Genomic DNA, 57,671 nt, shown 5'->3' with positions numbered 1-57,671 from the left:
ACAAATCCTAGTGATTGACCTCGATGTTCATCAAGGAAATGGTACCGCAAAAATATTTGAAAATGATCCGAGGGTGTTCACCTTCAGCATGCATGGTGAAAAGAACTACCCTCTGCGAAAGGAAAATTCAGACCTAGACATTGCCCTTCCCGATGGGACTGAAGATGAACACTACTTAAAAGCACTTAGCGAAACTCTCCTTGATCTTATCAATAAGGTTCGCCCTGAATTAGTCTTCTTTCAGTCAGGTGTTGATGTTTTAGAATCCGACAAGCTTGGCCGCTTGTCTCTGTCACTAAATGGCTGCAAAAAAAGAGATGAGATTGTTTTTACCGAAACGAAAAAACGCAGTATACCAGTGGTATTCAATATGGGTGGCGGCTATTCAAAAAAAATAAGTGTCATCATCGAAGCACACGCTAATACCTATCGAACTGCCAGAGAAATCTATTTTTGAAAAAGCTCATTTGTTTCGTGCCGAAGGTATTCTAAGGCTACATCGCCCGGAAGCTTCTCAACTTTTGAAGCAGCTTGAAACATTTTTCTGCTAAAGTCTATGGAAGTGGCATCGGGCTTCATTCCTTCTCCTGTGGCCGTAATAAATTTGGTCATCTCATCTTTTGCGCCTTTGATCAGATTCCAGGCATTTTCTGAAATATAAATCTGCTGAGAAAGATTGTGATCGAACTCTTCTCTGATTGATTTCAAGATTTCGTTTTGAAGCATCTTAGCTGACATCCCGTTTTGATGTGTTCGCATCACAAGTCGTCCGGGTTCAATTCGCTCCAAGTAAAGCACAAAACGCTCAGCAGCTTGAAGTCGAAGTTTTGCGGCAAAATCATTCGTTGGCACAGATACATCAGAAGTATTGGTTCTCGAATTAGTCTTGGAATTCAACAATGCTAAACGCTTATCTCTCTCATTCACAAATCTCATGTATTCATGAAAAATGTACAAGATCAGTCCTGCAATGATTAGCGTCGGGACAGCCTCGATTAATACAGTTAACAGTGTTTCCATTCTCTGAGTATTTAGTCTTTGTAAATAAGGTATTTTGCACGAATGGCTTTAAAGGTATTCAAGTCTTCTTGCCAACTTTCACGGATAGTGTCCAGATCTACTCCAATGGAAATATCTTTTCTCAATTGATCCGTCCCAGCCAGCTTATCAAAATACATGCTTTTCAAAAAGAAATCTTTTCTATCATCGGTTTCATTGTACATTCTTACGAGCCAAGTGAAATCAAGTTCTGAAATTCCAGCAGGTTTTAAAATGAAGTCAGACAGATCATAGCCATGGCAGGTCTCTCCATTGTGTTTCGGATTGATGGATGCACCTTCTTTTGGCTCAGGAATAAACTGAAAATCTCCGTTTTTATTTCCAGGCTCACCTATGATCGTAAAGGGCTCAGCGGTTCCACGTCCCACACTGACCTTCGTACCCTCAAACAAGCAAATAGAAGGATACAAGTAGACAGACTCCATGGTGGGTAGATTTGGTGATGGCTTGATCGGAAACTCGTATGGAACGTTTCTTCCATAATTCAGACAGGGCAAAATGGTCAAATCACAGGGTGCGGCTTCATGCCACCCTTCTCCATTCAGCATTAGCGCGTACTCACCAATGGTCATCCCATAAACAATAGGTACAGGATGAAGCCCTACAAAAGCTTTGAACTTCTCTTGCAGAACAGGTCCATCAACGTAATGAGTGTGGGGATTTGGTCTGTCTGCCACAATTAAGGGAATATTCTGCTCAGAGCAAGCTTGCATTACGTAATGCAATGTGGCTAAGTAGGTATAAAACCGGGCGCCAACATCCTGTATATCAAACAAGACAAGATCGACGTCTTCCAGACTCTCTTTTGAAGGTTTTTTAGTGTTGCCGTAGAGAGAAAAGACGGGAACTCCTGTTCTCCTATCAACTGTATCGTCAATATTCTCTCCATCAGCGCGATCTCCTCTAAAACCATGTTCGGGCGCGAATACTTGTTTCACAACCACACCCGAACTGAGTAAGGAATCTACGATGTGCACACCTTCAATAGAGCCCGTATGATTGGTTACAACAGCCACTTTGGAATCTCCGATAAGCGATAACAAGCGTTCAAAATCATAGATTCCAGGTTTTGCACTTTCAACCTGTGGACTTGACTCTTCGGGCTGTCCTGACACGTCGGGAGCTATCCCACAAGAAAGGAAGAGTGAAATGCCCAAAATGGAGAAGACGAAATTCATACTTTTGCTGGAAAGGAAAGACACAAACATTGAATACAGCTCTTTTTATTGCAAAGCGATTAATAAAACGGGAAAGTAAGCAAAAAGGTCTTTCAGGTCCGATTGTTCGAATTGCCACCATAGGTATTGCTCTCGGAATGGCAGTAATGATAGTGGCTGTAGCCATAGTCATCGGCTTTCAAAACGAAATCAGACAAAAGGTTATTGGCTTTGGCTCGCATATCCAAATCACCAATTTTGGTAGCGGCCAAGGATTGAGTCAGCCTAAACTTCTAGTGAATCAACCATTTTACCCTTCTCTCGATACGCTAGAAGCAGTAGAAAACATCAATCAATTTGCGCTGAAAGAAGGTGTGATTGAAACCAGAGATAATATTCAGGGAGTTATTTTGAAAGGCGTCGCCTGGGACTACAACTGGTCCTTTTTTGAAAAAAACCTAAAAGAAGGTGTTATCCCTGATTTCTCTTTAGACGAGTCAAAAAATCAACTTCTACTCTCCTCTTTTTTGGCCGGAAGGCTGCAAACCAATGTAGGAGAAAAAGTAGCTATCTACTTCCAAAATGCCAAAGGAAGCATGAGTCAAAGAAATTTTGACATCGTGGGTATTTACGAGACAGGTCTTCAAGACTTAGACGAACAATTCGTTTTGGTGCACATTGATCAGATCAAGAGAATTAATCAGTGGGGACTTGAAGCCAATCTAAAATTGGTAGGTTGCGAAGATGGCAAAGTATCGCTCAAAGGTTTTGGTTTTGGAGGGAAGGGCAGGTCAAAACTGATTTGGAGCGCGGACTCTTTGCGCGGTCAAGGCCCTCATGAATTCTGCCTTTTGGGAGACACCACCATTTATGTGGTGGTAAGAGAAAAAGGCACGCTCTCTGACACTGCATTCTTCCGCTACAATCACCAAGGGCTCCCCGCTTCGGAGTGCCGATGTCCCGAAGATTCAGAAGTGGAAATCACCACTTCAGGAGGAAGCGCTAAGTATTATACAGGAGGTTTTGAGGTAATGCTCAGCAATTACCAAAAGCTGGGTAAGATGGAGGAGATTATTTACAAACATCTCAATTACAATTTAAGGACTACCACAATTCGACAAAAGTCGCCTGAGATCTTCAACTGGCTTGAAATGCTCGATCTCAATACTGCAGTCATCATCTCTTTGATGATTCTGATCTCGGTAATCAATATGACTTCAGCCTTATTAATTCTGATTATGGAAAGAACTCCCATGATCGGTATCCTCCGCGCCATTGGAGCGTCCGCTCAAACGGTCCAGAAAATTTTTCTTTACCAGGCAGGGTACATCATTCTATTGGGGATGATCATAGGAAATGTCATTGGTATTTCTTTTTGCCTTCTCCAAGGAGAGTATGGATTTTTAAAATTGGATCCTGCCAATTACTATGTCTCGGAAGTGCCCATTCTCCTTCGCATTGATTATATCGTTGGTTTGAACATCGGAGTTTTTCTGATTTGCGTCCTTATGATGACCCTGCCTACACTGGCGATTAATGGCATACGACCTTCTAAGGCCATTCGCTTTAATTAAGTCCTTACCTTCGCAAAAAAATTGACATGAATCACCCCAATATATACAACAACATCCTGGAAACCATCGGCGAAACACCGATGATAAAGCTGAACAGGATTGCCTCACACATTCCTGCAACGGTCTATGCTAAAGTGGAATACTTCAACCCGGGACATAGTACCAAGGACAGAATGGCATTACAAATGATAGAGGATGCCGAAAAAGAAGGTAAGCTCAAGCCGGGAGGAACCGTTATAGAATGTACATCCGGAAATACGGGTATGGGGTTGGCGCTGGCTTGCATCGTAAAAGGATACAAACTCATTTGCACGTTAAGTGATAAACAAAGTAAGGAGAAGATGGATATTCTGAGAGCTATGGGTGCAGAGGTAATCGTTTGCCCTACCAATGTATCTCCTGATCATCCTGAGTCTTACTACAGCGTGGCTGAAAGGCTGAATAAAGAAATTCCGAATTCATTTTATCCATATCAATACGACAACCTGAGCAATAGGAAGGCGCATTACGAAGGAACGGGTCCTGAAATTTGGGAACAAACGGAAGGAAAAATCACACATTTTGTGGTAGGTGTCGGAACGGGAGGAACAATATCTGGAGTAGCTCAATATTTGAAAGAGCAAAATCCTGACATCAAGATTTGGGGTGCGGACAGCTATGGTTCCGTTTTCAAAAAATTCCATGAAACGGGAGAATTTGACGAAAACGAAATCTACTCATACATCACAGAGGGTATAGGTGAAGACATCTTACCGAAAAACGTAGACTTCAGCCTCATCGACCATTTTGAGAAAGTAACGGATCGCGACGGTGCGCTTTATGCCAGAGATTTAGCCAGAAAAGAAGGTTTACTACTCGGGTATAGTTGTGGTTCGGCTTACGCTGTGATAGAGCAGATGAAGCACGAGCTCACCGAAGATGACGTGGTTGTGGTTCTCTTTCATGATCATGGATCGCGCTATGTAGGAAAAATCTACAACGATGATTGGATGCGCGATCGTGGATTTTTGAATGTACTTAACAAGAGTGCTCTGGATTTGGTGAACAAGCACATACATCAACCTTTGGTAACCATAGCTTCGGGCGAACCGGTGAGCAATGCCATTGCGAAAATGAAGAAGTATGACATCTCCCAAATTCCTGTAAGAGACAATGGCTCATTTGTAGGTTCAATTGACGAAAGAAAGCTTTTCGAACTCATCAGTGACGGAGTAGATACCACACAAGTAAAAGTGAAAGATTCCATGAACAAGCCTTTTCCTATAGTGGAGAGCAACGAAGAGATTGGTTCTTTGACCAAGCTCATCAATAAGGAAAACTCAGCGGTTGTGGTGAAAATCGACGAAGAAAACTACCACATCATTTCTCGTCATGACCTCATTTCTTCTCTTCAGTAATTATGAAGATTCTCGACCAAATAGGAAGAGAACTACAACTGGAAAAGACACCTCATAGAATCGTTTCATTGGTGCCTTCCATAACTGAATTGGCATACGATCTGGGCTTTGAAGTTATTGGAAAGACGAAATTCTGTGTCCATCCAAAAAGCCTGGGCACCGCTGTTAATGTCGGTGGTACTAAAAATGTGAAAGTCGACTTGGTCAAAGAGCTTGAGCCTGATTTGATTCTGGCCAATAAAGAGGAGAATACAAAACCCACAGTAGAAAAGTTGATGGAAGTGGGTCTCCCTGTTTTTATCAGCGACGTTTCTACTATCGACCAAAGCGTTGATTTGATTGAAAAGTTGGGGGAAATTGGCAGATCCCAAGCGAATGCTCAAGATTTGATTGAAATCATTTCTAAAGGATTCAAATCCATACCGAAGATCGAGCCAAGGCCAAAAGTATTGTACTTGATATGGAGAGAACCTTATATGGCTGCAGGTACCGATACTTACATTTCTGATTTAATGTCTCATTTGAGTCTTGATAATGTGTTATCCGATTGGGGGGAAAAGGGGCTTCGCTATCCTGAAATAGCACAAGATCAAATTACGCAGCTAAAGCCTGACTTCATTCTACTTAGCTCAGAGCCATACCCTTTCAAGGAATCACAACGTAAATCTATTTGCTCAGCTTTTGGCATCCCAACACTCTTGGTCGATGGAGAATGCTTTTCGTGGTATGGCTCGCGGCAAGCAAAATCGATAGACTACCTTGAAGAATTTTCACGTCTTTTAAGGAACTAAGCTAAATTTGAGGCGACATCCATTGATTCTTGCCGCGTTAAAACAGTAGATTTATCGCAATGAAAATGCACAACCGACTGCGATCATCAATCACCCTTGTGATTTTTGTGCTTACTTCATGTGTCCTTCAGGCTCAGAAAGTGGGATTGGTACTGAGCGGTGGTGGGGCAGCGGGTTTGGCGCATATAGGTGTAATAAAAGCTCTGGAAGAAAACAATATTCCGATCGACTACATTACCGGTACCTCCATGGGCGCCTTGATTGGTGGACTATATGCTTCGGGGTATTCTGTCGAGGAAATCATCCAATTTGCAAAAAGCCCCGAGTTTTTATTGGCTATTGAGGGGAAGCTCGATAAAAAGGATGTTTACTATTTCACACAAGAGCTTTATGATGCATCCATCATCAGAATAAAAGTAAATCCCAAAAACATCTTAGGTGCTAGCCTCCCGACGAACCTGGTCACTCCAAATCTAATGGAGTATATGTTTATGGATATTTTCTCGGGTCCTGCCGCGGTCGCAAACTATGATTTCGATAGCCTCATGGTTCCCTTCCGATGCGTTGCTGCGGATATCACAAAGAAAGAAGAAGTTGTATTTAGAGAAGGAAGTTTATCAAGAGCTCTGCGGGCCTCAACTACTTACCCTTTTTACTTTCAACCAATTTCAGTCGATAGCACATTGCTTTATGATGGGGGGTTATACAATAACTTCCCGGCTGACGTGATGTACGATGAATTTTTACCGGACTACGTGATCGGTAGCAATGTGGCTTCCGTTATTGATCCACCGACGGAAGACGACCTTTTCTCTCAAATAAGGAATATGATCAGTAGTCAAACTGATTTTTCTTTGCACTGTGAAAATGGAGTCCTTATTCTTCCACCATCAGAACTTGGTGTATTCGATTTTGCTTCCATTGATGAGCAAATTGAGAGTGGCTACCTAAGCGCTCTGGCACAGGTAGATGAAATTTTAGAGAATACCGAGAGTCGACGGACCATCGAGGATCTTGACAGTCTGCGCGCACTATTCAACTCTCAAATTCCAGAAAAGAATATTTCTACAATAGATATTCTAGGTGAATTAACAGCTAATCAGAAAACCTACATTTCAAGCACTCTAGGTCCTGAAAAGTATGATTACGCTTACACCTTTTCTGATTTCAAACCACAATTTCTTCGGCTAGCCCAAGACGGAAAAATTAAAAACACGCAGCCATACGCAACATATTACGAAAGCGAAGATGCCTACAACGTCGCGTTACGAATTAGGCAGGAAAAGGACTTGAAACTCTACTTTGGAGGAAATTTTTCTTCCAGACCCGTGAATTTTGGCTATGTAGGTGTGAAGTACAACCTTTTTGGCCGAAGCTCTACCAGCATCATGGCCAATAGCTATTTTGGTAAGTTCTACGGTTCTGTTCTTTTACGTGCGAATATAGATTTCGGAGGAAAAAAACGATTCAGCTTTGCACCTCATGTGGTCTTGAATCGCTGGGACTATTTCAGAAGCTTCGCAACCTTTTTTGAGCTTTCTCGACCTTCATTTATCGTAAAAAGTGAAACTTACGGTGGAATAGACTTCATCGCCTCTTTGGGTAATAACACCATCCTCACCGCTGATTTCGACTATGGGGAAACCGAAGATCGATACTACCAGACGGAAGATTTTACGGTAGCAGATACTTCTGATGTTACCAATTTTACTTTGGGAACAATAGGAGTAGGAATTGATCGAAATACGCTCAACCGTAAGGTATACCCCAATAGTGGTACTCGTTTGCAGATATCAGTTAGAGGTGTAGTCGGAGAAGAGCTTACAGAGTATGGCTCTACGACTGTTTTAGAAGAGTCTTTCCAATTCAAGGATGATCACAAGTGGTTTGAGGCAAAACTCAAGTACCAAAATTACTTTGCAAATTTGGGGCCCGTAACTTTTGGGTTTGATGCAGAAGCACTTTACTCCAATAAACCCTTCTTTGAGAATTACAACGCTTCACTCATTTCTGCTCCAGCTTACACCCCCATTCCAGAAAGTAAAACCATCTTTTTAGATGAATTCAGAACAACTGAATATGTGGCACTTGGCTTGAAGTCAATTATTGAGCTCCGAAAGAATTTTGAAGTGCGTATTGAAGGATATGCCTTTCAACCTGGTCAGGAAATTATTAGAAACGGCTCAAATGACGCCGAATTCACAGAGCCTTTTGAAGACCGCTATTTTATTGGTGCCTCAGCTTTGGTTTTCCACAGCCCTCTAGGGCCTGTTAGTCTGAATCTCAACTACTATGACAGTAGAGATGAGGGACCTTGGAGTTTCTTCTTTAACTTTGGCTATACTATCTTCAACAAAAGCGTTTATGAGCTTTAAGCTTGGGCTGTAGGGCCACCAAAATTCATTGGAAAACCTCCACCACCATCATTTGGATTGCTGTCAGAAATCTTTCCGTGAACAGACTCGAATTTTTGAATATTGTCCTGTAGGGCACGCATCAAACGTTTAGCATGTTGCGGAGTCAATACGATTCTGGCCTTCACTCTTGCCTTGGGCATACCTGGCATAACTCGAATAAAATCCGCTACAAATTCAGCATTAGAATGGGTGATTATGGCCAAATTTGAATAGATGCCATCTGCCACATCCTCTTTCAACTCTATATTGAGTTGATTCTTCTTTTGGTCTTTATTTTGATTTTGATCAGCCATAGTTGATTATGATAAAAAAAGGCCATCCGCTAGAGGGATGGCCTTTTGTTTGTTATTGAAGTTATTCTCCAGCCTCCACTGCGGTGGCTTCGGTACTCTTTTTCTCTATGAGTTTCTCATATTCTTCTTTCGAACCAACATTCACTTTTTGGAATTTTCGCAAACCGGTTCCTGCAGGGATCAAATGTCCTACAATTACGTTTTCCTTCAATCCTAAGAGATTGTCTCGTTTACCATTTACTGCAGCCTCGTTAAGAACCTTTGTGGTCTCTTGGAAAGAAGCAGCCGAGATAAAGCTCTTCGTTTGAAGTGAAGCTCTCGTAATTCCTTGAAGCAACGGACGCGATGTAGCAGGAATTGCTTCACGCGCTTCTATTTGCTGCATGTCCTTACGCTTCAGTTGAGAGTTCTCATCTCTAAGCTTTCTGGCTGAAAGTATCTGACCAGGCTTAACGTTAGGGGCATCACCTGCCTCAACAACCACCATCATACCGAAGAGTCTGTCATTCTCTTCCATGAAGTCGATCTTCTCAACACTTTGCTTTTCTAGGAATCGAGTATCTCCCTGATCTTCAATTATTACTTTACGCATCATCTGTCGAACAACAATTTCAAAATGCTTGTCGTTGATTTTCACACCTTGCAATCGGTACACCTCTTGGATCTCGTTTACCAAGTACTCCTGTACTTTAGTGGGTCCTTGAATTGCCAATATATCGCTTGGTGTAATAGCTCCATCCGATAGAGGCTGACCTGCTCTCACAAAGTCATTTTCTTGTACCAAGATGTGCTTGCTCAGAGAAACAAGGTATTTCTTGATTTCACCTGTTTTGCTTTCCACCATAATCTCGCGGTTACCACGCTTGATTTTTCCGTAGGAAACAATACCGTCGATTTCACTAACCACTGCCGGGTTTGAAGGGTTACGTGCTTCAAAAAGCTCAGTAACTCGTGGCAAACCTCCCGTGATATCCCCTGTCTTACCGGAAATACGTGGAATCTTAGCAAGAATAAATCCTGAGATGATCTCTTTTCCTTCCTCAACATTCACGTGAGCTCCTACAGGTAAGTTGTAAGTTTTTACAACTTCCTTGGATTTCTTGTCAATGATTAGAATCGCAGGGTTCTTTTTCTTATCACGACGCTCAGTAATTACCTTCTCACGGTAACCCGTCTGCTCATCAACTTCCTCACGGTAAGTTATACCCTCTTCAAAGTTTTCGAATTGGATTTTACCTGCGGCTTCTGAGATTATTACAGCGTTATAGGGATCCCATTGGCAAATCGCATCCCCTTTTTTCACCTTAGCTCCATTTTTGATAAAGAGTTCGGCTCCATAAGGAATATTGTTGGTAGCGATAACCACTCCTGTTTTTGCATCAATCAGACGCATCTCCCCTGAACGACCAACTACAATGATTCTCTTAGATCCATCAGCAGCTACGCTCTCAACGGTTCTCATTTCTTCCAGTTCAACCGTACCTGCGGCTTTCGCTCTAATTTCTGATTCATCAGCAATGTTAGAAGCTGTACCCCCAACGTGGAAGGTACGAAGCGTAAGCTGAGTTCCCGGTTCACCAATAGACTGCGCAGCGATAACCCCAACAGCTTCTCCTCTTGTAACCATTCTACCTGAGGCAAGATTTCTACCGTAGCACTTCGCACATACTCCTCGTTTTTCTTCACAAGTCAGTACCGAACGAATTTCTACTTCCTCAATTCCGGCTTCGTCAATGAGTTGAGCTATTTCCTCGGTAATTTGCTCACCTGATTCAACGATTACTTCATCCGTTTCGGGGTGGAGTATATCATGTACAGAAGTACGTCCTAAGATTCTTTCGTTAAGTGTCTCAACGATTTCTTCGTTCTTCTTCAATGGAGTTGCTACCAAACCACGGAGGGTTTCACAATCTTCATTGAGGATAACGACATCCTGGGCTACATCTACCAAACGACGTGTTAGGTATCCTGCATCGGCAGTTTTAAGAGCCGTATCGGCAAGTCCTTTACGCGCACCGTGAGTAGAGATGAAGTATTCAAGAATAGAAAGTCCTTCCTTAAAGTTCGAAAGAATCGGGTTTTCAATAATATCCTGTCCTCCTGTAGCACTTGATTTCTGAGGCTTTGCCATCAGTCCCCTCATTCCTGAGAGCTGACGAATCTGCTCCTTAGATCCACGTGCACCTGAGTCAAACATCATGTAAATTGAGTTGAACCCTTGCTTATCGTTCTTGAGGTTGTCCATCAAGATATTGGTCAACTTCGAATTCGTATGCGTCCAAATATCGATGATCTGGTTATAGCGCTCATTGTTTGTTATAAGACCCATACCGTAATTATCGGTTACAGCCTTAACTTCTTCAACAGCCTTATCTACCAACACTTCTTTTTCCGGCGGAATCATTACATCATTCAAATTGAATGACAGTCCGCCTTTGAAGGCCATGTAGTATCCTACTTGCTTGATATCATCTAAGAATTTAGCTGCTCGTGCCATACCTACGGTTTTGATTACCGTACCGATAATATCACGAAGTGCTTTCTTCGTAAGTACTTGGTTCAAATAACCTACTTCCTTCGGAACCATGTTATTGAAAAGAACTCGACCGGTCGTCGTCTCAAGCAGGTGTGTTTTTCCGTCGATATCTTCGTAACGGAATTTTATGTGAGCGTGTAACGCAAGCATTCCTTCGTTGTACGCAATCTCCACCTCTTCAGGACTGTAGAAGATTTTTCCTTCTCCTTTTACCGTATGCTCTTTATCACTGGTTCTCCCTTTGGTAATGTAGTAAAGACCCAATACCATATCTTGAGAAGGTACGGCGATAGGTGCTCCATTCGCAGGGTTAAGGATGTTGTGCGATGCAATCATCAAAAGCTGCGCTTCCAAAATGGCTGCATTGCCCAAAGGCAAGTGGACTGCCATCTGGTCACCGTCAAAGTCGGCGTTGAATGCAGTACATGCAAGCGGGTGCAATTGGATTGCTTTACCTTCTATCAATTTTGGTTGGAAAGCTTGAATACCCAAACGGTGCAAAGTTGGTGCACGGTTGAGGAGTACAGGATGCCCTTTCAAAACATTCTCTAGGATATCCCAAACAACAGGCTCTTTTCTGTCAACAATTTTCTTTGCTGATTTCACGGTTTTTACAATACCTCTTTCAATCATCTTTCGGATGATAAATGGCTTGTAAAGCTCAGCTGCCATGTCTTTTGGCAAACCACACTCGTGAAGTTTCAGCTCAGGACCTACAACGATTACAGAACGCGCAGAATAGTCAACACGCTTACCGAGAAGGTTCTGACGGAATCGACCTTGCTTTCCTTTCAAACTGTCTGAAAGGGATTTCAATGGTCGGTTTGATTCTGTTTTTACCGCTGAAGACTTTCTTGAGTTATCGAAAAGGGAGTCTACCGCTTCTTGCAGCATACGCTTCTCGTTTCTTAAAATCACCTCAGGAGCTTTGATTTCAATCAATCGCTTCAAACGGTTGTTTCGAATAATTACTCTTCGGTAAAGATCGTTCAAGTCAGAAGTAGCAAAACGTCCTCCATCAAGAGGAACGAGTGGACGCAATTCCGGCGGAATAACGGGCACTACTTTGATAATCATCCACTCGGGACGGTTCTCAATTCGAGTATTTGCTTCACGGAATGCTTCAACAACCTGAAGACGCTTAAGTGCTTCATTCTTTCTCTGTTGAGAAGTCTCTGTGTTGGCTTTGTGGCGCAACTCGTATGACAATTCATCGAGATTGGTGGTCTTAAGCAAATCGTGCAGAGCATCAGCTCCCATCTTCGCGACGAACTTATTCGGATCACTTTCATCCAAATATTGGTTCTCCTTTGGAAGCGTCTCTAAGATATCGATGTACTCTTCCTCCGTAAGGAAATCCATACGAGATAGTTGCTCACCCTCTTCATTTACGGCAGGACCTGCATTGATAACAACGTAGCGCTCGTAGTAAATGATTTGGTCCAGCTTCTTCGTAGGAAGACCTAGAAGGTAACCGATTTTATTAGGCAATGACTTGAAGTACCACACGTGCGCAACAGGAACAACCAAGGAGATGTGTCCTTGACGCTCACGACGCACTTTCTTCTCTGTTACCTCTACACCACAGCGGTCACATACGATTCCTTTGTATCGGATTCGCTTGTACTTACCACAGTGGCATTCGTAATCTTTTACAGGACCGAAAATTCGCTCGCAAAATAAACCATCGCGCTCTGGTTTGTAGGTTCTGTAATTTATGGTTTCGGGCTTTAACACTTCACCATGACTCTTCTCAAGAATTTCTTCAGGAGAAGAGAGGCTTATGGTGATACTGTTGAAGCTTGATTCTATTTTTTTATCCCTTTTTAAGGCCATTGGAATGATTTTCTTTCGTTGAAAACTCCGTTAACACTATACTTAATCTAGACTAACTTTAAGTCCGAGACCACTCAATTCGTGCAAGAGCACGTTGAATGATTCTGGAATACCCGGTTCGGGCATATTCTCTCCTTTCACAATAGATTCGTAGGCTTTCGCTCTACCAACTACGTCATCAGACTTTACTGTTAGTACCTCTCGCAAGATGTTTGATGCACCAAATGCTTCGAGTGCCCAAACCTCCATCTCTCCAAAACGCTGGCCTCCAAACTGAGCTTTACCTCCGAGTGGTTGCTGTGTAATGAGTGAGTATGGTCCGATTGAACGTGCGTGCATTTTGTCATCAACCATGTGAGCAAGTTTCAGCATGTAAATCACACCTACTGTTGCCGGTTGGTCAAAGTGCTCTCCAGTACCTCCATCTCGAAGTGTTGTCACACCGTAACGTGGAACATCTGCTTTGTCAGTGTATTCATTGATTTGATCAATGGAAGCACCGTCAAAAATCGGAGTGGCGAATTTCATCCCCAGTCTCTTACCTGCCCAACCGAGAACGGTTTCGTAGATCTGACCAAGGTTCATTCTAGAAGGTACACCAAGTGGGTTAAGAACAATATCTACAGGAGTTCCATCATCTAGGTAAGGCATATCTTCCTTACGAACAATTTTCGCAACGATACCCTTGTTTCCATGACGTCCCGCCATCTTATCTCCCACCTTAAGCTTGCGCTTCTTGGCGATGTACACTTTAGCCAATTTCAAAATTCCGCTTGGTAGCTCATCACCTATGGTGATTTGGAACTTCTTACGCTTGTGCGCACCTACCAAGTCGTTGTGTTTGATATTGTAGTTGTGGATCAGCTTTTTGATCAAAGTATTGATGTGGTCATCAGTGGTCCATCTGCTCGGGTTAACTATAGCATAGTCAATCGCATTCAATGCCTTCTGAGTAAACTTAACACCTTTCTTGATCTGCTCTTCTTTGAAGTTGTTGAATACTCCTTGAGAAGTTTTACCCGCAACCAGCTTGTTCAACTTGTCTATCAACGAAGCTTTCAAGTCTGCACAGTCCTTGTCAAACTGTTTGTCGATTTCCTCAACAATGGTTTTCTCGGCTGCTTTGGTTTTTGGCGACTTAACCGCTTTTGCGAATAACTTCTTGTCGATCACAACACCTCTTAATGAAGGTGAAGCTTTCAAAGAAGCATCTTTCACATCTCCTGCTTTATCACCGAAGATTGCTCTAAGAAGTTTCTCTTCAGGCGAAGGATCAGTTTCTCCTTTCGGAGTAATCTTACCTATCAAGATATCGCCTTCACGGATCTCAGCTCCTACACGGATCATTCCGTTTTCGTCGAGATTCTTTGTTGCTTCTTCACTTACGTTTGGAATATCAGGAGTCAATTCTTCCTGTCCACGTTTTGTGTCTCTTACTTCTAAGATGTACTCATCGATGTGAATAGAAGTAAAGATGTCCTCACGAACAACTTCTTCAGAAATTACGATCGCATCCTCAAAGTTGTAACCCTTCCAAGGCATAAATGCTACCATCAGGTTTCGACCTATTCCGAGTTCTCCACCTTGAGTGGCATAACCTTCCGTCAAAACTTGACCAGGGCTTACTTTATCTCCTTTTGCAACCATCGGACGCAAATTCATGCTCGTTCCTTGGTTGGTCTTCAAGAATTTAATGAGAGGATATTCTTTCGTATCACCATCGAAGCTAATGAGTTTTTCTTCCTCATTTCGCTCGTATCGGATAACGATTTTCTTAGAATCTACATATTCTACTACTCCAGTCCCTTCAGATGAAACCAAAACTCTAGAGTCTTGTGCAACTCGCTTTTCCAAACCTGTTCCCACAATCGGAGACTCAGGTCTTAAAAGTGGAACCGCCTGACGCATCATGTTCGATCCCATCAGTGCGCGGTTGGCATCATCATGCTCCAAGAATGGAATGAGTGATGCAGCAATCGAGGCGATTTGGTTCGGAGCAACATCGATCAAGTCAATCTCATTTGGCTCAACTACAGGGAAGTCTCCTTCTTTTCGAGCTTTCACTCTTTCAGATTCAAGAATTCCTTTGTCGCTGACCTGAGCATTTGCCTGAGCAATCATTTTCTCATCTTCCTCTTCGGCGCTCAAATAGATCGGTTCAGTTTTCAAATCAACCTCTCCTCCGGAAACCGTTCGGTAAGGTGTCTCAATAAAACCTAGTCTGTTGATCTTTGCAAAAACACAAAGTGAAGAGATCAAACCAATGTTTGGTCCTTCAGGTGTTTCAATGGTACAAAGACGGCCATAGTGCGTATAGTGAACGTCACGAACCTCAAAACCCGCTCTTTCTCTAGAGAGACCTCCGGGTCCGAGTGCAGACATTCTTCTCTTGTGAGTCACCTCTGAAAGAGGATTGGTCTGGTCCATGAACTGAGACAACTGGTTCGTTCCGAAGAACGAGTTAATCACCGAAGAAAGTGTCTTGGCGTTGATCAAATCAGTTGGTGTAAATACCTCGTTGTCACGAACATTCATTCTTTCACGGATGGTACGAGCCATACGAGCCAAACCTACACCAAATTGGTTGTGAAGTTGCTCCCCTACGGTACGCACACGTCTGTTGCTCAAGTGATCGATGTCGTCAACATCTGTATTGCTATTCACCAAATCAATCAAATACTTGATGATTTTGATGATGTCTTCTTTGGTAAGCGTTCGTTCTGAATAGTCGGTATCCAAACCGAGTTTCTTGTTGATTCTGAAACGCCCTACTTCTCCTAAGTCATATCTTGTTTCAGAGAAGAAAAGTTTGTCAATTACACCTCGAGCCGTTTCCAAATCAGGTGGCTCAGCATTACGAAGTTGACGGTAGATGTGCTCTACCGCTTCTTTCTCTGAGTTAGACGTATCTTTCTGGAGTGTATTATAGATGATCGAGAAGTCAGCTGCATTGATATTCTCCTTGTGAAGAATAACTGTTTTGGCTCCTGATTCAAGGATTTGCTCAATTTGCTCCTCCTCAATCATTGTCTCACGATCTATGATCACTTCGTTTCTTTCAATAGAAACTACTTCTCCTGTATCTTCATCTACGAAGTCCTCTACCCAACTCTTAAGAACACGAGCGGCCAGCTTTCTTCCAAGTAATTTTTTAGCTCCGGTTTTAGTAACCTTAAACTCATCGGCAAGGTCGAAAATCTCGAGAATGTCTTTATCACTTTCGTAACCAATGGCACGAAGCAATGTAGTAACAGGAAGCTTTTTCTTACGGTCAATGTATGCATACATTACTGCATTGATGTCCGTTGCAAACTCAATCCATGATCCTTTGAAAGGAATTACTCGTGCAGAATATAACTTGGTTCCGTTAGCGTGACGACTCTGACCGAAGAATACTCCGGGAGATCGGTGAAGCTGGGAAACTATAACTCTTTCTGCTCCATTCACTACAAATGATCCTTGCGGAGTCATGTATGGAATGGTACCCAAGTAAACGTCTTGGACGATAGTCTCAAAGTCTTCGTGTTCCGGATCTGTGCAGTACAGTTTCAATTTTGCCTTGAGCGGCACTGCATAGGTTAATCCTCTTTCTACGCATTCTGTGATGCTGTATCGAGGTGGATCTACGAAATAATCCAAGAATTCAAGTACGAATTGATTTCTTGTATCAGTAATAGGAAAGTTTTCGGTGAAAACCTTGTAGAGGCCTTCCGTTTCCCTGTCTTCGGGATTTGTTTCGAGCTGAAAAAACTCTTGAAACGACTTAATTTGAACTTCCAAAAAGTCTGGAAATTCAATATTGTGTTTACTAGAAGAGAAATTTATTCGCTCGTCTTTTTTCTTTGTGATTGTAGCCAAGACTGCAGGGTTTGAGTGTGATTAAGAAAAAACGCCTGATATTAATAAGGCATAAAAAGGCTCAGGCCATCTCGCCGAAGCAAGATGACCCAGAGCCTAACAATAAGCGTAAGAATATGTTTTTGTCTTACTTAACTTCAACTTCAGCACCGGCTTCTTCAAGTTGTGTCTTAAGCGATTCAGCTTCTTCTTTAGAAACTCCTTCCTTAATAGGACCTGGAGCTCCATCAACAAGACCCTTCGCCTCTTTAAGACCAAGTCCGGTAAGTTCTTTCACTAGTTTCACAACGGCCAATTTAGCGCCGCCCGCAGCCTTAAGAATTACATCGAATTCTGATTGCTCCTCAGCTGCATCTCCGCCGCCTCCAGCACCTGGTGCTGCTACAACTGCTGCTGCAGCTGCAGGCTCGATACCATGCTCTTCTTTAAGGTATTCTGCTAGTTCGTTAACTTCTTTTACGGTAAGGCCTACCAATTGATCGCCTATAGCTTTAACGTCTGCCATTTTATTTGATTTTAATGTGTGGTTCTGTTTGTTTAAAAAAATTAGGATTCACGTTCTTCGAGTGTTTTCATAAGACCACCCAATGTGTTTTTACCTGATTCAAGAGCACCGATAACATTGCGTATTGGTGATTGAAGTAAGCCGATAACTTCTCCGATAAGCTCTTCACGAGACTTAATATCGGTCAAGGTATCCAATTGGTCGTCTCCTACGAAACACATTTCTTCAACGTAAGCCGCTTTTAGAATTGGCTTTGGATGCTTCTTTCGGAATTCTTTAATGAGTTTGGCAGGAAGATTTCCTGTTTCACTCAACATGATCGAAGTCGGGCCAGCCAATACATCGTACATGTCTGAAAAGTCTTTTCCTTCTACTTTTTCGAAGGCTTTTCTTAGAAGTGTGTTCTTAACAACGCTAAGACTAACTTCTTTTTTATGACATGTTCTTCTGAGATTGGAGGTCGCTTCGGCATCTAATTCCGAAGTGTCTGCAAGGTAAATTACGTTTGCAGCTGATAGCGTTTCGGCCAACTCATCGATAACTTGATTTTTTTCTGATTTAGTCATTTTTTGAGTTTTACCGTTATTCGGAAACCGATTTAGCTTCAACTTTGACGCTAGGAGACATAGTTCCACTAAGGGCTATGCTTCTAATGTAGGAACCTTTGGCTGCAGCTGGTTTCAACTTCACGAGGGTTTGCAAAACTTCTCTTGCATTCTCGCGAATTTTCTCAGCATCAAAAGATGCTTTACCAACAGCAGCGTGAATGATGCCATACTTGTCAACTTTGAAGTCGATTTTACCTGCTTTTACATCACTAACAGCTTTCGCAACATCCATCGTTACGGTTCCGGTCTTAGGATTAGGCATAAGACCACGTGGGCCTAATATTCTACCTAATGCCCCAACTTTCCCCATTACGTTTGGAGTTGTAATAATTACATCAACATCGGTCCAGCCGCCTTTGATTTTTTCAATGTACTCGTCTAATCCAACAAAATCAGCTCCTGCCTCAGTGGCATCACCTTCTTTGTCAGGATTACAGAGTACTAAAACTCGGACGTCTTTTCCTGTACCATGTGGAAGGGAAACACTTCCCCTAACCATTTGGTTTGCTTTTCTAGGATCCACGCCAAGCCGAACAGCTAAATCTACTGAGGAATCAAATTTGGTAGTTGAAATTTCTTTCACAATACCAGATGCTTCTTCCAGAGAGTAGGTTTTAGTTGGATCGAACTTGCTTAGCGCTTCTTTTCTTTTCTTAGATACTCGCATAACAAAAGTTTTAACCGTTAAAAGGGCTTTTACCCTTGACATTTATCCCCATGCTTCGCGCAGTCCCTGCTACCATTTTCATTGCAGACTCAACTGTAAAAGCGTTCAAATCGGGCATTTTATCTTCTGCGATCGCGCGAACTTGATCCCAGGACACACTGCCCACTTTTAAACGATTTGATTCAGCCGAACCTGATTTGAGCTTGGCAGCTTCAAGGAGTTGCACAGCTGCGGGAGGAGTTTTAACGATGAAGTCAAAAGACTTATCGGTATAAACGGTAATGACTACCGGTAAAACTTTTCCAGCTTGATCTTGTGTACGAGCGTTAAACTGCTTGCAGAACTCCATTATATTCACCCCTTTCGCACCGAGAGCCGGTCCTACGGGAGGTGAAGGGTTGGCAGCCCCACCTCTAATTTGCAGCTTGATTAGCCCGCTTACTTCTCTAGCCATATCAAGTTTGGGTTTTTAATTTATGATATTCAGTGTCTCTGGAAGCGACCACTCTCACAAAGCGGCCAAAAGACTCTGGTGTATCCTTTGTTTAGTTAATAATTAGCCTTCTTTCTCAACTTGCATGTAGCCAAGTTCGAGCGGAGTTTTCCGACCGAAAATCTTAACCATCACTTTAAGTTTCTTCTTCTCTTCGTTTACTTCTTCAACAACTCCGTTGAAATTGTTGAATGGGCCATCGACAACTTTCACGCTCTCTCCGACTACATATGGAATATTGATTTCTTCTTCGCTCTCAGCGAGCTCATCAACTTTTCCTAATATTCTATTTACTTCAGTGGTTCGTAGTGGAACAGGATCTCCCCCTTTTTCAGCTCCTAAGAAGCCAATAACATTATTAACGCCTTTGATAAGGTGAGGAACTTCCCCTACCAGATCAGCTTCGATCAAAACATATCCTGGAAAGAAGTTTCGTTCTTTACTAATCTTCTTGCCGTTACGTATTTGAAACACCTTCTCCGTTGGGATAAGCACTTGAGCGACATGATCAGAAAGCTTACTTCGGCTGATCTCCAATTCGATCATATCCTTTACCTTCTTCTCCTTGCCACTAATTGCACGAACGACGTACCACTTTTTTGATGCAGAATCTGCCATGCTGTTATAGGTCGGCTAGTAAGTCGTAAATAAATCCCAGAACTCCTCTCCACTGAAAGCCGTCGCTGGCAGCATCGATAACTTGAACACCGAAGACATAATCCATTACGAATATGATTCCAGCGATAATGAGTGACGCTACAAGCACAAGTATGCTACTACTTTGCAGTTGTTTCCACGAAGGCCAGGTCACTTTATGGACCAACTCATCGTAAGATTCTCTGAATGTTGTTTGAAGACTAGCCACGTTTCTTATTTTTTATGCACGGGTGGAGAGACTCGAACTCCCGACACCTGGTTTTGGAGACCAGTGCTCTACCAGCTGAGCTACACCCGTGTATTGACAGGGAAAGGTGAACGCCAAAATGGCATTCACCTTCACTGTCAAGGTTTATTAATTAATTACTCAATAATCTCAGTTACCTGTCCCGCACCTACTGTGCGTCCACCTTCGCGGATTGCAAAGCGAAGACCTTTGTCCATCGCTACAGGTACGATCAAGTTTACCTCGATAGATACGTTATCACCAGGCATTACCATTTCACGGCCCTCGCCAAGAATGATTTCACCTGTTACGTCAGTCGTTCTGAAGTAGAACTGAGGACGGTATTTATCATGGAATGGAGTATGACGTCCACCTTCTTCTTTCTTCAACACGTAAATTTCAGCTTTGAATTTAGTGTGAGGAGTGATAGAACCAGGCTTTGAGATAACCATACCTCGACGGATAGCTGCTTTGTCAATTCCACGTAGAAGCAATCCTACGTTATCTCCTGCTTCACCTCTGTTAAGGATTTTACGGAACATCTCAACACCAGTAACTACTGATTTCAATTTCTCCACCTGCATACCTACGATGTCAACCTCGTCACCGGAGTTAATTACTCCTGTTTCGATACGACCTGTAGCAACAGTTCCACGCCCTGTGATAGAGAAAACATCCTCTACAGGCATCAAGAAATCTTTATCAATTTCACGTGGTGGAATTTCGATCCAACTGTCAACAGCATCCATCAATTCTTCAACGGTCTTAACCCACTTCTCTTCTCCGTTCAATGCACCAAGTGCAGATCCCATGATTACAGGAGTGTTATCTCCGTCATACTCGTAGAAAGAAAGTAGCTCTCGCACTTCCATTTCAACTAGCTCCAGAAGCTCCTCGTCATCTACCATGTCCACTTTGTTCATGAAAACAACAATACGTGGAACACCTACTTGGCGACCAAGAAGGATGTGCTCACGCGTTTGTGGCATAGGACCGTCAGTGGCAGCAACTACCAAGATAGCACCATCCATTTGAGCGGCTCCAGTTACCATGTTCTTAACGTAATCGGCGTGACCCGGGCAGTCAACGTGAGCGTAGTGACGGTTAGCCGTCTGATACTCAACGTGTGAAGTATTAATGGTAATACCACGCTCCTTTTCTTCGGGAGCATTATCGATTGAATCGAAAGATTTCAATTCAGACAGGCCTTTACCTGCAAGTACTGTGGTGATCGCAGCAGTCAACGTCGTTTTACCGTGGTCAACGTGACCAATGGTACCTATGTTAAGGTGAGGTTTGGAGCGATCAAATTGTTCTTTAGCCATTGCTAAGTAGTTTAAATGATTATTTGATTCTTATTTTCAATTGCAAAATGCCTAATCTATGAGCCAATGACGGGAATTGAACCCGTGACCTCGTCCTTACCAAGGACGCGCTCTACCCCTGAGCTACATCGGCTTGGTAAAGAGTAGAGCGGGAGACGAGACTCGAACTCGCGACATTTAGCTTGGAAGGCTAATGCTCTACCAACTGAGCTACTCCCGCTTAAACTCTTTAATACCAGTGGGGAGAGCAGGATTCGAACCTGCGAAGGTGAAACCAGCAGATTTACAGTCTGCCCTCGTTGGCCGCTTGAGTATCTCCCCATTCAATATAGTACTTTAAAGAGCCGATGGAGGGACTCGAACCCCCGACCTGCTGATTACAAATCAGCTGCTCTAGCCAGCTGAGCTACATCGGCAAAAAAATAATTTTAGAACGTTTCGGACACTTTGGCCCAACCTTTGTCCAAAAAGGTCTGCAAATGTATAAAAGTTTTCAGTCGAAAAAAAAGAAAGCAAAAAAAAGAATTGACGAGTTTCTGAAAAATAAAAAAGATGCTCTCTTTTAGGGAGATATAAACGAAAAAACCACCCCCTATTGGGGTGGTCAAATTTATGATTTCGATCTGCAATGCTCTAAGCTATTGCTCTCTTTTCTTTTGTCTTCTTTATCTGACGCCTTAAAGCCTCTATAACATGATCGGTGGCTTCTTCAAAGCTGGCAGCCTGTCTCTTAGCAAACAAATCCTTCCCAGGCATATTCAGTTTTATTTCGGCAATCTTATTTCCTCGTTCATTGTTCTTTTCAACTTTGAGATACACATTGGCATCTAAAAGTTTGTCGTGAAACTGCTCCAGCTTTTGGAGTCGTGTTTCAATGAAGTTTATCAATTTAACGTCTGCTTTAAACTGAATGGAGTGAACGCTAATCTGCATATTGTCCAATTTTTTATGGTTAGTAACTAATTAAATTCAACTTTTCGGGTGGCTACTTCGGTACACTTTGATCAATTGCTCAACACTATTGTGCGTGTATACTTGAGTCGCTGCCAATGATGAATGACCCAACAGTTCTTTGATCGCATTTATATCTGCTCCTTTATTGAGCATATGCGTAGCAAAAGTGTGTCTTAAAACGTGTGGACTCTTTTTGCTGATCGAACTGACTTTTGAAAGGTAGTCATTGACAATTCTATAAACAAGTCTGGGATAGAGCTTCTTTCCTTTTTGGGTCAGAAAGAAGTAATCTTTGTCGTGAATACTTTGGAGATCATATCTAGCCAGGAGGTAAGTTTTAAGGGCGTCAATCATTGGTTGTCCTACGGGCACGATTCTCTCTTTGTTCCGCTTTCCCAGTACTTTTATTGCACCCTGCTCAAAATCAACTGAATCCATTTTTAGACCAATCAATTCAGCAGATCTTATGCCTGTATTGTAGAAAAGCTCAATGATCGCTTGATCTCGTATTCCATCATGAGATTCGTCAAAACACGCTCCTTGTCTACCGACTTCAAGAGCCACCTCTTCAACAAACACAGGAAGCCTCTTTGGCATTTTCGGGATAACCAACTTGGCCGTGGGGTCAACCTGGACTCCGAACGTCTTTTTCCTCCATTTGTAAAATGACTTTAGCGCGCTGACTCGGCGCTTTATAGTTGATGCTGATGATCCCGACTCGAGGGCATCGACCATCCAAGACCTTAGAAATTGATGTGTCGCATCTTCCAGACCACATTCAAAACTCGTAGTCAGATAAAAGGAAATATTCTCCAGATCGCCGTGATAGGCATTAACAGTATGAAGACTGTAATTTTTCTCAAACTGAAGATATGCCAGGAATTTTTCGATCATAAAAAAAGGCATCCGCCTGCGACGGATGCCTTAAATATCTAAAATACAAACTTACTATTCGTTATTGCCGTGCACTTTATTTACATAGATAGCTTTCAGCTTCTCTTGGCGCTTGATAATAGAAGGTTTGATAAATTGCTGTCGACGACGCAACTCTTTAACTACTCCTGTGCGGTCGTATTTCTTCTTAAACTTCTTGAGCGCTCGCTCAATATTTTCGCCTTCTTTAACTGGTATAATAAGCATGTGTCTGAATTCAAATTTGGGCTGCAAATATATGAATAAAATTAACTAATACTCAAGAAAGAATTTTTCTTGAAATCACAAGCTTCTGGATTTCGCTTGTTCCCTCTCCGATCGTACAGAGTTTGCTGTCCCTGTAGAATTTTTCAACGGGAAAGTCTTTGGTATAACCATAGCCACCAAAAACCTGAACCGCTTCCGTTGACACTCTCACGGCAACTTCAGAAGCGTAGTACTTGGCCATGGCAGACTCCTTGGTCATCTCTTCTTTTCTATTCTTGAGATCGGCAGCCTGAAGCGTCAATAACTCGGCTGCTTCAATTTCAGTAGCCATATCAGCTAGTTTGAAGGCGATGGCCTGAAAGCTTGAAATCGGTTTTCCGAATTGCTCTCTTTCTTTGCTGTATTTCAAAGCGGCTTCATAGGCACCTTTTGCTATGCCGATAGAAAGGGCTGCAATAGAAATTCTACCCCCGTCCAACACTTTCATTGCTTGGATAAAACCCTCTCCCAGATTTCCGAGAACATTCTCTTCCGGAACTCTGCAATCTTCAAAAACCATTTCAGCAGTTTCAGAGGCTCGCATGCCCAATTTATTCTCTTTCTTCCCTGCTTTGAAACCAGGCGTTCCTCTTTCGACCACAAAGGCAGTAATACCTCTAGAGTCCAATAAGTCTCCTGTTCTGACAAGAACAACAGCTACATCACCGCTAATTCCATGAGTGATCCAGTTTTTTGTACCATTGATAACCCACTCATTGCCATCTTTTACGGCAGTGGTTTTCATCCTTAGTGCATCAGAACCGGTATTGCTTTCCGTCAAGCCCCATGCTCCGATCCATTCTCCTGTTGCCAATTTTGGCAACCACTTTTTCTTTTGCTCTTCAGAACCAAAGGCCAAAATATGACCTGTGCAAAGCGAATTGTGAGCGGCAACTGAAAGCCCTACTGAACCGCAAATTTTTGCGATTTCGGAGACAGCTGTGTAATATTCATAATATCCAAAGCCTGATCCGCCGTACTCTTCGGGCACAAAGACACCAAGTAGCCCGAGTTCTCCCATCTTCTTCATCGTGTCTATCGGGAAATGCTGGTTTTCGTCCCAGTCCATAAAATGCGGGCGAATCTCCCGCTCACCAAAATCCTGCACCATTTGTGCGATCATCTTTTGGTTTTCTGTTAGTTGTGAATTCATTTATTTTTAAGTTGGTGGTTCAATCGTAATCGACAACGCTTAAAATAGGCTTGTCGGTAGCTGCGAGTTTTTCTCTTCCGAGCAATCCCTTCAATTCAATAAGGAAAGAGAACCCTGCTACGGTTCCTCCTTCAAGATTGATGAGCTCCCTGCTGGCCACAGCAGTTCCTCCGGTCGCCAGAAGATCATCGTGAATAAGCACGTTCATTCCAGGCTCCACTACCCCTCTGTGCATTTCGATAGTAGCACTTCCATACTCCAAGTTATAGCTATGCTCAACCGTTTCTGCAGGTAGCTTACCCTTCTTTCTGATGGCGATAAACGGAACGTTCATTTCCATAGCCAAAGGCAATCCGAACAAAAAGCCTCGACTCTCAATTCCGGCAACCGCATCAATCCTCAGCCCCTCAAACTGACGCATCATTTCGTTTACAACAGCACGACTTACCGAAGGGTTTTCAAGGATGGGTGTTATATCACGAAAAAGAATGCCTGGTTTCGGGAAATCAGGCACATCGCGTATTATAGTAAGAAGTTCTTCTCGAAGATTCATTCTACAAAATTAAGGTAGGGCACAAGTTTACGGCATAAATCAGCATCTAACAAGCCTGATGAACAGAATGCTTTCGAATTGGAAAAGCCACCTGCCTCTTCTCTTTTTAATACTATTTTGTTTGCCTCTCCAAAACTCAAGTAAGGGTGTTGAGATAAGTCAAAAGCAGAGGCAGAGTTGATTTTGATTTGCTGAACCTCTGCCTGATCAATAACTACTTGATTGGCAAATTTGTCAATTTTCTCCGGTGTCATCTTCCATAGCTCTAAAAGTTGGGCCAGACTGTGATAACCTCCCAATTCTTCACGGTACTCAATGATCTTCTTGGCGTAAAACGAACCGATGCCGTTCAGTTTTTTCAACTCATTGGTATCGGCTGTATTGAGATTACATGTGAACTCTTTGAACGAATAGCTTTGAGTCGATGCGGTGTCGGACCATTTCACCTTAGGCTTATCCGTGCTGGTTTCGAACGATTCAGAGTAATTTTTGTATTCCTTTTTAGGCTTTGAATCGGGTAGTTCAATAAATGGTTCGAGCTCTAGGTATTCTTCTTCGTCTACAAAAAAGAGCTTGGCAAAATCGCGTTTGATTTCAAAATTCGCCCCTGCCTTTTGATAATTCCTGAGCGTCTTGATTTCTTTTTCTGAAAACCCAAGGGCAGCGTATCCCGAATCACTCAGTGTATTTGGATTGAATGGGAAAAAAATCTTTTCCTTTTGGTCAACTGTGGGCGATTCGCCCGTCAAATCTCTAGATTGGGCAGTTTCATTCGCGTCAACCAATAAGATGTCTATTCTTTCAGTTTCAGGCTCATATAACAACATAAAAGCTTCAACACCTGCAATGGACAAGAAAACGATAATGGCGAGAACAATCACTCCTCGACGCTCTGAACGGTAATGTCTAAAATATGATTTGACCCGTTCAAGCATCCTTCATCTAAATTTATTTAAACTGTTTTATCTCCCCTGATTTGATGCGTTTAAAATACGATTTTAAATCGTCTCTGACTTCACTTGATAAAAGAAGTAGCCCTAGAATATTAGGGAAAGCCATTCCAAGAATCATCAAATCAGAGAAATCCAGGACACTCCCCAGTCCTACAGAGGAGCCAATCACGATAAAAATAAGGAAGATGAGCTTGTAGAGGTATTCCACTTTCTTGGTTCTACCAAAAAGATAGCTCCATGCCTTCAATCCATAGTAAGACCAAGAGATCATTGTGGAGAAGGCAAACAGGACAATAGCAATTAACAAGACCCAATCGAACCAAGGAAACACGTTGCTAAATGCAGCAGAAGTGAGCTCAGAACCGGTAAGTCCGGCAGGGTCGGTCGCGAATCCTGTGAAGATCAATACTAAAGCTGTCATTGTGCATACCAGAACAGTATCTACAAAGGGCTCTAGAAGGGCAACTACCCCTTCACTAACGGGATGCTTTGTTTTAGAGGCCGAGTGAGCAATAGAAGCCGAACCAACACCTGCTTCATTCGAAAAAGCGGCTCTTTGGAAACCGACTATTAAGACTCCAATCACACCACCTTTGAGTGCTGAAGGTGAAAATGCTCCATTGAAAATAGCTGCGAAGGCGGCGCCAATATTCTCTATGTGAATCAAGATGATGATCACGGCAAAGCCTACGTAAATACCAACCATGATAGGAACAATTTTGTCCGTAACCTTAGCAATACTTTTGATTCCGCCAAGAATGACCAAGCCTACCAGAATAGCTAGTATGGATCCAAAGAGTGCTCCATTACCTTCAAAAAGCGGTACTTTACTGGCAACCTGAACAAAAGCTTGATTGGCTTGAAACATATTACCTCCGCCTAAAGATCCTCCTACACAGAGAATGGCGAAGAGACCGGCAAGGACTTTTCCCAAGCCTTTCATATTTCTTTTTTCGAGGCCCTGGCTTAAGTAATACATCGGTCCACCCGATACTTCACCTTTGTCATTGATGAGTCGGTATTTTACCCCCAGTGTGCACTCAGTGAACTTTGAAGCCATTCCGAGTAATCCGGCAATGATCATCCAAAACGTAGCTCCAGGACCTCCTATGACGATCGCTACGGCTACCCCCGCTATGTTACCAAGGCCTACTGTAGCAGATAGTGCTGTAGTAAGTGCCTGAAAATGCGAAACCTCTCCCTTATCTTCCGGATCGTCATATTTACCAGCTACCAATTGAAATGCGTGTTTGACTCCTTTGAAATTGATGAACTTCATCTTTACGGTAAAGAAAATTGCACCGGCTACAAGCCAAACTACGATAAAAGGAATGTTCTTTTTCTGTTCGTCTCCATTTGCAGTTAGCAAAGGCCTCGGCTCATCGTACTTGATTCGAGCCATAATTCCCGTTTCGATACTAGCCATGGCCTCAATATCATCTCGGTCAAAAACCATCTCTCCTTCTGAGAACTCATGAACGAGCGCACCACTATTCTTCGCAAAAATTGTCAGCGTATCACTTGAATTCCTTCGAATCAATGCAATCTTATCCCCTTTCTCCACCTCAGAACCGTTTGAGGCATACCACTTCATCATAAAGATTCGTTGGACATTGTCTTCCTTAAAACCCGTTGCAAACACAGGCATTTGGTCTGCATAGACTACAGGGTCATAGATTCCAATGGCCTCAAAAGGATCCCAAAAGAGAACTGATGATAACCCACTTACAACAGGAAGAAAGACAGAATTGATATTCTCTTCCGCAGACTCTGCAGGTACTTCTCCTTCAAGAAAAAGTTCATTACCCGCTGAATCGGTCACCTTCACTGTGAATGGTCGACCTTCCACCAACCCTCTACTCGAAGCTGAACTAAGCGGAGTATCAGGGTTGGACCATTTATAAACATAAGGCGGTACACCCCCTGTAACCTGAACTTCGGCCCTCCCGTCCTTTATTTTTTCACTGTCATTTGAAACTTCAAGCGTTGCCTCAAGTTGAGCATTTACTGCTAGGGCTGTTAACAAAATGGCTCCAAAAAGGGAGAGAACTTTCTTCATAGTTTGGTTTATGCTCACACCTACGAGGGTGCGGAATCCGCTAAAGAACTAAAATTCGATGTTTTGACAAAATAGAATAGTCGGGGAAGGAGGAGTTAAAGATCCCAAATGGTCTTCTTATGACGTCTGCGGTAGATGTCTTTTTGCTCGAGCCAAAATGCCATAAAGAGGTAAATGATCAGTGGAGACCCAAGCGTGATAAAAGAAATATATATGAAGTACATGCGCACTTTTGAAGAAGAAATCCCAAGTATTCTGCCCCACCAGTCACAAACTCCAAATGCTTGTTTCTCGAAAAATGTGTAAATATGGTTAACCAACTTCTGCATAATTCTTCATTAAGTGTATTCCAACTTTACAACGCAGACAATTCTTTCTATCACAGAAGCTATTCTTCAATTGAATGATTCCCTGAGAGTCGAAAGAAGATTCTATTTTAAAGTCGAGTTGCTCAAAACTACGAATAATTGAGTTTTTTTCCGAAGGAAGTAGCTCCAATAGTTTTATAGCCCTTTCTCTGTACGATTCGTCCCGATTGTAATCTGCCAATGAAAAAATAAATGGTACCGCAGCGTTGATGACCAAGTGCTTGAGAAACTCTTTTCCGAAAGACTTTTTTCGAGCAGTAGACTCGGCATCTATGGTGTAATGATTTAACCAAAATCCATTTTCGATTTTGATCGAAAAAAAGTCAAAAAGCTTATCGGGGGTTTCCATTCCAGAAATCGGAGTGGCCACTGATGAACTTTTATTATAAAAAGCAGCCAGTTGAGCCAATCTCACTTGAGGAAAATTCTGTGGTCGTAGCCTGAAAAGTTTCCATGCTGACTTCGGCATTGGATTCAAGCTATGCTTTCTTTTTAAAAATTCAAACTCCGCTTTAAGCTGCATAACATGGGGATGATCAGTTTTGGCCTCAGCCAAAAAGCCTGCTTGTCCAAGGAGTAAGGCCTCAAGTTGAATTTTATTGGACCTCACTTTCCGAATGAGCTCATAAGGAGTAATTCTGGCCAATTGCTCAAAAGGTAATGCATTGACTTTCATACCGAGAGCTCGCAAAAAGATTCGGTAGAACGCCCCTTCCATATCTCCCTTGGTTTGCAAAAGGTGGTCGCGAGAGATCTCTGACTTCAATGATAACCGCTCCACCGCAGCGGCATGAACGGCAGAAGTCTTGATGAGTTGAGGCACCTGATGAACGATCTTATCGCAAGGAATAAACTTTCCTGCGGCCACCCATGCTTTGTACTTTCGATAGGATTGATAGTCGATTCTATCTTTCAAAACAAGAGAAGGGATAATACTTCCTTCGGGTGCTTCTACTTCCTTATCTTGATTAAATACGACGTGAAGAATGACATTTTCATAGGCAGGGTCGTTTTGATGACCATGTTTGTACCAATCTGAAGAAGCGATATGAATTTCCACATTTCCGGCCCACAGAGTACCGTTAATTCGAACGCGAGCATCTAAAAAATCAGGACCCGCATTCTCATTGTGATAGCCACAATGGATGATCTCCAGTTCCTCATTCCGTTCTGTTTTGAGGTCTGTCGCATCAAATTGCCTATGCTTCCATAAATAGTGGAGAAAATCCTCGTTCATCGGCGTGAATTTTCATCAAGATAAAAAAACCTAAGACAAGATGGCTTTCATTTTATCCGCAATCTTCCGAGCTTCAAAACGAGCCACTTCGTCAAAATTTTGATCGGAACTGGCGTGAATAATCCCTCGGCTTGAATTTACCAAGAGACCTACATCGGCATTCATGCCATACTTACACACTTCTTCTAAGCTGCCGCCTTGAGCACCTACTCCCGGAACCAAAAGAAAATGGTTTGGGATGATCTCGCGGATTTCTTTGAGCTTCTCGGGGCGAGTAGCCCCTACCACGTACATCATATTTTGATCATTGCCCCAATTCTGACTAGTTCGAAGGACTTTTTCAAAAAGCTTTTCGCCCTCTTCAGAAGAAAAGAATTGAAAATCTTCCGCTCCTTGATTTGAGGTAAGAGCAAGTAATATCACCCATTTATCATCGTATCCAAGAAAAGGTTTGACCGAATCGCTGCCCATATAAGGAGCTACCGTTACCGAGTCAAAGTGGGAATCTTCAAAAAATGCCTTAGCGTACATCCCCGAGGTATTCCCGATGTCACCGCGCTTGGCATCCGCGATGGTAAAATGAGATGAACCAATGTAATCCCTGGTTTTCTTTAGCGCTTCCCAGCCTTTCGCTCCATGAGACTCATAGAATGCAGTATTCGGCTTATAAGCCACGCAAAATTCTCGTGTAGCATCTATGATCTGCTTATTGAATTCGAAAAGTGAATCTTCCATCTCAAGAATATGCAGCGGCATCTTCTCGGGATTCGGATCTAAGCCAACACAGAGGAAGCTCTTTCTCTCGTGTATTAACTGAACCAGATCGGCTTTCTTCATGGCTATTCGTCTATGCTGGCTTGAAGCTTTTCTGCATTTTCAGCAACGCGAAGAGCTTCGATAATTTCATCAATATCTCCATCCATAACACCCGAAAGGTTATAAAGTGTGAGATTTATTCTGTGATCCGTAACGCGACCTTGGGGATAATTGTAGGTTCTAATTTTCGCAGAGCGATCTCCTGAAGAAACCATAGACTTCCGCTTTTCGGCATCCTTCGCCAATTTCTTCTGAAGTTCGATTTCGTAAATACGAGATCGAAGCACGCTGAGAGCTTTGTCGTAATTCTTCAACTTCGACTTTTGATCCTGGCATTGCGCCACTATTCCGGTAGGAATATGGGTCAAGCGAATGGCGGAATATGTCGTGTTTACTGACTGCCCTCCGGGACCTGAGCTACAGTAACTATCCACTCGTAAATCTGACTCTTTTACCTCTACATCAAATTCCTCTGCTTCGGGCAATACTATCACGGTAGCGGCACTGGTGTGCACCCTGCCTTGCGTTTCAGTTTGAGGAACCCTTTGCACGCGGTGAACGCCACCTTCGTACTTCATGATTCCATAAACATTGTTTCCCGTTACGTTAAATATGACTTCCTTAAATCCTCCGGAAGAACCATGATTGGTATCCACCAATTCTAGTTTCCATCCTTTGGTTTCAATGTATTTCGAATACATTCTAAAAAGGTCTCCTGCAAATATGGCCGCTTCGTCCCCACCTGTTCCCCCTCGAATTTCGACCACGGCGTTCTTAGAATCCTCTGGATCTTTAGGAATGAGGAGGAGCTTGATATCCTCTTCCATTTTTTCCTTTTCGGCTAAAAGCTCGTTGAGTTCTTCTTTCGCCATCTCCTTAAAGTCAGCATCCGATTCACTTTGGATGATTTCCTTTGCGTTCTCAAGGTTTTCGTAGAGGAGCTTATAGCTGTCGTAGGCTTCGGCAACGGGTTCCAAATCTTTGTATTCTTTAGAAAACTTGACGTACCTCTTCGTATCTGAGATTACTTCAGGGTCAATGATCTTCTTTCCCACTTCGAGGTAATGATCCTTGATGGCACCCAACTTTGACAATATTTCTTTTTCATCCATCGCTTAGTCGTATTGGAATGTTCCGTTTTCACTGGTAATGGTCAAAGCCTTTTTGCCTTCTTCTACTCTTCCTACGATTTGGGCGTCGATATGGAAAGAATTTGAAATATCAATAATCGTTTTGGCAAAAGGTTTATCACAATAGATTTCCATTCGATGCCCCATGTTGAAGACCTTGTACATCTCCTTCCATTCAGTTCCTGATGTTTCTTGAATCACCTTGAACAATGGTGGAACAGGGAACAAATTGTCTTTGATGATATGATGCTTATCTACGAAATGTAAAACCTTGGTTTGTGCACCGCCACTGCAGTGCACCATTCCACCAATTTGATCTCTACCTTTTTGTAAAACCGCTTTAATAACGGGAGCGTAAGTGCGAGTTGGGGAAAGAACGGCTTTACCTAAATCGACAGGCATTGAATCTACTCTATCTGTAAGGCTATAAGCTCCTGAATAAACAAGATCTTTGGGTACTGCAGGATCAAAAGTTTCAGGAAATTTCTGTCCTACAGCAGAGCGAAAAACATCGTGTCTCGCAGAGGTCAGGCCATTACTCCCCATACCTGCATTGTAGTCATTCTCATACGAAGCTTGACCTGTTGAAGATAAGCCGACGATCACTTGACCCGGCTTTATATTCGAATTATCGACTACTTCATCGCGACGCATTCGTGAGGTAACGGTGCTGTCTACTATCACTGTCCTTACCAAGTCTCCTACATCCGCAGTTTCGCCGCCTGTGCTTCTTACTTCAATCCCAAGGTATCTGAGATTTTCCAATACCTCTTCAGTTCCTTCGATCAAGGCTTTTATGACTTCACCGGTTATGAGGTTTTTGTTTCGGCCTATGGTTGAGCTCACCAATATTTTATCGACGCATCCCACGCAAAGCAAGTCATCTATATTCATGATCAATGCGTCCTGGGCAATTCCTTTCCAGACGGAAAGGTCTCCCGTTTCCTTCCAATAGGCATAAGCCAAAGATGATTTCGTACCTGCCCCGTCGGCGTGCATCACCAAACAATGGTCTTCACTACCGGTAAGGTAATCAGGAATGATCTTACAGAAAGCTTTTGGAAAAAGGCCTTTATCTATGCCTTTGATGGCGGCATGCACATCTTCTTTTCCGGCGCTTACACCACGAGCTTGATATCTTTTCTCTTGACTCATTATGATATAAAAAAAGGCATCCCAAAAAATTTGGAATGCCTGAAAAGTATTTAAACGTACCTAGTTGTCCGACTCTTCCATCGGCACATAATCAAAACTAAGTACGGTGAATTCTGTACGTCTGTTTTTCTGGTGCGCCGCTTCCTTTTCCTCTTCAGTAGCCAAAGCAGCAATTTGCTTGTCTGATATGCGAAGTCTGGTTTCACCATAGCCTTTTGCGACCATTCTTTCGGCAGGTATTCCTTTTGAAGACAAGTATTCTACACAACTTTCAGCCCTTCTTTGCGAAAGGTCTTTGTTGTAAGCGTCCTTACCTCTGGAGTCAGTGTGCGCTTGAAGCTCGATAATAATTGTTGGGTTGTCTACCAAAACATTGTAGAGGAAGTCCAGCGAATCCAAAGAGTTCACCTCATCATTGACCTGCAGCTCTGCCTTGTTGTATGCATAGCGTACCTCAGGAAATTCGATGGCCTTATCAGGAGCTGTAAATGTGATAAAGTATTCTTTCAAGAATGTGGTAGACTCAGCAATACCCACTGTGCTGATCTGATCCTTCGCTACCAAGTAGTCAGGTTTTGAAACTTCGATAGAGTAATTGGTCTCCGGGTTGATGTAGCGTTCTTCTCCTTTTTCTGAAAACGAGAAAGCACCTCCGGCGTCTGTAGCTGCTTCAAACGAAGCACCGTCGCTACCAATAACTTTGATAGTCGCCTCGGGAACCGGCTGCTGAGTGTCTTTGTCATATACTACACCATCAAGAGCAAATAGAAGTGGTGGAAGGTTGAATGAGTAGATATCATCTTTTCCTTTTCCTCCGTTGCGATCTGAAGAAAAATAGCCTCTTTCAGAATCTCCTTCCCAAATAATTCCAAAGTCATGACCGATTGAATTAATCGGCGCACCAAGGTTTTCAACGTTACCCCATGAGTTTTCTCCATTGCTCTCAGCAACAAAAATGTCTAGTCCTCCCATTCCGACAAGACCGTCAGTAGCGAAGTAGAGCGCTCCGTTTTTTCGAATGAAAGGGAACATTTCGTTACCTTTCGTATTGATTGCAGGGCCGAGATTCACGGCTTCACCTGCAGTCATTGAAGCCTTGTCGAAAGGTGCAATCCAAAGATCTTTTCCTCCCATTCCTCCGGGCATGTCACTTGCAAAAATGATATGTGTTTCATCCGGTGTAAGAGCAGGGTGCCCTGCGGTAGTTAGTTCTGAACTCTCATTGTTCTTTAACTCTACCACCTGAGCCGTTGACCACTGATCTGCTGTTTTACGGGTGATCATGACATCACACCCTTTGTTATCGTCCTTGGTACTCTCGCAACGCGTAAACAACATCATATCGAAAGTATTGGTCAATCTAGGAGTAGCCTCATTATGAATGGTATTGATTCTATACGTCAGACGCTCCGGCTCGCTCCACTTTCCCTTTTGATCACGTGTTGTGAAGAAGATATCTTGAAAGCTTTCTCCTGTTCTTAAATCAATCTCCATCCCCTGAGCTCCCTGTCGAGAAGAGCTAAAGTAAATTGTATTAAAGTCATCTCCGGCCCATCCTGGTGAGAAGTCATACTCAGCAGAGTTAAGAAGTATTTCGTTTTGAACGATGTACCGAGAAGGATTGTCTCTAAATTCTTTGGCAATTTCTGCTTGCTCCAAACCTATTTCACCTTTCATTGGGTCAGGCGCTGCATCGATGTACTTATTGTAGTATTCTATAGCCTGAGTGAAATCACCTTGTCGATGGTAAGCTTGAGCCAAGTAAAGGAACGCATCAGGGGCATCGTATTGCGCCTTCAGTGCTTTATTGTACCAAATTACTTGTTGATCATAATCCAGAATCATTCGGTACGATTCTGCAATCTGGAATAGCATACGTGCCTTTTCTTCCGAGTCATTCTCTTTCGAATAAGCCTTCTTGTAAAGGTCGATAGCCTCAAAATACGCTTCGTTATTGTAGGCGTTATCAGCCTCTTTTGTGAACTGATCAGCCTGAGCCATAAGCGATACGGACATTAGCGTAGCGAGGCAAAAAGTAAACAACCCTTTTGTAAAAATCATCGTGTTGAGATTAGTCATGTAGTGAAATGAATGCCCGAAAATAATTATTTCCTACAAACGAGCCTAAAAGGAAGAGCAAGACTATTGAAGTCCAAAAAAAAAAGGCTCCCAAAGGAGCCCTTAAAATTACCTGGTAAAGAGTATTTCTCTGAGTTTTGGTAATGGCCACATCTCGTCATCAACGATGAGTTCCAGCTTATCTACTTGATACTTGATGATATCCATAAAAGGCTTCACCTTATCGGCATATGCTATAGCTTTCTTTTCAGCATCTGTTATGGCATTGGCCTTTTTTCTTTCTTCGATCATTTCATCAATGGATGTCTTGATCACCTCTACCCTTTCAGATATCTCTTCAATAAGTCCCAACTGAACTTTAGCAGACTTCGTAGCAGCGGCTTTTGGCAGCACATCCATGATTCCTTTCACGTTGTCAGTCAACATTTTTTGGTATCTTAAGGCTGCGGGAAGGATATAATTATTTGCAATTTCCCCGCACATGCGCGATTCTATTTGAATCTGCATCTGATACTTCTCCAATTCTATTTCTACCCGTGCGTCCAACTCTCGTTCCGTAAGGATATCCAATTCTTTGTATAAGTCCTTTACCTTTTTACTTTGAAGAGTCATCAGAGCTCTCGGAGCGTCTTTGATATTCGCTAATCCGCGCTTCTTGGCCTCTTTTGCCCATTCTTCACCGTAGCCATTGCCTTCGAATCTAATTTTCTTCGACGCAGTAATCAGCTTCTGAAGCTCTTTTAGAATAGCCTCGTCTTTCTTAACTCCTTCTTTAATCGCAGCATCCACGTCATTGGCAAAAAGATCCAATTGCTTTGCAACAATAGCATTCAATCCAGTCATTGGCACACCGCAATTGGCGGTTGACCCCACTGCTCGGAATTCGAATTTATTCCCTGTAAAGGCAAAAGGTGATGTACGGTTACGGTCAGTATTGTCAAGAAGTATCTCGGGAATTTTTCCAATGTTCAATTTCAACTGAGTCTTGTCATCGGGCGTCATTTTCCCTGCTTTGATGCTCTTCTCAAGATCATCGAGAAGACGCGTCAATTGCGAGCCAATGAAAACCGAGATAATCGCAGGCGGAGCTTCATTGGCACCAAGGCGGTGTTCATTTCCGGCTGTAGCAATTGTAGCCCTCAATACGTCCGCATTATCTGCAATCGCTTTAATGGTATTGATGAAAAAAGTCAAAAACTGCATGTTCGACTTTGGATTCTTGCCAGGTGCAAGAAGATTAACACCGGTATCTGTTGCCAAACTCCAGTTGTTATGCTTGCCACTACCATTTAGACCTGCAAACGGCTTTTCGTGAAGAAGTACTCTAAAGTTGTGCTTGCGAGCCACCTTCTCCAGAATATCCATAAACAGAAGGTTGTGGTCATTTGAAAGGTTTACCTCCTCGAACATTGGCGCTGCCTCAAACTGGTTTGGAGCCACCTCATTGTGCCTTGTGGTAACGGGTATTCCCAGCAGATGAGACTCCATTTCAAAGTCGCGCATGAAAGCGTGAACCCTTTCAGGAATGGTTCCGAAGTAATGATCATCCAGCTGTTGTCCTTTTGCCGGGTTATGCCCGAATAGAGCTCTACCCGTAAACTGAATATCAGGACGAGCATTGTAAAGAGCGCTGTCAATCAGGAAGTATTCCTGCTCCCATCCAAGAGTTGTAGTCACTCTGTTGACATTCTTGTCGAAGTATTTACAAACTCGAACTGCAGCCTTATCAATAGCGTGAACAGATTTAAGAAGCGGCATTTTATTATCAAGCGCCTCCCCTGTGTAGGCTATAAAGATGGTCGGAACGCAGAGTGTCTTCCCGATAATGAATGCAGGAGAAGAAGGATCCCACGCAGTGTAACCGCGAGCTTCAAAAGTATTTCGGATACCTCCGTTTGGAAATGAGGAAGCATCAGGTTCTTGTTGCACCAAGTTAGAACCTGAGAAGCGTTCCATGGAAAGTCCATTATCCAAAGGAGTAAAGAATGAGTCATGCTTTTCAGCAGTAGATCCTGTCAACGGCTGAAACCAGTGTGTGTAATGGGTAGCGCCATTGGCCAAAGCCCAATCTTTCATTGCAAGAGCGACTTGATCGGCAAGGCTCCTCGTAATGCGCGAACCTGTCTCCATGGCATGTGTCAAATCTTTCATTCCCTGCCCTGTCAAATGCTCTCGCATTCGATTAGCAGTGAAAACGTGCTTACCGAAGTAGTCGGAAATCTTACTTGATGGTGCTTGATGTGTCAGGACTTTTCTGTCCAATACATCTTCTAATGCTTTAAATCTGAAAGTTGCCATGATGGATTTTTGGAATTACTCGGCAAAAATAATTTTTACCATCAGGTAAACGAAGAAAAAAAGCTAACAAATTGTCAACACCCCTGTTTTTTTAGGGGTGGCTCAAGAAAAAACACAACTTAAACGAAGAGAAGGGTATACTTTTAAGGGGCCACCAAAAGTATATAGACAAAAACGAAGTACGTCGTGATGAAAATCAGCCCATCAATTCTACCAAGTCTATTTCTAAATAAGGCAAGTGGTAAAATGGCAAAAGATGTTCCCAACATCCAAAAAATATCATTTGACAAGATCTCAGGAGCAACTCTGACAGGGCTAACTATGGAGGTGATCCCGAGAATAGCAAAAAGGTTGAAAAGATTTGAACCAACAATATTTCCCAAAGAAATATCCTGCTCCTTTTTGAAAGCTGCCACGACAGAAGCGGCAAGCTCAGGAACACTCGTACCGAAAGCCACCAACGTTATGGCAATAACTCTATCAGACACCCCGAGATTTCTGGCTACCGATTCAGCTCCTGACAAAAACCATTGCGCACCGATAATCAGGCCTGCCGTCCCTATTGCGACAAACAAAAAAAGCAGCCACCATTTTTTACCCTTATCGGTTTTTGGGATGTCGGCTACGTCGGGCGTTTTGGATTTATTCTTTCTGGCCTGATAAAAACTTACTCCAATAAAAATAGCGAGCAATGAGACGAACAGCCCCCCTTCAAATCGAGAAAAACCGCCGTCAAGCGCGAAGAGATAGAAAATAATGCTGGCTACCATCATGACGAGCCAATCTACTTTGAGCGCACGCTTTTGGATTGCTAATGGAAAAATGAGAGTAGTAACTCCAAGGATAAGTGCAACATTGGCAATATTGGATCCTACTACATTACCTACAGAAATATCCGGCTTTCCATCCAAAGCAGCTTTCAAACTAACAACGAGTTCAGGAGAAGAAGTACCAAGAGCAACTACTGTCATTCCAACCAACATAGGCGGAATATCCATTTTGAGGGCAACACCCGAAGCTCCTTTTACTAAATAATCACCACCCAGAACCAATAGTATCAGGCCCGCAACTATTTGGACAAATTCCATTTAATCCTTTTTATCGTCTTTGTGCATTTGATCCAACGTGCCACGAACAGAAGATTCAGCTTTCTTCGCTTCATCCTTGACGTCCTTAACGGAATTCTGAATATCGCGTTGGATATCTCCCGTTGCATCTTTCACCTGCCGGATGGTTCGACCCATCGTACGCGCAAAACCGGGAATCTTATCAGCCCCAAAGAAAATCAGGATAAAAAGGAAGACCACAATAATTTCTCCCCCGCTAATTCCAATTAATAAAACACTGAGCAGATTCATATGCGCAAATGTACGTGAAAGGTGACGAATTGAGATAAAACAAAAAGAGGGGCTTGACGCCCCTCTTTTTTATTTTCATTCATGCGTTTAAGCGGTCTGAACTACTTTTTCTTCTTTCTTCTCTTCTAGTGAAGTCCCTGTCTTATCTGTAAGATCAACAACTATAGGTGAGGCGATGTACAATGAAGAGTATGTTCCCACAAGTACACCAAGCATTAAGGCGAATATAAATCCTCGGATTGACTCTCCACCGAAGATGAAGATGATCAAGAGCACCACGAAAGTCGTCATAGACGTATTAAGTGTTCTGGAAAGAGTACCGTTCAAGGCTTTGTTTACAACACTTGACATGTTCTCTTTTCTGTGGTCAGTCATGTATTCCCTGATCCGGTCAAAGACGATTACCGTATCGTTAATAGAGTAACCTACCACGGTGAGTATTGCAGCAATAAATGCTTGATCAATTTCCAGGGAAAATGGAAGCCATCCGTGAAACAGGGAGAATATCCCCAGCACGACAAATACATCGTGGAACATCGCAGTAATTGCACCAACACCATATTGCCACTTCTTAAATCGGAAAACGATATAGGCAAAGATGATGATCAGTGAGAAAATTACCGCTGACGTTGAAGAAGTTTGGAAGTCATCGGAAATAGATGGATCTACTTTTCTCGATTCTTCAATCGAATAACCTGTGCCCAATTCGGCAAGACCTGAATTAAGGGCATCCTCTACTCTTTGGTCAGCATCTCGACTGTCATCGTCTACCAAAAACTTGGTTGTGATCTTAACTTGATTTGCTGCCCCGTATGTTTTTACTTCGGGTTGCATTTGGTTTCCATCAGCATTTACAAATGAAGCCGCCAAGGTATTACGCACCCCATCAAGGTCTTCAGTTTGATCGAAACGAACGGTGTAGGTTCTACCTCCCGTAAAGTCTACACCAAGGTTTAGACCTCGTGTCATCATACTCACAACACCGATACCTATTAGGATCAATGAAATGGTATATGAAATCTTCCTTTTGCTAATGAACTGAATATTGGCATTGACCAAAATACTCTTTGACCACTCCATAAAGAAACTCACCGGCTTTGAATTCGTCAAACGACTGTCAAAGATTAATCGAGTAATGAAGATCGCTGAGAAAAGTGAAGTAAAAATACCGATGATCAATACAGTGGCGAATCCTTTAATTGGCCCTGTACCCAATGAAACAAGAACAATCGCAGTAAGTAAGGTCGTCAAGTTAGCATCAATGATAGCCGAATAGGCCTTTTGGTAACCTTCCTTTACAGCCGCCTTAGTCCCTTTGCCATGTCGCAATTCTTCCCGAATACGCTCGTAAATCAGCACGTTGGCATCTACCGCCATACCTATGGTAAGGACAATACCTGCGATACCCGGAAGGGTAAGTGCTGCTTGGATAGAAGCAAGTGCTCCAATCAGGAAGAACAGATTCGCTACGAGTGCAATATCAGATACAAGTCCTGCTCCTTTGTAATAGAAGAACATGTAAAACAAAACACAAACCAATGCGATGATAAATGACTTCAATCCGTCATTGATATTTTCTTGACCCAATGAAGGGCCTACGATACTCTCATCAACAATATTGGCAGGAGCTGGAAGAGCTCCGGCTTTTAGCAAGTTTGCCAAGTCAAGCGCTTCTTGAATCTGCTCATTTCTTGTCCCTGCACCAATACTGATAGATGAACGTCCGGTAGGAATCTCACCCTGTACAACAGGTGCTGTAAATACGTAGTCATCAAGAACAACTGCAACACTTCTTTTTGGCTGTTGAGAAGCCGCTTCAGCAGTGATTTCTTTCCAGGTGCGAGCACCTTGGCTATTCATCACCATTTCGACTTCAACATTTCCACCAAGGTCATATTGCTGCGAAGCATCAACGATTACTGACCCATCAAGAGGTGCTTTACCATCACGTGTATCAGCTTTGATCGCATATAGACGCATGAGGTTGTTAAATCTAACCGATGGCTCAGAAGCCCAGAGCAATCGCAAATCACGAGGAAGTAATTCTTGAACCTCAGGCTCGCTGAGCATTTTGTTCACCTCAGCTGTATCAGAAACCTGAGCAAAACCAACAACAGGACCCGTCATAGCTTGACCAGTTTGTGGATCGAACGCAGGACTCAGTTTTGAGAATAATGGAATTGCCTTCAAACGCTCTGCATCACTCAATTCTTCGAGTGGCTCATCAGAAGACGCATCAGTAGAGTCGCCATCAGAAAGTCCCAATAGGTCATCTTCAGTAGTCACATCAGATGAATCGGTCACCGTGGCACCTGCATCTTCAATAGATGTCGAAACAGTGTCTTCGCCTGCAGTCTCATCCTCCAAACTAAATTCAGGGTAATACTTCTCACTTAGCGCAGAGTTTGCTTGATCCAAGAAACCAAGAACTTCTCCACTTTCGAAAGTATTCCAAAACTCAAGGTTAGCAGTACTTTTGAGTTGCTTTCTTACGCGTTCTTTATCGCTAACGCCAGGAAGCTCCACCAAAATTCTTCCGGAAAACTGTTGTTTCTGAATGGTAGGTGAAGTCACACCGAATTTGTCGATACGCGTTCTGATAATCTTCTCCGTGTTGTTGATGGCGACTTGAGCTTCTTCTGTAAGAATCTCAAGAATTTCTTCATTAGAAGCTTCTCTTGGAAAACGGTCTTTGTTATCTCTACTATGGAAAACAGTCGCCATTTGCTGGTCAGGATACATCTCTTCCCAAGATTCGCCAAATAGAGTCACAAAATCATCTTGAGAATCTTTCTGCTTTTCTTTGGCCGACTGAACGGCTTTAAGTAGATCTTCATTTTTAATGTTGTTGCTGAGATTAATAATGAGATCAGGAATAGAAACCTCAAGAGTAACACTCATACCACCGGCCAAATCCAGACCTAAATTGATCTGCTTTTCTTTGGACTCTTGGTAAGTGTATCCAAACACGGGATAGATCTCCTCATTAGAGTTTTTACTGAGAAACTCTGACTTAAAATCATCTTGAAGTAAAGTCTCTTCGAGAAGATCCAGTTCTCCATTTTGAGCGTCTCTAACCGAATCAACTTTGATTACGGCATACTCTTCAGCCTTTTTTTCAAAAGCTGAGGTAACGAATGAGAACGAAATCTGGTAGAGGCAGGCTATTGTTAACAATATAGTAAACAGCCAGATAGCGCCTTTATTTTGCATAGGTGCGGTTTTGCGATTTTTTATCGAGCGGCAAATATAGACTTAAATGCATAATTTCCCAATCTGGAAATTCTCGCATTTGCCGAAAAAATAGGGCATTGAAGGATAAAACTGTATTCTGCTTGTTCGCGCTCAAATTAATTTAACTGGTAATTCATTATGCCCTCACATATCTTACGAGTACTCTTCATTTCTTTTTTTCTCTCAGTTTATTCAATTGCCGAAGGACAGTTTGTTGTGAAGGCAACGAATGATATTACGGTATTGCGTGAAGGAGGTTCTACTTTTTTGAATCCATGGACAGGAGGACTCAATGCCATTCAACTTTCAAAGCTGGATGCGGACTTTGATGGCGATGAAGACGATATCTTTTTGTTTGACCGCGCAGGGAATCGCACGATAATTCTAATTGGTGAAGACTCTGATGGCGAACAGACCTATTTATATGACCCTTTTTTCAGAACGTCTTTTCCGAATATGAGGAACTTCTCATTGCTGAGGGACTTCGATTGCGATGGACGCAAAGACATTTTTACATATAGTCTTTTAGGTGGTGCGATGGCCATCCACAGAAATACGAGTAGCAGCCAAAATCTAAGTTGGGAACTAACTTCCGAAGCAGTCTTGAGTTTTTACGATTTCGGCTCTACTTCTTACACAACCAATATATATACCTCTTCTCAGGATATTCCCGCGATTTTCGATTACGACAACGATGGCGACTTGGATATTATGAGCTTTAACGTTGGCGGCACTTTTATTGAATTGCATTTAAACTCGTCGGTCGACAATTCGGGCGAGTGCGGTTTAGAGTATTACTTAGCAAATCGATGCTATGGAGGTTTTATCGAAGGTGAGAACAGCAACGATATTGTTCTAGACCCTGAGGAGGTGTCGAACGAGTGCACCTTTAATGTAGTCGATCCGAGAACAGGAGGACTGAGACATATCGGCTCCACTATACTTGCACTGGATGGAAATGATGACGGCCTATACGACCTCGTTTTGGGCGATGTCGGTTTCGAAAACTTGGTCTACTTGGAAAACAGCAGCCAAGGGGAAGAACCTGATCAGATTTTAGATTTTGATCCTAACTTCCCTTCCAATATGGGAGGAGATGCCGTGAGCATCGATAATTTTCCTGCGGCTTTTTACGAAGATGTTGATGGAGATGATGTTTCGGATTTGATCGTCGGTGTCAACACTTCTGCAGGTGCCGCTACATATGAATCAGTTCAGCTATACCTCAACTCAGGAAGTGAAAGCGCACCTAGCTTTTCTTTCGTCACAAACTCTTTTCTTCAAAACGAAATGTTGGATTGGGGGAGTAACGCATCCCCCTCCGTGGTAGATTACAACGGAGATGGTCTTATGGATTTGGTAATCGGCTGTACCAGCTACCAAGCGGGGGATGAACCAAATCAACCTAGACTGATACTACTTGAAAACACAGGCACGCCGACTGAGCCCGCATTTCAGGTGATCGACCAGAACTGGCTGGAATTATCTACTACATTTTCCAGCAGCAATCCTTCACCGGCTTTTGGCGACTTCGATAACGACGGCGACCAAGACTTGGTGGTGGGCTTTACCAATGGCAGCTTACACTACTTTGAAAAAGAAAACGGTTGGAATTACATAGGGCTTATCCCTACCACCGACGGGATCAATGGCGTTGGTAACTCAGCCACTCCGAGCATAAGTGATATTAATAATGATGGGAAACTGGATTTAGTAGCAGGTGAAGAAGAAGGTAACCTCAACTACTTTAGAAACTCGGGTGATTCGAACGGCCCCCTATTCACTTTAGACAATGACCAGCTAGGAGGAATCAATACTACTGTCACCCCTCCTTATTTTGAAGGCCAAAGCGCTCCTTTCTTTTTTGAGTTTGAGGGAATGAAATATGTAGCTATCGGCTCTAAGTCGGGCGAAGTATTCCAGTACCAAGTAGGCAGTGAAAGCGAAGAATGGATACAAGTTGAGGAAGGTTTTGATATCTACAGCTCCTTTAACGCTTCTCCTTCCGGATTGAGCACAAAACCCGTTGTTATTAATTTGAATAATGACGAAATACCTGAAGTGATTACAGGGCTTGTAACAGGAGGACTTGAATACTTTGCAGGAGAAGGTTTTTTAAGCACCAATTTCAAAGAAAGTCAAAAGAGCCTCGATTTCAAAATATTCCCCAATCCATCAGAAGGTCAGTTTAGGATAGAGTTTGACAGTAAGCAAGGGCAATTTCAAAAACTCATTATCTCAGGCATCGATGGTAGAACTGTTCTACAAAGCACGACGAACAGGGAGTCTTTTGATATCAGCAGATTGGTTCCAGGCACCTATATTGTAACCATAGAATTGAGCTCAGGCTTGGCCTCTGAAATATTGATTAAAAAATAAGAGGCCACCCAAATGGACGGCCTCTCAAATCAGACTAAAAGCCTAATTAGGCTTTTGCTGCGTTCATATTATCCAAGACTTCCATTACTTCTCTTACCGCATTGGCAGATTCGTATAGATGTCCTTTTTCTTGCTCATTCAGGTCAAGCTCGATAATCTGCTCGATACCTTTGCTTCCGAGCTTAGCAGGAACTCCCAAGTACATATCCTTCAACCCGTACTGACCGGTAAGCCATGCACAAACCGGAAATATTCTCTTTTGGTCTTTCACAATGGCTTCAACCATTTGTGCTGCAGCTGCTCCCGGAGCGTACCATGCGCTTGTCCCGAGAAGATTGACGATTTCTCCACCACCCTTCTTAGTTCTCTCAATAATTGCATTAAGCTTTTCTTCAGAGATCATTTCAGTAACCGGAATTCCCGCTACCGTAGTGTATCTCGGTAGTGGCACCATAGTATCTCCATGGCCTCCCATTAAAACAGCTTGAATATCCTTTGGCGAAACATTAAGCTCCGTAGCCAAGAAAGCTCTGTATCGCGCTGTATCGAGTACTCCTGCCATACCAAAAACGCGGCTGGAATCAATTTTTGCAGTCAGGTAAGCCGCGTAGGTCATTACGTCCAACGGATTACTCACTATCACTATTTTGGCATCAGGAGAATACTTGACAACCTGCTCCGTTACACTTTTTACAATCCCTGCATTAGTCGCGATTAAGTCATCGCGACTCATACCCGGCTTACGAGGCAATCCTGAAGTGATAACAACGACTTCAGAACCAGCCGTTTTCGAGTAGTCATTAGTCGATCCCGTCATTCGAGAATCGTACAGATTAATCGGAGAAGTCTCCCAGATATCCAGTGCCTTTCCTTCCGCATATCCTTCTTTGATATCCAAGAGAACAACTTCATTTGCCACTTCTTTATGGGCTAAAACATTGGCACAGGTTGCTCCTACATTTCCCGCACCTACTACAGTAACTTTCATGATATGATTGTGTTTGTTGAAATTTTCAAAATTTCCACAAATATAAGAGATAGCTTTACGCCTTTGCTCCGGAATCAACAATAAGTTCATCGTATAACCCATCGGAAAGGGGGGGCTGCTTTGCCGGCACTTTGTCGTTTCACTATCAAATGTATCTTTAGGGGCCGAAAAATGCGGAAACCATTGCACCTTGACTACGTATGGACTTGGCGTTGGTGGAAGGATGGCAACCGTAGCCCCTTGGCCACGTCTAACACATGATCGACCTGCAAAATATGGATGATAATCAGCTTAAAACGCTGATTGATGGCTGTTTGCGAAACAATCGCAAGAGTCAGGAATTGATTTTTCGCTCCTTTTACAGCAAAATGATGTCCGTTTGCAGGAGATATACACCTGATGACGATCAGGCGAAGGACATAGTACAAGACGGATTTATCAAAGTCTTTAAGAACCTTGAACGGTTTAACTACCAAGGTTCATTTGAAGGCTGGATTAGAAGAATCATGGTAAATACAGCCATTGATTTTACTAGAAAACAAAAAAGCTCCAATCAATTGTCAAACGAGACAAAACCTATTGAGGACTACGGAGACATAGCAATTGAGGATGAGGAGGAAATTCCTGAAGAATTTCAGTTACAAGTATCAGATATCAAAAAAGGTATGAATGAGCTTTCAACTGCGTACAGGAACGTTTTCAACCTTTATGTTTTTGAGAATTATTCTCATCAAGAAATTGCGGAAGAATTGAATATAAGTGTTGGCACCAGTAAATCCAATTTGGCGAAAGCCAGGGCCAACATGAAAAAGATACTACTCATAGAATTAAAAAGTAGAAATGGCGAATCAGCTGAATGATTTTGATCGATTGATCAAAGAGACGTACGAAAATCACGAATTCCCTTACGATTCTTCCGTATGGGACGGGGTTGAAAAAGATCTTGGTGCAACATCACCCGGGATCTTGGATTTTTTCAAATCCGTCACTACGGGATTAGCAATTGCAGGGGCTGTCTTTGCAACGATGCTTATTTTCAGTTCTGATTCAGGATCTTTAATGACAATTGCAGAAGAACAGAAAATTGAGGCAGGTGATGGAACAATAGACGACAAATCGAAGACTGCCTTCAATCAATCAGACGAAAAAGTTAAGGTTAATAACTCGACTAATAGGAATGACTTGGATCAAAACCAGTTAAACTCAGAAACACCTTCCGGCTTGAGCCAAGGCACACCTGAATCTAACGGAAATGATGAAGTGAACTTTACTGAAGAGCAGAAATCCACCGTAGTTGCTGTTCTTGCCGAGGCAAAAAAGATTGCATCTTCCGAAGAATCGACTGAACCAATCCATACTGAAGACATCAACAACGAGATTTACTCTGCTTCTTCTGTGAAAAGAGGATGTACAGGATTAACGATCAACTTCGACGCACCCGAAGAGTACGGATCAAATGCCAAGTACTTATGGAACTTTGGCGATGGTTTTTTCAGCAATGAAGAGAATCCAACACACGTCTTTAATAAGGAAGGTATTTTTGATGTATCTCTATCTGTTACTGCTGTAGGATCCGGACAGATTTCTTCCAACGTGGTTCAAGCCATGATCGAAGTTCACGAAGCACCAAAAGCCATTTTTGATCTTGAAATTCATTCGATGACGGATATTAGATTGCAAGAAAAGTCCATGAATGCTGCTGAATTTGAGTGGCTAATAGATAACAAAAAGCCAAAGGCAGAAGGTGTTGATGTTCTATTGAGTATCGCTGATAACACCAAGTTCGATATCGAATTGATCGCAGAAAATGCAGGAAACTGCTCTGACAGTTTGAATAAAGAGATTCATATCATAAAAGCGGGAAATCAATTTCCTCAGCTTTACTCTTCTGCTTACGCAAGTGATTTTGCGCCCGGGGCTATTGTTGACAATGGTGCAGTAACTGATTTTAGAGTATTCCAAAAAGGTACAGGTGAAGAAGTATTTAAGTCTTCTGGCTCTAAAGGTTGGAACGGCAAGAATAAGAAAGGAGAAGAAGTGACTAAAGGAGAATACGAATGGATGATGGTAGTAGATTCCGAAGATGTTTTCAACATCTACCACGGCACATTAAATGTTCGATAACCTATTTATTAAATAGAAAAAAAGGCCCGCTAATACGGGCCTTTTTTTATTCCTGTATTCCTACCACTGTTTTTACTATGGATTAAAGGTTTAGGAACATTAGGCAATGAAGGCTGGTCGAATGTCACTCTTCTGTTGATATTACTGGAAAAAAGGCATACTCGAGTTTGCGATATTTGTCCTATTTTCACTGTTTGAAATCCAAATAATTCATGCTTTTTTAAGGGCAACTTATATAAAGTCTGAACGTCACATTTGAGAGAAGTTATTTTTGAGACTCTCGAAATCACCAATCACATCGATAAAAATCGATAAAGGAAACCTTTCAGAAATGCTGAAGATGCTCAATAAGCTGCGATTTTTACCCTTATTTTTTGTCCTATCTCTTTTTTCTGCGACCACCGTTTTCGGGCAATGCGACATAGACACGGATTGGACCTTTGATCCTCCCGTACCTCCCGGAGGTGCCTATGACGCGGGAACGGTTGTAACGGTTTGTGGAGAAGTGACCAGCTATTCTGCCGGAGGAGCTAACTGGCTTTCAGGTATGGCTATTGTTTTCCCACCTGCCTGGGATGTATCAACCATCACAAATATTGTACCTCCGACTGGATGCGGTGCAGGAGAATGGCTCTACTTAGAAAGCTTGACTTGTGGTGGTTTGGTTATCAATAATCCTGGTTTTTTCTATGATACAAATGTTAGCGGACCTCAAGATGGCAATCCTTGCAACAATTGGGGAGATGGAAGTTTTCCTTGTGGTGGATGGTCATTTTGCTTCGATATAACCATAGATGCTGCTTGCGGTGGCGCCGGTAACCCTTTTGACGGAGAGGACATCACACCTGCAATTCAAGCATACTCCGATAGTGAGGTGGGAAGCTGGGGCACGGGAACGGGATGTCCTTCATCTGATTTTGTCGATGGCCCCGCGGAAACCATTGAAGTTGATTGTTGTGATGCTGAGTCAGGAGAAGAGCCTGCGGGCCCTATCAACATTTGTGGGACCACTCCATTCGACCTTTCAACTCTTTTAGGGCTTCCTATTGATGCAGGAGGCACATGGACAGGTCCTGCCGGATGGACACCCCCTCCTCCAGGAACCCTCAACGCAATTTTTACGCCGTCTACAGACACATTATTAAGTGATCCTTCCGGCGACTACACCTATACTGTTGTTGGAACAGGCGGTTGCCTCAAATCTTCTACTATCACAATGCAATTCATCGACTTGGGTGTACAAGCAACCAACAGTTTATGTGCCTCAGCACCTACACCATTGAATAGTTTATGGTTAAATCCCGGCTTCCCACTGCCTCCTGCCGGAAGCACTTTCGTATCATGGACTTACAACGGAATTACAATACCTGGGGGTGTGGTCGATGCGAGCATCAATACAACAGGCCTCTATAACTACAATTATATAGATGCAGGTGGCTGTCCGACCACAGTTTCTATGCAGCTGAATATTTCACCTGGCGGTGGAGTAGGATTTCCTTCTAATGACATCACCGTTTGTCTTTTGGATGCGCCATTTGCCCCATACGATTCTTTACTTGGCATCCCGGCATCATTAAGTGGGAGTTGGATTTACTACAATGATGCTAATGACTTGTTATTGTTTTCAGGAACAGGAATCGCTACGACCTGGGCTTTAAACCCGGCAGATTACAACGGTGGCCTACCAATGGAAGATGGATATGCCGTTTATTACTCTAACGATCCTGCTTGTGGTTTTGCACAAGACTCCATCTACATTGACGTAGGTGAAGTTTTTGACGCGGGACTATTTACGAATGAAACCGTTTGTGAAGGCGATGCTCCCGTGACTTTAGAAACCCTTCTATTAGGAACACCTACTATTGGAGGAGATTGGGAAGACGTAAATGGAAACACGGTTGCAAACCTCTTCGACCCTGCTGCCGTTATTCCCGACTCTACATACACCCTTATTTACAGCGGTGGTTTTGGAGGAACGGCTTGTTTCAATTCGCAGGTTATGCAATTGACCGTATTATCCAACAATACTGATGCAGGTGATCCAACTGTAATCAACGTTTGTGAGACACAGCCTGCTTTTAATATGACTGAAACTTTGCTGGGTACGCCTCAACCGGGTGGTCAATGGTACGATCCTTCAAATAATCTTTTTGGAGGAGAGTTTTTTGTGCCAGGTAATAGTCAACCAGGAGTTTGGACCTATCAAATTAATAGCCCTTGCGGTTCAGATTCAAATACGCTTACCATAAATGTGACCAATACGGCAGACGCCGGTCTTGATGGCATCTTAGATATTTGTCCTTCTGACCTCAATGTGCCATTGAGTGATGGTCTTGGTGGTACGCCCCAAGGAGGTGGCGTTTGGACACTAGGCGGAGTACCGGTTGTTCCGCCCACCGTAAACGGTAATACTGTCACCAATGGTGCCGTTTACCAATATTCTGTGGGATCAGGAACCTGTGCGGATCAATCTGAAGTTACCATTAATCTCCAGCCCGGACCATTTGCCGGAGTACTTACAACCGTCCCTCAAGAGTATTGCGCTTCTGATGTCGGCTTTTCATTAAATACACTTTTTACAACACCACCATCTGCGCTTGGTGATTTTTGGACAGGCCCACTAGGCTTTCCTGTAGCAGGAAGCACCTTAAATCCTGCAAGTGCCAGCTCAGGGAATTACACCTACACTGTAACAAATAGCTGTGGTTCCGATGACGTAACCATTTTTATTTCCATCGAATCCATTCCAAATGCGGGAACAAGCGGCCCGCTGGTGATCTGTGAAAATGCCGGTAGCACGGTTGATCTCACTTCCTCATTGGGAGCAGGAGTCACTACTGGTGGAACATGGACAGGCCCGGCCGGTTGGACATTAACGGGGGGGCTTCCAATAGTTGACCCTGCTACTGATCCTGCAGGTGCTTACACCTATACAGTTCAGTCCTTGCCAAACAATCTTTGCACGGCTTCAGCTACGATAAATGTGTCTTATATAGCCACAGCCAATGCCGGAACCGACCGAAGTGTAGTAGCCTGCGACAATGACGTTACATTCTTCCTCTTTGATTCATTAGGCCAAGATAACGGGCCTCCTGACATGGGGGGGACATGGTTCCCGTTTACCGCGTTCACTCCTGGTGTATCACCGCCAGGCTCATCGACATACACAATCAACAATCCCGGATGCCCTCCTTCTACTGCGACTGTAACTGTTGCTGTTCAGCCTGCTCCAAGCGCAGGAATCAATACCAACGTTACTTTGTGCCAGACTCTGGGAAACATAGACCTGACAAGCTATTTGAACGGATCTCCTCTAAGCGGTGGCGTTTGGACTGACCTTGGAACGGGCACCGTTGTAGCCAATCCTTATGACATATCAGGTGCTTGTGGAACAACTCTTCAGCTAGGATATACGGTAGTTGCGGGAAGCTGTGAAAATAGCTCCACGCTTCAACTTACCGTTCAATGTGCACCAGATGCAGGACCTCCTGTATCAACTACTCAATGTGCTGACAATACAGCTTTTGATCTTAATTCTATCTTAGATCCCGGAGCTGATACTCCGGGAACATTCACAAACACAGGCTCAGGAGCTATCGTGCCTGGTGGAATCGTAACGCTTTCTGCGGGAGCAGCCGGATCATATACCTACACCGTAAATGGAGGTCAATGTGCTGACGATATTGCATTTTACACGCTCAATTTACAAACGCCAATTAGTGTTGTGGTAGATGCTCAGTGCACTCCTGATCAAACTCAGTATATCGTTACACTTACAGTTACAGGTGGTGACGGAAATTATACTGTAACAGGATTACCCGGCGGTCCTTTTGTTGGAAACACTTATGAATCGTTGCCTTTTGCTGCAGGTAACACCTACTCATTCAACGTAGATGATTCAGGGCCGTGCGCCCCATTTGTTCAACCCGTAACAGCAGGACCGAACTGCTCTTGTCCGGCTGATGCACAGTTTGTCGATTTTCCTTCTATCACGATATGCGAAGGAGGCACAGCCAACATCGAACTCAATTTCCCAACCGGAGCATCTCCGTTTACCATTGACTATACTGACGGGACGAATACGTTTACCAATCAAGGGCCGTTTGTTTCAGGAGACTTTTTACAAGTAAATCCTATTGCTTCAACAACTTATACCCTCACAGGCGTATCAGATCAAAACTGCTCAACGAGTGTAAATGACGTAGTTGATGTTATAGTAGAACCGACCCCTGATGCAGGTCCTGATGTTACACTGGAATTCTGTGGTTCAGGTGGTGTTCTTGTCTTGTCTTCCATTATTGATGGAGCAGCAGATCAACCCGGTGTTTTTACAAATGCCGGCGGAAATGTTGTGACGACTATCCCTCAGACTGCAGCCAGCTCAGGTGTGTACACTTACACAGTTTCAGGAACACAATGTCCGAATGATGTGGCTACTTATACCCTCAACTTCATTGACCCAATAAGCGTCAGCGTTGTATCAGCTGTGTGTAATGCTGCTCAAACCGATTATACAGTAGCTCTGGAAATTTCGGGTGGAGATGGTAATTACAGCATAACAGGATTAGATCCGGAAGGCCCGATAACGGGAAATACTTTTGTTTCCGATGAAATACCGACCGGGAATACCTACAGCTATACTATAAGTGATACGGGGCCATGTCCGGATGTATCAGCCGGACCGATCAATTCACCGAATTGTGCTTGCCCTGCCAGTGCGGAGTTTGTCGATAATTCAATCACAATTTGTGAAGGTAGCACGGCCAACATCGAATTGAGCTTTCCTTCAGGAGCGCCGACCTTTACAATCGATTACAGTGATGGGACCAACACATTTACCAATCAAGGACCTTTCGTGTCTGGAGATTTCCTTCAAGTCACTCCAGTAACCACAACTACCTACACGCTTACAGGTGTCGCAGATCAAAACTGCAGTACCACTGCATCAGATGCAATTACGGTGTTTGTTGAAACACCTCCAAATGCAGGGCCTCCTGTAACTGAGGTATTCTGTGCGACCAATGCTCCTTACAACCTAAATAACTTGGTAGGTGGCACGGCGGGATCAGGCGATTTCTTCACCTCAGGTGGAGCTCAGGTTCCCGGAAATACGATTACTCTTAACAGTGCTTCATCCGACGTTTACACCTACGTAGTTACGGGCACAGAATGCCCTGATGACCAAGCCCTTTATAACATTACGATCAACGATCCGATTGCAATCAATAATATCGTGGTTCAGTGCAATCAGGCTCAAACAGGCTACATCGTGACTTTTGATATCGAAGGTGGGGATGGCAATTACAACGTAACCGCAGGCGGATCATATGGTGGAGGAATTATCCCGGGCACGGATTCTTACGAGTCTGCTCTGATTCCGAATGACACGAACTATAGCTTTACCATCTCTGATGGCTCACCTTGTTCTGATCAGGTAGTATCAGGAGTCGATCCTGATTGTGACTGCCCTGCTGCAGGATCGTTAAGTGGAACCACTTCGGTTTGCAGCGGCGATTGTGCGACTTTAACCTTCAATCTTCAAGGTGACGGACCATGGGACGTTGTTTATGAAAATTCATCAGATCCGGGAAATCCAATATCACTAGTTGATATTTCAAACGGACACATGGTAACCGTTTGTCCTTCGGCAACAACGACCTATACGATTCTATCTGTAAACGATGCAAACTGCACAGGACTTGTTAATGGTTTACCGGTTACCGTCACAGTAGATGCTCCGCTGGTTGTGAATAATGTCACGGAAACATGCGACATTATTAATGAAAATTACACCGTAAGCTTTGACGTAAGCGGAGGTATAGCAGGAACCTATCAGGTCAATCCATTTGGCCAATCCTTCACAGGAGGAGCTTATGAAAGTTTCCCTATCAATAGCGGTGATACCTACTCTTTCACCGTTTCTGATGCAGGAGCTTGTCCTTCAGTAGATGTAGATGGTGTTTTCCAATGCGTTTGCATCACCGATGCGGGTAGTATTGCTCCCGGTTTGATCGAAATCTGTGAGGATGAAAACCTAGTTGTTCCTTTCAACTCAGACGAAGTATTGGATGGGAATGATGGTTTTCAGTACCTTCTCCATGATGGAAGCGAAACGCAGATCGGTTTCATATTTGACAGATATAACTCAGCAACGATTCCTACGCCTGACGAGATCATATTTGGACAGACCTATTACGTTACAGGGGTTGCAGGAAATACGGATGTTTTCGGAAACGTGATCCTATCGGATGACTGCACCGACGAAACGAATGGTATCCCTGTTGTCTTTAATGCTCTTCCAAGTGCACAGATTTCGGGATTTGGAACGGTATGTCCCGGAGAGACTGTTGACATTACTGTTTCACTTACGGGTGAAGGGCCATGGGATTTCCAATATGCTATAAATGCCGCCCCACAAACTCCGATTAGTACAACTGACAATGAATATGTTTTCCCAACGGCTACCCCTGGCAATTACACGCTACTTTCAGTGAGTGATGCCAATTGTGATGGATCAGTCTCAGGATTGGTTGAAGTTTCTAACTTCAATACGCCTACTGCTGTACTTTCAGGAGATGGCGAGGTATGTGAAAATAGTGGAGACGGACCTATTGTGAATTTGACCGGTCAGGCTCCTTGGACTATTTTCTATAGCATCGACGGAGTAGAAAGTACAGAACCCATTACGACGTTCAGCAATCAGCTCACCATACCGGCCGAAGAAGATGGAAACTATACGCTTACTTCTCTTAGCGATGCGAATTGTGTGGGAACGGTTTCAGGCGCTCTTGATGTGACCATTTTGGCCTCACCTACGGCATTGATCACAGGAGGTGGAACCGTCTGTGAAGGAGATGAGTTGCCGTTTGAAATTGAATTAACGGGTGACGGACCTTGGTCGGTAACGTACACAATCGATGGAATTCCGCAACCTGCCATTACCTCTGAATCGGCCATTTACTCCTTCTTATCAGGAGAGAATGGTGAGTACATCATCACACAGGTAAATGACCAAAGTTGCGAAGGTGAAGGACTGGACAGCGATGCGGCCCTAATAGTGAATCAGCTGCCAACTGCCGAAGTGCTTTCCAATCAAGATGAAATCTGCATTGGTCAGGAGTTAGAGTTGATCTATGACTTACAAGGAACTCCTCCATTTACGATGACTTATCTTCTGGAAGACGATACCATCACCTTGACAGGTCTGACAACCGACTATTTAGAAGTGCTTCAACCCACAGAACCTGTATTTACTCAGGTGCTCTACGTGGAAGACAGCTCGAATCCCGTTTGTACCAATACGCCAAACAACTCTAAATTTATACCTGTAGGTGAATTGCCGGATGCACCCGTCTTACAAAATGATACCATCTGTTCTGATGCAGGATCAGTATCCATAGGCGTAATCGGAGTTCCTGAACTGGATTATACCTGGTCTCCAGCCGATCGATTATCTGATCCTAAGGATCCGAATCCTACCTTCATCTTGGGTGATGATGACCTCATTCCATTGGTTAGAACATACACCTATGTACTGACTGCCAGCAATGGGGATTGTGTCGCAGACGACACGCTAACCATCACTGTTGATCCGGGACCACGAGCGAGATTCACTTACAATCCCAATCCAGTAAATTCTGAAGACACTAAGGTGAGATTCTTGAATGAATCGTCAGGAGGTGATGAGAATTTCTACTTCTGGCAGTTTGACTCTCTCGATACGTCTACTGAATTCAATCCGACTTTCGAATTCCCCGGGGGAGTGCTGGCAAATTACACAGTGATTCTCACTGCCATTGATCCTATAACAGGGTGCTTGGATGAGTGGTCAGACATTGTGGAAGTTAAGCCCGAGATGCTCGTTTACGTGCCTTCGGCATTCACTCCCGATGGTGATGGACTTAACGATCTATGGAGACCGGTACTTACAAACATTGATGAAAGCGACTACCTTCTATCAGTCTTTGATAGGTATGGCAATGTCGTTTTCGAATCCAGCGACCCGAGTAAGGCGTGGAATGGTAGTATGAATGGTGATGACTATTATGTCAAAACGGGAGTTTACGTTTGGCAAATTGAAACGAAGAATCCATTGTCTCTAGAAAAAGTTGACTTTAAAGGGACTGTAACGGTTATTCGATAAATCAACCCGCAGAAATTAAATAGCAAAATGAAATACTTCTTACTGATAGTTCTGGTTCCATTTTCTTTCTTGGGATTGATGGCTCAAAGCTCAACTACCTTGGATGATATTTACGGTTCAGAAAATGCGAACCAAATCAGAGAGCAGTATCCCGAGAGAATTGAATTCATTGAGTTTTACAATGAAAACGGATACTATCTTGCTGAAATTCCTTCCTCTAAAAATCTAGAAGCTCTAAAAGATATCAGTGACATCGAAAAGCTTCATGAGAACTTGCCGGATATTACTTCAAGTATGATAGAAAACAAGGTTCTGAATATACTTGGCTATAACTTTCGCCTTAGTGAAAACGAAGTACAATATTACAGAGTAGACGAAAACTACATGCTCGTGCTGATAGATGCTGAATCCATCAGAAAACAATTTCAAGAAATCACCGACTGAAATGATCTTAAGTAAACTAATTAGACTCTCACTTTTTTTATTGCTGACTGTTGTAGTTCATACTGCAAGTGGTCAAGTATTTCTCATCGAGAATGGTGAGATAACGACTTGTTCGGGTAGTTTTTATGACGATGGAAATGATCCCATTTCAGGAGAAGGAGGCCCATACACAGCGGGTAATGATTACACTTTCACTATATGTCCTGATAACCCCGGAGATGTTATATCAGTTGATTTTGTAGCATTTCAACTCTATCAAAGTCCAAATCCGAATAACAGCGATTATTTATTCATTTTTGATGGTGATGATGCTTCAGCTGCTTCATTGGGGAGTTACACGGGAAATGATTTGCAAGGTCTCCCCGTTACAGGAACAGTGAATAACGTTTCCGGATGTCTGACCTTTGTATTTAACTCGAACCCCAACGGAAGTGGAGGTCCTGGTTGGCAAGGTACAATTGCCTGTACGACTCCATGTGCTACTCCTACCAGTGCCTCTCAAATCACCGACCCTGAACCGATTGGACCCGACCAGTCTATCGGGATTTGCCTGGATGCACCCGTAACTTTTTCTGATATTGGATCTTTTGCCGAACCAGGATTTAATCTTGATTTATGGGTCTGGAATTTTGATGACGGTACAGTAGATACTGTTTTTACTGCCGATGATATAACTCATTCCTTCACTGAACCAGGTGAATACCTTGTAAGCCTCTCCGTAGTTGATGACAATGGTTGTAGGAGCTTAAACGTTGACCCGCTTCAAATACTGGTAAGTACTATTCCGGTTTTTAACCCTGATTTTGAATCACCGGTGTGCATCGGCAGTACGGCAACTTTAGACGGTAACCCTGTGGAAAGTGTGACTTGGACTGCTCTACCTCCTCAGGTCGTTGCTGGTGAGACTTTCTTAGCAGATGGTGCAGGTTTCTCTTATGAATCCACCTTAACCTTTGACTTTTTCGAGCCTGGCGCTACGCTCGATGATTGTGATGACTTTCTTGACGTCTTTGTCAATATGGAGCACTCCTACTTAGGAGATCTTCAAATCTCTCTGACGTGCCCGAACGGAACGAACGTGGTTATGCTTCCTTACCCAAATGGAGGAGGAGGAACATTTCTAGGAGAAGCTATTGATGACGGCTCTAATGATCCCGGAGTAGGATATCAATACGGATGGGAGCCAAATCTGAGTAACGGAAATCTTGACGACCAAACTCCTGTTGCCGGCTCCGTACCCCCTGGTAATTATCAATCAGAAGAAGATCTATGCAACTTTGTAGGTTGTCCATTGAATGGAGACTGGACTTTTAGTGTCTTAGATAATCTTGCTATAGACAACGGTTACATTTTTGAATGGGGAATTAATTTTAATCCTGCCCTCTTTCCCGATATCACAACCTTCACACCTGTTATCGGGTATGGCTCTGACTCCACTTTTTGGGCAGGCCCAAACATTGTCAATGTCTCAGATGATGCCAACACTATCGATGTCTTTTTTGATGAAGTAGGCACCTACGAATACACCTTCTCCTCAACGAATAATTTCGGCTGTACATTTGATACAACCGTAGTAATTGAGGCGGTGGTTGGACCTGATATTACTGCAGGACCCGATCTTTTTTTATGTGCCGATCCGGCCACTTTACAAGCATCAGTTTTAGGAGC

General features: G+C 43.1%; 41 protein-coding genes and 5 tRNA genes (2 of these 46 cut by a window edge). 11 read left to right on the top strand and 35 right to left on the bottom strand.

Going from position 1 to position 57,671, the window contains the following annotated elements; genetic code table 11:
• Window positions 1-457, top strand: partial view of a histone deacetylase gene (locus O3Q51_11620; protein ID MCZ4409461.1) — the 3' portion only. It extends 446 nt beyond the left edge of the window; only the last 457 of its 903 coding nucleotides appear in the window; the start codon falls outside the window, past its left edge; the stop codon is at window positions 455-457.
• On the opposite strand, the gene O3Q51_11615 is transcribed toward O3Q51_11620, so the two are convergent.
• Both O3Q51_11615 and O3Q51_11610 read right to left on the bottom strand, forming a co-directional pair.
• Complete coding sequence (locus tag O3Q51_11615) at window positions 448-1,020, bottom strand: hypothetical protein (GenBank protein ID MCZ4409460.1); 573 nt, start codon at window positions 1,018-1,020, stop codon at window positions 448-450. The two genes, O3Q51_11620 and O3Q51_11615, sit on opposite strands and share 10 nt — an antisense overlap.
• An 11-nt stretch (window positions 1,021-1,031) precedes the next feature.
• On the bottom strand, window positions 1,032-2,237 hold the full coding sequence (locus O3Q51_11610; GenBank protein ID MCZ4409459.1) for a DUF1343 domain-containing protein: 1,206 nt from the start codon (window positions 2,235-2,237) through the stop codon (window positions 1,032-1,034).
• 29 nt (window positions 2,238-2,266) lie between these two features.
• On the opposite strand from O3Q51_11610, the gene O3Q51_11605 reads away from it, so the two are divergent.
• The 4 genes from O3Q51_11605 to O3Q51_11590 are packed head-to-tail and all read left to right on the top strand — an operon-like array spanning window position 2,267 to window position 8,353.
• Window positions 2,267-3,790 (top strand): ABC transporter permease, encoded by a 1,524-nt coding sequence (locus O3Q51_11605; GenBank protein ID MCZ4409458.1) that lies wholly within the window; start codon window positions 2,267-2,269, stop codon window positions 3,788-3,790.
• 26 nt (window positions 3,791-3,816) lie between these two features.
• Window positions 3,817-5,187, top strand: a complete 1,371-nt coding sequence (locus O3Q51_11600) for a pyridoxal-phosphate dependent enzyme (GenBank protein ID MCZ4409457.1) — start codon at window positions 3,817-3,819, stop codon at window positions 5,185-5,187.
• A 2-nt stretch (window positions 5,188-5,189) separates the two neighbouring features.
• On the top strand, window positions 5,190-5,978 hold the full coding sequence (locus tag O3Q51_11595) for a helical backbone metal receptor (GenBank protein ID MCZ4409456.1): 789 nt from the start codon (window positions 5,190-5,192) through the stop codon (window positions 5,976-5,978).
• Between the two features lie 59 nt (window positions 5,979-6,037).
• On the top strand, window positions 6,038-8,353 hold the full coding sequence (locus O3Q51_11590; protein MCZ4409455.1) for a patatin-like phospholipase family protein: 2,316 nt from the start codon (window positions 6,038-6,040) through the stop codon (window positions 8,351-8,353).
• Here O3Q51_11590 and O3Q51_11585 read toward each other — a convergent pair.
• The 32 genes from O3Q51_11585 to secDF form a co-directional block, all read right to left on the bottom strand.
• Window positions 8,350-8,688 carry a DUF3467 domain-containing protein gene (locus O3Q51_11585; GenBank protein ID MCZ4409454.1) on the bottom strand — a complete coding sequence of 113 codons (339 nt, stop codon included), beginning with the start codon at window positions 8,686-8,688 and terminating at the stop codon, window positions 8,350-8,352. The genes O3Q51_11590 and O3Q51_11585 overlap by 4 nt on opposite strands.
• 61 nt (window positions 8,689-8,749) lie before the next feature.
• The gene (gene rpoC / locus O3Q51_11580) at window positions 8,750-13,060 is read right to left on the bottom strand and encodes a DNA-directed RNA polymerase subunit beta' (protein MCZ4409453.1); all 4,311 of its coding nucleotides are present in this window, start codon (window positions 13,058-13,060) and stop codon (window positions 8,750-8,752) included.
• 42 nt (window positions 13,061-13,102) lie between these two features.
• Window positions 13,103-16,909, bottom strand: coding sequence for a DNA-directed RNA polymerase subunit beta (gene rpoB, locus O3Q51_11575; protein ID MCZ4409452.1), 3,807 nt, complete (start codon window positions 16,907-16,909; stop codon window positions 13,103-13,105).
• A 136-nt stretch (window positions 16,910-17,045) separates the two neighbouring features.
• A complete protein-coding gene (rplL, locus tag O3Q51_11570) occupies window positions 17,046-17,423 on the bottom strand; it encodes a 50S ribosomal protein L7/L12 (GenBank protein ID MCZ4409451.1) in 378 nt (125 codons plus the stop codon).
• A gap of 41 nt (window positions 17,424-17,464) precedes the next feature.
• Window positions 17,465-17,989, bottom strand: a complete 525-nt coding sequence (gene rplJ, locus O3Q51_11565; protein MCZ4409450.1) for a 50S ribosomal protein L10 — start codon at window positions 17,987-17,989, stop codon at window positions 17,465-17,467.
• A gap of 16 nt (window positions 17,990-18,005) precedes the next feature.
• Window positions 18,006-18,698 (bottom strand): 50S ribosomal protein L1, encoded by a 693-nt coding sequence (rplA, locus tag O3Q51_11560; GenBank protein ID MCZ4409449.1) that lies wholly within the window; start codon window positions 18,696-18,698, stop codon window positions 18,006-18,008.
• Between the two features lie 10 nt (window positions 18,699-18,708).
• On the bottom strand, window positions 18,709-19,152 hold the full coding sequence (gene rplK, locus O3Q51_11555; GenBank protein ID MCZ4409448.1) for a 50S ribosomal protein L11: 444 nt from the start codon (window positions 19,150-19,152) through the stop codon (window positions 18,709-18,711).
• A gap of 102 nt (window positions 19,153-19,254) precedes the next feature.
• Window positions 19,255-19,809 (bottom strand): transcription termination/antitermination protein NusG, encoded by a 555-nt coding sequence (nusG, locus tag O3Q51_11550; protein ID MCZ4409447.1) that lies wholly within the window; start codon window positions 19,807-19,809, stop codon window positions 19,255-19,257.
• Window positions 19,810-19,813: 4 nt separating this feature from the next.
• A complete protein-coding gene (gene secE, locus O3Q51_11545) occupies window positions 19,814-20,056 on the bottom strand; it encodes a preprotein translocase subunit SecE (GenBank protein MCZ4409446.1) in 243 nt (80 codons plus the stop codon).
• 17 nt (window positions 20,057-20,073) lie between these two features.
• Window positions 20,074-20,146 (bottom strand) — tRNA-Trp (locus O3Q51_11540).
• Between the two features lie 65 nt (window positions 20,147-20,211).
• The gene (gene tuf, locus O3Q51_11535) at window positions 20,212-21,399 is read right to left on the bottom strand and encodes an elongation factor Tu (GenBank protein MCZ4409445.1); all 1,188 of its coding nucleotides are present in this window, start codon (window positions 21,397-21,399) and stop codon (window positions 20,212-20,214) included.
• A gap of 61 nt (window positions 21,400-21,460) precedes the next feature.
• Window positions 21,461-21,532 (bottom strand) — tRNA-Thr (locus O3Q51_11530).
• A 14-nt stretch (window positions 21,533-21,546) separates the two neighbouring features.
• Window positions 21,547-21,619: transfer RNA gene (locus O3Q51_11525), tRNA-Gly, on the bottom strand.
• A 19-nt stretch (window positions 21,620-21,638) separates the two neighbouring features.
• Window positions 21,639-21,720: transfer RNA gene (locus tag O3Q51_11520), tRNA-Tyr, on the bottom strand.
• 21 nt (window positions 21,721-21,741) lie between these two features.
• Window positions 21,742-21,815: transfer RNA gene (locus O3Q51_11515), tRNA-Thr, on the bottom strand.
• Between the two features lie 217 nt (window positions 21,816-22,032).
• Window positions 22,033-22,332, bottom strand: coding sequence for a ribosome-associated translation inhibitor RaiA (raiA, locus tag O3Q51_11510; protein ID MCZ4409444.1), 300 nt, complete (start codon window positions 22,330-22,332; stop codon window positions 22,033-22,035).
• Window positions 22,333-22,368: 36 nt separating this feature from the next.
• Complete coding sequence (locus O3Q51_11505) at window positions 22,369-23,247, bottom strand: tyrosine-type recombinase/integrase (protein ID MCZ4409443.1); 879 nt, start codon at window positions 23,245-23,247, stop codon at window positions 22,369-22,371.
• 54 nt (window positions 23,248-23,301) lie between these two features.
• Window positions 23,302-23,493, bottom strand: a complete 192-nt coding sequence (rpsU, locus tag O3Q51_11500; protein MCZ4409442.1) for a 30S ribosomal protein S21 — start codon at window positions 23,491-23,493, stop codon at window positions 23,302-23,304.
• 52 nt (window positions 23,494-23,545) lie between these two features.
• Window positions 23,546-24,685 (bottom strand): acyl-CoA dehydrogenase, encoded by a 1,140-nt coding sequence (locus O3Q51_11495; GenBank protein MCZ4409441.1) that lies wholly within the window; start codon window positions 24,683-24,685, stop codon window positions 23,546-23,548.
• Window positions 24,686-24,704: 19 nt separating this feature from the next.
• Window positions 24,705-25,238, bottom strand: a complete 534-nt coding sequence (locus O3Q51_11490) for an adenine phosphoribosyltransferase (protein ID MCZ4409440.1) — start codon at window positions 25,236-25,238, stop codon at window positions 24,705-24,707.
• A complete protein-coding gene (locus tag O3Q51_11485) occupies window positions 25,235-26,173 on the bottom strand; it encodes a helix-hairpin-helix domain-containing protein (GenBank protein ID MCZ4409439.1) in 939 nt (312 codons plus the stop codon). The genes O3Q51_11490 and O3Q51_11485 overlap by 4 nt, the downstream gene beginning before the upstream one ends.
• Window positions 26,174-26,186: 13 nt before the next feature.
• The gene (locus tag O3Q51_11480; GenBank protein ID MCZ4409438.1) at window positions 26,187-28,250 is read right to left on the bottom strand and encodes an amino acid carrier protein; all 2,064 of its coding nucleotides are present in this window, start codon (window positions 28,248-28,250) and stop codon (window positions 26,187-26,189) included.
• Window positions 28,251-28,345: 95 nt separating this feature from the next.
• A complete protein-coding gene (locus tag O3Q51_11475; GenBank protein MCZ4409437.1) occupies window positions 28,346-28,579 on the bottom strand; it encodes a PspC family transcriptional regulator in 234 nt (77 codons plus the stop codon).
• Complete coding sequence (locus O3Q51_11470; GenBank protein MCZ4409436.1) at window positions 28,563-29,855, bottom strand: DUF2851 family protein; 1,293 nt, start codon at window positions 29,853-29,855, stop codon at window positions 28,563-28,565. Before O3Q51_11470 ends, O3Q51_11475 begins: the two co-directional genes overlap by 17 nt.
• A gap of 30 nt (window positions 29,856-29,885) precedes the next feature.
• Complete coding sequence (gene pyrF, locus O3Q51_11465; protein ID MCZ4409435.1) at window positions 29,886-30,692, bottom strand: orotidine-5'-phosphate decarboxylase; 807 nt, start codon at window positions 30,690-30,692, stop codon at window positions 29,886-29,888.
• Between the two features lie 2 nt (window positions 30,693-30,694).
• Window positions 30,695-31,768: a peptide chain release factor 1 gene (gene prfA, locus O3Q51_11460; GenBank protein MCZ4409434.1), complete on the bottom strand. Its 1,074-nt coding sequence runs from the start codon at window positions 31,766-31,768 to the stop codon at window positions 30,695-30,697.
• A gap of 18 nt (window positions 31,769-31,786) precedes the next feature.
• The gene (locus O3Q51_11455; GenBank protein ID MCZ4409433.1) at window positions 31,787-32,956 is read right to left on the bottom strand and encodes an AIR synthase-related protein; all 1,170 of its coding nucleotides are present in this window, start codon (window positions 32,954-32,956) and stop codon (window positions 31,787-31,789) included.
• 60 nt (window positions 32,957-33,016) lie between these two features.
• The gene (locus O3Q51_11450) at window positions 33,017-35,017 is read right to left on the bottom strand and encodes an OmpA family protein (GenBank protein ID MCZ4409432.1); all 2,001 of its coding nucleotides are present in this window, start codon (window positions 35,015-35,017) and stop codon (window positions 33,017-33,019) included.
• 126 nt (window positions 35,018-35,143) lie between these two features.
• Entirely contained in the window at window positions 35,144-37,333 is a 2,190-nt protein-coding gene (locus tag O3Q51_11445) for a glutamine synthetase III (GenBank protein MCZ4409431.1), read from the bottom strand.
• 143 nt (window positions 37,334-37,476) lie between these two features.
• Complete coding sequence (locus O3Q51_11440) at window positions 37,477-38,421, bottom strand: calcium/sodium antiporter (GenBank protein MCZ4409430.1); 945 nt, start codon at window positions 38,419-38,421, stop codon at window positions 37,477-37,479.
• A complete protein-coding gene (locus tag O3Q51_11435; GenBank protein MCZ4409429.1) occupies window positions 38,422-38,691 on the bottom strand; it encodes a twin-arginine translocase TatA/TatE family subunit in 270 nt (89 codons plus the stop codon). It lies immediately after the preceding gene.
• 87 nt (window positions 38,692-38,778) lie between these two features.
• Complete coding sequence (gene secDF, locus O3Q51_11430) at window positions 38,779-41,904, bottom strand: protein translocase subunit SecDF (protein MCZ4409428.1); 3,126 nt, start codon at window positions 41,902-41,904, stop codon at window positions 38,779-38,781.
• 159 nt (window positions 41,905-42,063) lie between these two features.
• On the opposite strand from secDF, the gene O3Q51_11425 reads away from it, so the two are divergent.
• The gene (locus tag O3Q51_11425) at window positions 42,064-44,304 is read left to right on the top strand and encodes a T9SS type A sorting domain-containing protein (GenBank protein MCZ4409427.1); all 2,241 of its coding nucleotides are present in this window, start codon (window positions 42,064-42,066) and stop codon (window positions 44,302-44,304) included.
• A gap of 46 nt (window positions 44,305-44,350) precedes the next feature.
• Here the strand turns inward: O3Q51_11425 and mdh are convergent, their stop codons facing one another.
• The gene (gene mdh / locus O3Q51_11420; protein ID MCZ4409426.1) at window positions 44,351-45,292 is read right to left on the bottom strand and encodes a malate dehydrogenase; all 942 of its coding nucleotides are present in this window, start codon (window positions 45,290-45,292) and stop codon (window positions 44,351-44,353) included.
• A 257-nt stretch (window positions 45,293-45,549) separates the two neighbouring features.
• Between mdh and O3Q51_11415 the strand changes: the two genes are divergently transcribed.
• The 5 genes from O3Q51_11415 to O3Q51_11395 form a co-directional block, all read left to right on the top strand.
• Window positions 45,550-46,152: a sigma-70 family RNA polymerase sigma factor gene (locus tag O3Q51_11415; GenBank protein ID MCZ4409425.1), complete on the top strand. Its 603-nt coding sequence runs from the start codon at window positions 45,550-45,552 to the stop codon at window positions 46,150-46,152.
• The gene (locus tag O3Q51_11410; protein MCZ4409424.1) at window positions 46,133-47,416 is read left to right on the top strand and encodes a PKD domain-containing protein; all 1,284 of its coding nucleotides are present in this window, start codon (window positions 46,133-46,135) and stop codon (window positions 47,414-47,416) included. The genes O3Q51_11415 and O3Q51_11410 overlap by 20 nt, the downstream gene beginning before the upstream one ends.
• A 331-nt stretch (window positions 47,417-47,747) precedes the next feature.
• A complete protein-coding gene (locus O3Q51_11405) occupies window positions 47,748-55,559 on the top strand; it encodes a gliding motility-associated C-terminal domain-containing protein (GenBank protein MCZ4409423.1) in 7,812 nt (2,603 codons plus the stop codon).
• 27 nt (window positions 55,560-55,586) lie between these two features.
• Window positions 55,587-56,003: a hypothetical protein gene (locus tag O3Q51_11400; protein MCZ4409422.1), complete on the top strand. Its 417-nt coding sequence runs from the start codon at window positions 55,587-55,589 to the stop codon at window positions 56,001-56,003.
• 1 nt (window position 56,004) lies between these two features.
• Window positions 56,005-57,671, top strand: the start of a protein-coding gene (locus tag O3Q51_11395; protein ID MCZ4409421.1) for a gliding motility-associated C-terminal domain-containing protein. Its footprint extends 2,050 nt past the window's final position; the window shows 1,667 of its 3,717 coding nt (coding positions 1-1,667); its start codon is at window positions 56,005-56,007; its stop codon lies beyond the right edge, outside the window.

This window comes from Cryomorphaceae bacterium 1068, from assembly GCA_027214385.1.
Classification (GTDB): Bacteria; Bacteroidota; Bacteroidia; order Flavobacteriales_D; family Cryomorphaceae; genus JAKVAV01.
This window is presented reverse-complemented; position numbering and strand designations above follow the sequence as displayed.

Bases quoted from the DNA above. Each gene is read 5' to 3' on its own strand.
- rplL (MCZ4409451.1), bottom strand. From the start codon at position 17,423: ATGGCAGACGTTAAAGCTATAGGCGATCAATTGGTAGGCCTTACCGTA.
- O3Q51_11405 (MCZ4409423.1), top strand. From the start codon at position 47,748: ATGCTGAAGATGCTCAATAAGCTGCGATTTTTACCCTTATTTTTTGTC.
- mdh (MCZ4409426.1), bottom strand. From the start codon at position 45,292: ATGAAAGTTACTGTAGTAGGTGCGGGAAATGTAGGAGCAACCTGTGCC.
- O3Q51_11435 (MCZ4409429.1), bottom strand. From the start codon at position 38,691: ATGAATCTGCTCAGTGTTTTATTAATTGGAATTAGCGGGGGAGAAATT.
- O3Q51_11410 (MCZ4409424.1), top strand. From the start codon at position 46,133: ATGGCGAATCAGCTGAATGATTTTGATCGATTGATCAAAGAGACGTAC.
- O3Q51_11585 (MCZ4409454.1), bottom strand. From the start codon at position 8,688: ATGGCTGATCAAAATCAAAATAAAGACCAAAAGAAGAATCAACTCAAT.
- secDF (MCZ4409428.1), bottom strand. From the start codon at position 41,904: ATGCAAAATAAAGGCGCTATCTGGCTGTTTACTATATTGTTAACAATA.
- O3Q51_11610 (MCZ4409459.1), bottom strand. From the start codon at position 2,237: ATGAATTTCGTCTTCTCCATTTTGGGCATTTCACTCTTCCTTTCTTGT.
- O3Q51_11470 (MCZ4409436.1), bottom strand. From the start codon at position 29,855: ATGAACGAGGATTTTCTCCACTATTTATGGAAGCATAGGCAATTTGAT.
- O3Q51_11480 (MCZ4409438.1), bottom strand. From the start codon at position 28,250: ATGAAGAAAGTTCTCTCCCTTTTTGGAGCCATTTTGTTAACAGCCCTA.
- O3Q51_11475 (MCZ4409437.1), bottom strand. From the start codon at position 28,579: ATGCAGAAGTTGGTTAACCATATTTACACATTTTTCGAGAAACAAGCA.
- O3Q51_11455 (MCZ4409433.1), bottom strand. From the start codon at position 32,956: ATGAGTCAAGAGAAAAGATATCAAGCTCGTGGTGTAAGCGCCGGAAAA.
- O3Q51_11615 (MCZ4409460.1), bottom strand. From the start codon at position 1,020: ATGGAAACACTGTTAACTGTATTAATCGAGGCTGTCCCGACGCTAATC.
- O3Q51_11590 (MCZ4409455.1), top strand. From the start codon at position 6,038: ATGAAAATGCACAACCGACTGCGATCATCAATCACCCTTGTGATTTTT.
- O3Q51_11415 (MCZ4409425.1), top strand. From the start codon at position 45,550: ATGATCGACCTGCAAAATATGGATGATAATCAGCTTAAAACGCTGATT.
- nusG (MCZ4409447.1), bottom strand. From the start codon at position 19,809: ATGGCAGATTCTGCATCAAAAAAGTGGTACGTCGTTCGTGCAATTAGT.
- O3Q51_11440 (MCZ4409430.1), bottom strand. From the start codon at position 38,421: ATGGAATTTGTCCAAATAGTTGCGGGCCTGATACTATTGGTTCTGGGT.
- rplK (MCZ4409448.1), bottom strand. From the start codon at position 19,152: ATGGCTAGAGAAGTAAGCGGGCTAATCAAGCTGCAAATTAGAGGTGGG.
- O3Q51_11600 (MCZ4409457.1), top strand. From the start codon at position 3,817: ATGAATCACCCCAATATATACAACAACATCCTGGAAACCATCGGCGAA.
- O3Q51_11450 (MCZ4409432.1), bottom strand. From the start codon at position 35,017: ATGATTTTTACAAAAGGGTTGTTTACTTTTTGCCTCGCTACGCTAATG.
- rpsU (MCZ4409442.1), bottom strand. From the start codon at position 23,493: ATGCTTATTATACCAGTTAAAGAAGGCGAAAATATTGAGCGAGCGCTC.
- rplA (MCZ4409449.1), bottom strand. From the start codon at position 18,698: ATGCGAGTATCTAAGAAAAGAAAAGAAGCGCTAAGCAAGTTCGATCCA.
- raiA (MCZ4409444.1), bottom strand. From the start codon at position 22,332: ATGCAGATTAGCGTTCACTCCATTCAGTTTAAAGCAGACGTTAAATTG.
- O3Q51_11595 (MCZ4409456.1), top strand. From the start codon at position 5,190: ATGAAGATTCTCGACCAAATAGGAAGAGAACTACAACTGGAAAAGACA.
- O3Q51_11485 (MCZ4409439.1), bottom strand. From the start codon at position 26,173: ATGCTTGAACGGGTCAAATCATATTTTAGACATTACCGTTCAGAGCGT.
- rplJ (MCZ4409450.1), bottom strand. From the start codon at position 17,989: ATGACTAAATCAGAAAAAAATCAAGTTATCGATGAGTTGGCCGAAACG.
- O3Q51_11495 (MCZ4409441.1), bottom strand. From the start codon at position 24,685: ATGAATTCACAACTAACAGAAAACCAAAAGATGATCGCACAAATGGTG.
- O3Q51_11445 (MCZ4409431.1), bottom strand. From the start codon at position 37,333: ATGGCAACTTTCAGATTTAAAGCATTAGAAGATGTATTGGACAGAAAA.
- O3Q51_11425 (MCZ4409427.1), top strand. From the start codon at position 42,064: ATGCCCTCACATATCTTACGAGTACTCTTCATTTCTTTTTTTCTCTCA.
- O3Q51_11490 (MCZ4409440.1), bottom strand. From the start codon at position 25,238: ATGAATCTTCGAGAAGAACTTCTTACTATAATACGCGATGTGCCTGAT.
- O3Q51_11505 (MCZ4409443.1), bottom strand. From the start codon at position 23,247: ATGATCGAAAAATTCCTGGCATATCTTCAGTTTGAGAAAAATTACAGT.
- O3Q51_11400 (MCZ4409422.1), top strand. From the start codon at position 55,587: ATGAAATACTTCTTACTGATAGTTCTGGTTCCATTTTCTTTCTTGGGA.
- tuf (MCZ4409445.1), bottom strand. From the start codon at position 21,399: ATGGCTAAAGAACAATTTGATCGCTCCAAACCTCACCTTAACATAGGT.
- pyrF (MCZ4409435.1), bottom strand. From the start codon at position 30,692: ATGAAGAAAGCCGATCTGGTTCAGTTAATACACGAGAGAAAGAGCTTC.
- rpoC (MCZ4409453.1), bottom strand. From the start codon at position 13,060: ATGGCCTTAAAAAGGGATAAAAAAATAGAATCAAGCTTCAACAGTATC.